This is a genomic window from Haloarcula sp. JP-L23 (assembly GCF_011602445.1).
Lineage (GTDB): Archaea > Halobacteriota > Halobacteria > Halobacteriales > Haloarculaceae > Haloarcula > Haloarcula pellucida.
The window spans coordinates 1,456,292-1,510,659 of record NZ_CP050014.1 but is presented as its reverse complement, the minus strand read 5'-3'; the positions used below and the strand labels follow the sequence as shown (position 1 = coordinate 1,510,659).

The 54,368-nt window shown below is 67.2% G+C and carries 59 protein-coding genes and 1 pseudogene (2 of these 60 running past the window's edge); 37 read left to right on the top strand and 23 right to left on the bottom strand.

The window, feature by feature from the left end; all coding sequences use genetic code 11:
• The 7 genes in view from G9465_RS07685 to G9465_RS07655 are tightly spaced (at most 44 nt apart) and all read left to right on the top strand, a layout consistent with a single transcriptional unit that may run on beyond the window.
• Nucleotides 1–210 carry the 3' portion of a hypothetical protein gene (locus G9465_RS07685; RefSeq protein ID WP_166968658.1) on the top strand. The gene continues 177 nt to the left of window position 1, outside the view, so only the last 210 of its 387 coding nucleotides appear in the window; its start codon lies off the left edge, out of view; its stop codon occupies nt 208–210.
• Nucleotides 207–1,082 carry a hypothetical protein gene (locus tag G9465_RS07680; protein WP_349674905.1) on the top strand — a complete coding sequence of 292 codons (876 nt, stop codon included), beginning with the start codon at nt 207–209 and terminating at the stop codon, nt 1,080–1,082. The genes G9465_RS07685 and G9465_RS07680 overlap by 4 nt, the downstream gene beginning before the upstream one ends.
• A complete protein-coding gene (locus G9465_RS07675) occupies nt 1,079–4,096 on the top strand; it encodes a hypothetical protein (RefSeq protein ID WP_227015754.1) in 3,018 nt (1,005 codons plus the stop codon). The genes G9465_RS07680 and G9465_RS07675 overlap by 4 nt, the downstream gene beginning before the upstream one ends.
• Nucleotides 4,097–4,130: 34 nt before the next feature.
• Nucleotides 4,131–4,559, top strand: coding sequence for a DUF5791 family protein (locus G9465_RS07670; protein ID WP_166968653.1), 429 nt, complete (start codon nt 4,131–4,133; stop codon nt 4,557–4,559).
• Nucleotides 4,556–5,446, top strand: coding sequence for an SDR family oxidoreductase (locus tag G9465_RS07665; RefSeq protein WP_166968651.1), 891 nt, complete (start codon nt 4,556–4,558; stop codon nt 5,444–5,446). Before G9465_RS07670 ends, G9465_RS07665 begins: the two co-directional genes overlap by 4 nt.
• A gap of 44 nt (nt 5,447–5,490) precedes the next feature.
• Nucleotides 5,491–6,690, top strand: coding sequence for a bifunctional oligoribonuclease/PAP phosphatase NrnA (locus G9465_RS07660; protein ID WP_166968649.1), 1,200 nt, complete (start codon nt 5,491–5,493; stop codon nt 6,688–6,690).
• Between the two features lie 38 nt (nt 6,691–6,728).
• Nucleotides 6,729–7,814: an aldo/keto reductase gene (locus tag G9465_RS07655; protein WP_166968647.1), complete on the top strand. Its 1,086-nt coding sequence runs from the start codon at nt 6,729–6,731 to the stop codon at nt 7,812–7,814.
• 38 nt (nt 7,815–7,852) lie between these two features.
• On the opposite strand, the gene G9465_RS07650 is transcribed toward G9465_RS07655, so the two are convergent.
• A complete protein-coding gene (locus G9465_RS07650) occupies nt 7,853–8,023 on the bottom strand; it encodes an HVO_0758 family zinc finger protein (protein ID WP_166968645.1) in 171 nt (56 codons plus the stop codon).
• 115 nt (nt 8,024–8,138) lie between these two features.
• On the opposite strand from G9465_RS07650, the gene G9465_RS07645 reads away from it, so the two are divergent.
• From G9465_RS07645 to G9465_RS07625, 5 genes are read left to right on the top strand one after another with little or no spacing between them, the layout of a single operon-like run.
• Nucleotides 8,139–9,275 (top strand): MFS transporter, encoded by a 1,137-nt coding sequence (locus G9465_RS07645; RefSeq protein WP_166972960.1) that lies wholly within the window; start codon nt 8,139–8,141, stop codon nt 9,273–9,275.
• A gap of 40 nt (nt 9,276–9,315) precedes the next feature.
• On the top strand, nt 9,316–9,786 hold the full coding sequence (locus tag G9465_RS07640) for a hypothetical protein (protein ID WP_166968643.1): 471 nt from the start codon (nt 9,316–9,318) through the stop codon (nt 9,784–9,786).
• Nucleotides 9,787–9,834: 48 nt separating this feature from the next.
• On the top strand, nt 9,835–10,455 hold the full coding sequence (locus tag G9465_RS07635) for a CoA pyrophosphatase (RefSeq protein ID WP_166968641.1): 621 nt from the start codon (nt 9,835–9,837) through the stop codon (nt 10,453–10,455).
• Between the two features lie 41 nt (nt 10,456–10,496).
• A complete protein-coding gene (locus G9465_RS07630; RefSeq protein WP_166968639.1) occupies nt 10,497–11,282 on the top strand; it encodes a luciferase in 786 nt (261 codons plus the stop codon).
• Entirely contained in the window at nt 11,283–12,380 is a 1,098-nt protein-coding gene (locus G9465_RS07625) for an FAD-binding oxidoreductase (protein ID WP_166968637.1), read from the top strand.
• Between the two features lie 41 nt (nt 12,381–12,421).
• Here the strand turns inward: G9465_RS07625 and G9465_RS07620 are convergent, their stop codons facing one another.
• Together G9465_RS07620 and G9465_RS07615 are read right to left on the bottom strand one after the other, a co-directional pair.
• Nucleotides 12,422–12,841 (bottom strand): Hsp20/alpha crystallin family protein, encoded by a 420-nt coding sequence (locus G9465_RS07620; protein WP_166968635.1) that lies wholly within the window; start codon nt 12,839–12,841, stop codon nt 12,422–12,424.
• The gene (locus tag G9465_RS07615) at nt 12,838–12,996 is read right to left on the bottom strand and encodes a hypothetical protein (RefSeq protein WP_166968633.1); all 159 of its coding nucleotides are present in this window, start codon (nt 12,994–12,996) and stop codon (nt 12,838–12,840) included. Before G9465_RS07615 ends, G9465_RS07620 begins: the two co-directional genes overlap by 4 nt.
• 99 nt (nt 12,997–13,095) lie before the next feature.
• On the opposite strand from G9465_RS07615, the gene G9465_RS07610 reads away from it, so the two are divergent.
• The 3 genes from G9465_RS07610 to G9465_RS07600 are packed head-to-tail and all read left to right on the top strand — an operon-like array spanning nt 13,096 to nt 16,283.
• A complete protein-coding gene (locus G9465_RS07610; RefSeq protein ID WP_166968631.1) occupies nt 13,096–13,893 on the top strand; it encodes a DUF429 domain-containing protein in 798 nt (265 codons plus the stop codon).
• A gap of 42 nt (nt 13,894–13,935) precedes the next feature.
• Nucleotides 13,936–15,837 (top strand): ABC transporter ATP-binding protein, encoded by a 1,902-nt coding sequence (locus tag G9465_RS07605; RefSeq protein ID WP_166968629.1) that lies wholly within the window; start codon nt 13,936–13,938, stop codon nt 15,835–15,837.
• Nucleotides 15,838–15,884: 47 nt separating this feature from the next.
• Nucleotides 15,885–16,283 carry a DUF4112 domain-containing protein gene (locus G9465_RS07600; protein WP_166968627.1) on the top strand — a complete coding sequence of 133 codons (399 nt, stop codon included), beginning with the start codon at nt 15,885–15,887 and terminating at the stop codon, nt 16,281–16,283.
• Here the strand turns inward: G9465_RS07600 and G9465_RS25580 are convergent.
• Together G9465_RS25580 and G9465_RS26040 are read right to left on the bottom strand one after the other, a co-directional pair.
• A complete protein-coding gene (locus G9465_RS25580) occupies nt 16,261–16,500 on the bottom strand; it encodes a glycosyl hydrolase family 18 protein (protein ID WP_255491981.1) in 240 nt (79 codons plus the stop codon). The genes G9465_RS07600 and G9465_RS25580 overlap by 23 nt on opposite strands.
• Nucleotides 16,501–16,721: 221 nt before the next feature.
• A pseudogene (locus G9465_RS26040) lies at nt 16,722–16,778 on the bottom strand (twin-arginine translocation signal domain-containing protein); the annotation flags it as partial.
• Between the two features lie 152 nt (nt 16,779–16,930).
• Between G9465_RS26040 and G9465_RS07590 the strand changes: the two are divergent.
• The gene (locus G9465_RS07590) at nt 16,931–18,649 is read left to right on the top strand and encodes a radical SAM protein (protein WP_166968625.1); all 1,719 of its coding nucleotides are present in this window, start codon (nt 16,931–16,933) and stop codon (nt 18,647–18,649) included.
• Between the two features lie 116 nt (nt 18,650–18,765).
• Entirely contained in the window at nt 18,766–20,589 is a 1,824-nt protein-coding gene (locus tag G9465_RS07585) for a flippase-like domain-containing protein (RefSeq protein ID WP_166968623.1), read from the top strand.
• A 6-nt stretch (nt 20,590–20,595) separates the two neighbouring features.
• On the opposite strand, the gene yjjX is transcribed toward G9465_RS07585, so the two are convergent.
• Complete coding sequence (yjjX, locus tag G9465_RS07580) at nt 20,596–21,111, bottom strand: inosine/xanthosine triphosphatase (RefSeq protein WP_166968621.1); 516 nt, start codon at nt 21,109–21,111, stop codon at nt 20,596–20,598.
• A gap of 206 nt (nt 21,112–21,317) precedes the next feature.
• Here yjjX and G9465_RS07575 point away from each other — a divergent pair, with 206 nt between their 5' ends.
• From G9465_RS07575 to G9465_RS07555, 5 genes are all read left to right on the top strand, one after another.
• The gene (locus tag G9465_RS07575; protein ID WP_166968619.1) at nt 21,318–22,280 is read left to right on the top strand and encodes a transcription initiation factor IIB family protein; all 963 of its coding nucleotides are present in this window, start codon (nt 21,318–21,320) and stop codon (nt 22,278–22,280) included.
• Nucleotides 22,281–22,392: 112 nt separating this feature from the next.
• On the top strand, nt 22,393–23,274 hold the full coding sequence (locus tag G9465_RS07570; RefSeq protein ID WP_166968617.1) for a methyl-accepting chemotaxis protein: 882 nt from the start codon (nt 22,393–22,395) through the stop codon (nt 23,272–23,274).
• Nucleotides 23,275–23,311: 37 nt separating this feature from the next.
• Nucleotides 23,312–24,340: a site-specific DNA-methyltransferase gene (locus G9465_RS07565; protein WP_166968615.1), complete on the top strand. Its 1,029-nt coding sequence runs from the start codon at nt 23,312–23,314 to the stop codon at nt 24,338–24,340.
• A gap of 103 nt (nt 24,341–24,443) precedes the next feature.
• Nucleotides 24,444–25,853, top strand: coding sequence for an NAD(P)/FAD-dependent oxidoreductase (locus G9465_RS07560; RefSeq protein WP_166968613.1), 1,410 nt, complete (start codon nt 24,444–24,446; stop codon nt 25,851–25,853).
• Between the two features lie 68 nt (nt 25,854–25,921).
• Nucleotides 25,922–26,611, top strand: a complete 690-nt coding sequence (locus tag G9465_RS07555; protein ID WP_166968611.1) for a type I 3-dehydroquinate dehydratase — start codon at nt 25,922–25,924, stop codon at nt 26,609–26,611.
• A gap of 95 nt (nt 26,612–26,706) precedes the next feature.
• Here G9465_RS07555 and G9465_RS07550 read toward each other — a convergent pair whose 3' ends face one another.
• The gene (locus tag G9465_RS07550) at nt 26,707–26,910 is read right to left on the bottom strand and encodes a hypothetical protein (RefSeq protein ID WP_166968609.1); all 204 of its coding nucleotides are present in this window, start codon (nt 26,908–26,910) and stop codon (nt 26,707–26,709) included.
• Nucleotides 26,911–27,164: 254 nt separating this feature from the next.
• On the opposite strand from G9465_RS07550, the gene G9465_RS07545 reads away from it, so the two are divergent.
• From G9465_RS07545 to G9465_RS07535, 3 genes are read left to right on the top strand one after another with little or no spacing between them, the layout of a single operon-like run.
• Complete coding sequence (locus G9465_RS07545) at nt 27,165–27,539, top strand: cupin domain-containing protein (protein ID WP_166968608.1); 375 nt, start codon at nt 27,165–27,167, stop codon at nt 27,537–27,539.
• The gene (locus G9465_RS07540; protein WP_193571740.1) at nt 27,536–28,159 is read left to right on the top strand and encodes a hypothetical protein; all 624 of its coding nucleotides are present in this window, start codon (nt 27,536–27,538) and stop codon (nt 28,157–28,159) included. Before G9465_RS07545 ends, G9465_RS07540 begins: the two co-directional genes overlap by 4 nt.
• Complete coding sequence (locus tag G9465_RS07535; RefSeq protein ID WP_166968606.1) at nt 28,156–28,785, top strand: DUF6517 family protein; 630 nt, start codon at nt 28,156–28,158, stop codon at nt 28,783–28,785. The genes G9465_RS07540 and G9465_RS07535 overlap by 4 nt, the downstream gene beginning before the upstream one ends.
• Nucleotides 28,786–28,850: 65 nt before the next feature.
• On the opposite strand, the gene G9465_RS07530 is transcribed toward G9465_RS07535, so the two are convergent.
• From G9465_RS07530 to G9465_RS07510, 5 genes are all read right to left on the bottom strand, one after another.
• The gene (locus G9465_RS07530) at nt 28,851–30,680 is read right to left on the bottom strand and encodes a carbon starvation protein A (RefSeq protein WP_166968604.1); all 1,830 of its coding nucleotides are present in this window, start codon (nt 30,678–30,680) and stop codon (nt 28,851–28,853) included.
• Between the two features lie 124 nt (nt 30,681–30,804).
• The gene (locus G9465_RS07525; RefSeq protein WP_166968602.1) at nt 30,805–31,776 is read right to left on the bottom strand and encodes an ArsA family ATPase; all 972 of its coding nucleotides are present in this window, start codon (nt 31,774–31,776) and stop codon (nt 30,805–30,807) included.
• A 1-nt stretch (nt 31,777) separates the two neighbouring features.
• Complete coding sequence (locus tag G9465_RS07520; protein ID WP_166968599.1) at nt 31,778–32,074, bottom strand: hypothetical protein; 297 nt, start codon at nt 32,072–32,074, stop codon at nt 31,778–31,780.
• Nucleotides 32,075–32,116: 42 nt separating this feature from the next.
• Nucleotides 32,117–32,341 (bottom strand): hypothetical protein, encoded by a 225-nt coding sequence (locus tag G9465_RS07515; RefSeq protein ID WP_166968597.1) that lies wholly within the window; start codon nt 32,339–32,341, stop codon nt 32,117–32,119.
• An 80-nt stretch (nt 32,342–32,421) separates the two neighbouring features.
• Complete coding sequence (locus G9465_RS07510) at nt 32,422–32,859, bottom strand: SRPBCC family protein (protein ID WP_349674904.1); 438 nt, start codon at nt 32,857–32,859, stop codon at nt 32,422–32,424.
• 430 nt (nt 32,860–33,289) lie between these two features.
• Between G9465_RS07510 and G9465_RS07500 the strand changes: the two genes are divergently transcribed.
• Entirely contained in the window at nt 33,290–33,469 is a 180-nt protein-coding gene (locus G9465_RS07500; RefSeq protein ID WP_166968595.1) for a hypothetical protein, read from the top strand.
• 237 nt (nt 33,470–33,706) lie between these two features.
• Nucleotides 33,707–34,129 (top strand): zinc ribbon domain-containing protein, encoded by a 423-nt coding sequence (locus G9465_RS07495; protein ID WP_166968593.1) that lies wholly within the window; start codon nt 33,707–33,709, stop codon nt 34,127–34,129.
• Nucleotides 34,130–34,164: 35 nt separating this feature from the next.
• On the opposite strand, the gene G9465_RS07490 is transcribed toward G9465_RS07495, so the two are convergent.
• Nucleotides 34,165–35,331, bottom strand: a complete 1,167-nt coding sequence (locus G9465_RS07490; protein WP_166968591.1) for a 3-dehydroquinate synthase II — start codon at nt 35,329–35,331, stop codon at nt 34,165–34,167.
• A gap of 199 nt (nt 35,332–35,530) precedes the next feature.
• Here G9465_RS07490 and G9465_RS07485 point away from each other — a divergent pair, with 199 nt between their 5' ends.
• Nucleotides 35,531–36,376 carry a P-loop NTPase gene (locus G9465_RS07485; protein ID WP_166968589.1) on the top strand — a complete coding sequence of 282 codons (846 nt, stop codon included), beginning with the start codon at nt 35,531–35,533 and terminating at the stop codon, nt 36,374–36,376.
• A complete protein-coding gene (locus G9465_RS07480; protein ID WP_166968587.1) occupies nt 36,373–36,747 on the top strand; it encodes a hypothetical protein in 375 nt (124 codons plus the stop codon). Before G9465_RS07485 ends, G9465_RS07480 begins: the two co-directional genes overlap by 4 nt.
• Here the strand turns inward: G9465_RS07480 and G9465_RS07475 are convergent.
• The 4 genes from G9465_RS07475 to trpC are packed head-to-tail and all read right to left on the bottom strand — an operon-like array spanning nt 36,744 to nt 40,550.
• Nucleotides 36,744–37,547 (bottom strand): 2-amino-3,7-dideoxy-D-threo-hept-6-ulosonate synthase, encoded by an 804-nt coding sequence (locus G9465_RS07475; protein ID WP_166968585.1) that lies wholly within the window; start codon nt 37,545–37,547, stop codon nt 36,744–36,746. The two genes, G9465_RS07480 and G9465_RS07475, sit on opposite strands and share 4 nt — an antisense overlap.
• Nucleotides 37,548–37,573: 26 nt before the next feature.
• The gene (trpA, locus tag G9465_RS07470) at nt 37,574–38,452 is read right to left on the bottom strand and encodes a tryptophan synthase subunit alpha (RefSeq protein ID WP_166968583.1); all 879 of its coding nucleotides are present in this window, start codon (nt 38,450–38,452) and stop codon (nt 37,574–37,576) included.
• Nucleotides 38,452–39,762: a tryptophan synthase subunit beta gene (trpB, locus tag G9465_RS07465; protein WP_166968581.1), complete on the bottom strand. Its 1,311-nt coding sequence runs from the start codon at nt 39,760–39,762 to the stop codon at nt 38,452–38,454. Before trpB ends, trpA begins: the two co-directional genes overlap by 1 nt.
• Nucleotides 39,759–40,550 (bottom strand): indole-3-glycerol phosphate synthase, encoded by a 792-nt coding sequence (gene trpC, locus G9465_RS07460; protein WP_166968579.1) that lies wholly within the window; start codon nt 40,548–40,550, stop codon nt 39,759–39,761. The genes trpB and trpC overlap by 4 nt, the downstream gene beginning before the upstream one ends.
• Nucleotides 40,551–40,640: 90 nt before the next feature.
• Here trpC and G9465_RS07455 point away from each other — a divergent pair, with 90 nt between their 5' ends.
• Nucleotides 40,641–41,111, top strand: coding sequence for a methylated-DNA--[protein]-cysteine S-methyltransferase (locus tag G9465_RS07455; protein ID WP_166968577.1), 471 nt, complete (start codon nt 40,641–40,643; stop codon nt 41,109–41,111).
• A gap of 48 nt (nt 41,112–41,159) precedes the next feature.
• The gene (locus G9465_RS07450) at nt 41,160–41,831 is read left to right on the top strand and encodes an HAD family hydrolase (RefSeq protein ID WP_166968575.1); all 672 of its coding nucleotides are present in this window, start codon (nt 41,160–41,162) and stop codon (nt 41,829–41,831) included.
• Between the two features lie 7 nt (nt 41,832–41,838).
• Here the strand turns inward: G9465_RS07450 and G9465_RS07445 are convergent, their stop codons facing one another.
• Nucleotides 41,839–42,675 (bottom strand): CPBP family intramembrane glutamic endopeptidase, encoded by an 837-nt coding sequence (locus G9465_RS07445; protein WP_166968573.1) that lies wholly within the window; start codon nt 42,673–42,675, stop codon nt 41,839–41,841.
• The gene (gene lonB, locus G9465_RS07440; RefSeq protein WP_166968571.1) at nt 42,676–44,781 is read right to left on the bottom strand and encodes an ATP-dependent protease LonB; all 2,106 of its coding nucleotides are present in this window, start codon (nt 44,779–44,781) and stop codon (nt 42,676–42,678) included.
• Nucleotides 44,782–44,952: 171 nt separating this feature from the next.
• On the opposite strand from lonB, the gene G9465_RS07435 reads away from it, so the two are divergent.
• From G9465_RS07435 to G9465_RS07425, 3 genes are all read left to right on the top strand, one after another.
• Entirely contained in the window at nt 44,953–45,519 is a 567-nt protein-coding gene (locus G9465_RS07435; RefSeq protein ID WP_166968569.1) for a nicotinamide-nucleotide adenylyltransferase, read from the top strand.
• Nucleotides 45,516–46,274 (top strand): S-adenosyl-l-methionine hydroxide adenosyltransferase family protein, encoded by a 759-nt coding sequence (locus tag G9465_RS07430; RefSeq protein ID WP_166968567.1) that lies wholly within the window; start codon nt 45,516–45,518, stop codon nt 46,272–46,274. The genes G9465_RS07435 and G9465_RS07430 overlap by 4 nt, the downstream gene beginning before the upstream one ends.
• Before the next feature lie 83 nt (nt 46,275–46,357).
• On the top strand, nt 46,358–48,787 hold the full coding sequence (locus tag G9465_RS07425; protein WP_166968565.1) for a DUF5059 domain-containing protein: 2,430 nt from the start codon (nt 46,358–46,360) through the stop codon (nt 48,785–48,787).
• A gap of 140 nt (nt 48,788–48,927) precedes the next feature.
• Here G9465_RS07425 and G9465_RS07420 read toward each other — a convergent pair whose 3' ends face one another.
• A complete protein-coding gene (locus G9465_RS07420; RefSeq protein WP_166968563.1) occupies nt 48,928–49,083 on the bottom strand; it encodes a hypothetical protein in 156 nt (51 codons plus the stop codon).
• Nucleotides 49,084–49,317: 234 nt separating this feature from the next.
• Nucleotides 49,318–50,877 (bottom strand): thermosome subunit alpha, encoded by a 1,560-nt coding sequence (gene thsA / locus G9465_RS07415; protein WP_166972952.1) that lies wholly within the window; start codon nt 50,875–50,877, stop codon nt 49,318–49,320.
• Between the two features lie 198 nt (nt 50,878–51,075).
• Here thsA and G9465_RS07410 point away from each other — a divergent pair, with 198 nt between their 5' ends.
• On the top strand, nt 51,076–51,885 hold the full coding sequence (locus tag G9465_RS07410; protein WP_166968561.1) for an amidohydrolase family protein: 810 nt from the start codon (nt 51,076–51,078) through the stop codon (nt 51,883–51,885).
• Nucleotides 51,886–51,889: 4 nt separating this feature from the next.
• Here G9465_RS07410 and G9465_RS07405 read toward each other — a convergent pair whose 3' ends face one another.
• Together G9465_RS07405 and G9465_RS07400 are read right to left on the bottom strand one after the other, a co-directional pair.
• Nucleotides 51,890–52,792, bottom strand: a complete 903-nt coding sequence (locus G9465_RS07405; RefSeq protein WP_166968559.1) for a glycosyltransferase family 2 protein — start codon at nt 52,790–52,792, stop codon at nt 51,890–51,892.
• Between the two features lie 155 nt (nt 52,793–52,947).
• A complete protein-coding gene (locus G9465_RS07400) occupies nt 52,948–53,652 on the bottom strand; it encodes a class I SAM-dependent methyltransferase (RefSeq protein WP_166968557.1) in 705 nt (234 codons plus the stop codon).
• A 241-nt stretch (nt 53,653–53,893) separates the two neighbouring features.
• Between G9465_RS07400 and G9465_RS07395 the strand changes: the two genes are divergently transcribed.
• A complete protein-coding gene (locus tag G9465_RS07395) occupies nt 53,894–54,166 on the top strand; it encodes a winged helix-turn-helix domain-containing protein (RefSeq protein WP_166968555.1) in 273 nt (90 codons plus the stop codon).
• A 47-nt stretch (nt 54,167–54,213) separates the two neighbouring features.
• On the top strand, nt 54,214–54,368 hold the 5' portion of the coding sequence (locus tag G9465_RS07390; RefSeq protein ID WP_166968553.1) for an MBL fold metallo-hydrolase. It continues 622 nt past the right edge of the window; only the first 155 of its 777 coding nucleotides appear in the window; its start codon is at nt 54,214–54,216; its stop codon lies beyond the right edge, outside the window.

Here is a 54,368-nt window from a genome sequence, read left to right as displayed (position 1 = left end):
ACCGCCGGTGTGGTCGCGCCCGACCGGGTAGCCGACGCTCTCGCTGTGATTCCGACTGGCTACGAGGGAAACGTGACGGTCCGTGCCGGACAGCGCTGGAGCGTGGGACCGTCACCACCGGTGGACACGGCACGGGCCCGACGAACGGTCAGCGTCCGAGTCGCCCCGGCAACGGTCCGGCGTGGGACACTACGGGTGAGCGTGTGGTGACGGCTCGTGCCACCAGTACCGTCGTCGACGTGACGGTGTTCCTGTTGCTAGTCGGCGCCGCCGCGACGGCCGTCGTCGGCGCCGTCACCGTGGACCCGCCGGAGGCGGCGAACCCAGCCGCCGACTCGGCCGAACTGCTCGCGACGAGTACCGCGAGTGTCGAGTACGCGCTCGATTCGCCGGGTCGGCCGCCCGAGTGGACGGCCAACGCCACCGCCCGCCACCGGCGGACGGCCCACGGGACTATCGCCGAACTGCTCGCAGAATCTGCGATGAGCGGCGTCACCGTACACGGCGAGCGACTGTCGACGGCGGGCAGGGGGTTCGAGCGAGCGGTCGCGAACACGACGCGGGAGCGACTGTCAGAATCGGGTCGGCAGACCTCGGTTCGCGTTCGCTGGGAACCGTACCCCGGTGCGCCGGTCCGTGCGACGACCCGAGTCGGTGAACAGCCGCCTCCCTCGGCCGACGTGCGGACGGCGACGGTCAGCGTCGCGAGTCCGATGGCGAACGCGACCCGCCGAGCGCGACGGGGGGCGCACGAGGCCGGTTACCTCGGCGTCGCGGTAGTGGTCGCGTCGACTGTCGTCGAGGGACTTTTTCCTCCGTCACAAGCCCGCTTGGCTCTCCGCGGCGATTATCCCGGCGACCGGCTGATGGCGGCGCGATACCGACGGATGGCACGTCTCACCGACGCGGACGGATTGCAACTCGACTCGGAGTCGGCGTCGGACCTGAACGCTCGACTGACGGTGCAGCTCGCCGGCGATTTGGCGGCCGATATGCGACAGCGCTTCGACACGCCGGCCGCCGCGGCCCGGGCAGTGCACACCGAGCGCATCCGCGTCACAGTCAGGACGTGGTCGGCGTGATTGGCGACACGCGCGGCCGGGTGCCGTTCGCGCTGCTGGGCGTCCTGTTGCTGGTGAGTAGCCTGACGCTCGCACCGACGCTTCGGCCGGCGCCCGCACCGCGCGATACGGCCGTCGAGCGCACGCTCGACCGCGCGACGGCGGAGACACAGACGGCGATGCGCGACGCCGTTTCGAGGGCCGGACAGCGGGCGTCGACGGATCCGGTGCTCGAACCGGCGAACACCTCCGTCGGGCGAGCCCTGAACGACTCTCGGCCGTTTCGGGACGCCCTCCGCCTGCGGATCTATCTGCAGGTCCGTGACCGTCTCCGCCGCGTCGGGGCGACGAGCGAAGGCGTCGAGGCGACGGCGAGCGTGCCGTCCGTCGAGACGACCGCGGAGTACCGGGAGGCGATAGAACGCGTCTCCATCGCACGGGCCGGCCCGAACGGCACCGCGCTCAGAGCGACCGTAGAGAACGTGACGCTGACGGTTCGGCGCGGCGACCGAGTGGTCACCCGCCGTACCGTCTCGCCGACCGTCGTCGTCGCGACGCCAGTCCTCACACTCCACGAGCAGGTCCAGACCTACGAGCGGCGCGTGAACAACGGGTTGGACAAGCCGGGGCTGAGCCAGCGGTTGACGGCCAGACTCTACCCCATCGTGTGGGCACGTGGCTACGCCCAGTACGGCGGCGTCCCGATAGAGAACGTCCTCGCGAACAGACACGTCAGTCTCGCTACCAACGGCGCGCTACTGGGCGTTCAGCGGTCGACGTTCGGGCGCAGCGACCCGGACGGCCGACGGTCGCTCACGGAGGCGACGGCGATGGTCGGCGTCAAGGACGTCATCACGGGCAGCAACAACACCGCCCTCGCACAGGAAGTTCTCAAGCGGACGGCGTATCGCCCCGCGAGCGAGGACATCAGTACGGGCGGGGCCTCCGGCGACCATCCGCGTGCGAACGAGACGATGCGCATTGGGGTCAACGATACGGCCGACGACGCCTTCCAGTCGGTCGCAGCACCCGAGGCGTTCGGGCGGACGACGGCCGCAGCGTACACCGTCGACGTGCGACTGGTCGCGGACAGTCGGCGGGTGAGCGGCGGTCGACCGCCGCGGCCACCCTCGCCGGGTGAGAACTGGACACTCGTCCGCGAACAGACGACCGACAGCACCGACGCGGTCGGCGCGGTCGACCCGCGGCCGAGCGTGCCGGACGGGTGGCACGAACTCGATAGCTTCGGCCGGACCGTGGAGGTGGAGTACACGCGGGTGGCCCTCTGGGAGAACGGAAGCGAGCGGCGGTCGACGGCGTCGAGTCGGACCGAGCGTCGTCGGGTGACCGTCACACTCGTCGGGCGTCACGAGAGCGACTCCGGCGCGCCGGACGAGCGAATCCGGACGGCCCACGACCGCGAGGGAAGCCCGGTGGGTGGGCCGAATCTGGCCGACGTCGAACCGCGGGCCGAGCGGGGACTGGTCGGCCGTGCTGGCGGCCGAGATGCGGTCGCGGAACGCGCCGCGGAGGGTCGTCTTCGGACGCCGACTGTGAGTGTAACGGGGAAGCGACCGGACTCGCTCAGACCGTGGGTGTACCGCGACCTCAGACGGTTGCGAGAGCGCGTCCGGGCGACGAACGTGACCGTCGAGCGCGGGGCCGTCGGCACGTTCGAGACGAACCCGGCTCGCGAACTCCGACGGAAACTCGCCGACCGGCGGGCGGCCCTCGTCGACGCGCCCGACACCTACGACAGCGCCGCACAGAAGGCCCGCGTCGCGGCCCGTATCGCCTACCTCGACGCGGTGGACGAACGACTCGCTGCCCGGGCACAGCGGCGCGGTTCGGCCCGAGAAGGCGTTGACAGACAGTTACGGAACCGGACCGGAGGATCGCTCGTCGACCTCCGGAAGAGCCTGACCGCCCGTGACACACAGATACCGCGCTCGCGCCCGGTGCCGACCGGCCCGGCCGGTCCGCTTCGGACGCGGGTCGACGCGCGGCCACAGTACCTCACGCTGGCCTCGGTATCGGAGGAGTCCCACCCCGCAATCGAGGGCAGCGAACACCCGCTCGTCGCCCGGAACGTCAACGTGTTCACCGTCCCCTACGGCGACGCGGCCGCCGTGGTGACCGACAGTGCAATGGCGTCGGGGGACAGAACGCGTCTCGCGACGGCGGCAACGACGCTGGCCGCGGCGAACGCGACGGCCAACAGAACGTCGAACGCGACGCTCGACAGCCACCGTCGCCGATTACGATATCGTGTCGAACAGGCAAACAGCCACGTCGCCGCCGAACTCGCGGGGACAGTCAGCGAGGAGACCGACGCCGACAGCGCGGCGAGTCGGACTATCGTCGAGACTGCGCTTCGGCGCTGGGATACGCCCGCCGCGCGTGGGCAGGCACTGGCAGACGGGTCGGCAGCGAGGCGCATCGCCACAGTCGCCGCCGACCGACGGGGCCTCTCGGCAGTCGAACGCGACTGGCTCTGGATGCGACTGCGGAGCACCACTGACGACGCCCTCGCTCGACCGATAGCCCGACCGAAGACGCCCGTCGTCAACCAGACGGCCTCGACGGTTCGGACCGTGGCGCGCGACCAGTTGCGCCAGCGAATCGAAAGCGCCGGGCGGCGCCGGGCAGAGCAGCTGGCAAAACGCCGTCTCGGGACGAAGACGCTGCCGGCGGGTCTCCCGCTTGTGCCGCCGTGGCAGTGGGTCGCGACGACGAACATCTGGTGGGTGACCGTCGAGGGCGAGTACGCCCGCTTTGCGGTGACCGCGAGCCACGGCCCGCCGACGACGCCGGGGGCAACGACGACGTACGCTCGCGACGGCGAGCGGGTCTATCTCGACGTGGACGAAGACGGGGACGCGGAACTGCTCGGGCAGAGTACGCGGCTCTCCTTTCGAGCGCATACGGGCGTCGTAATCGTCGTCCCGCCACGGCCGCGCGGTGTCGGGGACAAGGACGGCGTCGCCGTCGAGGAATCGGCGGGGTGGCCCACCGCCGGGGCGTCCGGAGAGTGACAGCGACTAATACCCCCCGTTCGTACCGGTGTCCATGCTCAGAGCGGAGTTCCCCGACGCAGGAACGCAGTCACCCGAGTCGCTGTTGGCCGCCTACGAATCGGTCCTTGCCGAGACGGTCGAGACAGTCGGCGTCGGCGCCGTCGTCGAGGCGACCGGCCTCGGCCGAGAGACGGTCGAAGCGGTGGCGGCCGGTGAGGCGGCCGACCTCACGCTCTCGGACGCGGCGGCCGTCATCGCGACCGACTCGGATCGGCCCGACGCCGACGCGATTCAGGCGGAGGCACAGGACATCCTCCTGATGGGGATGACGACGGCCGTGATGGACGTCGAGGCGCTGGCTTCGGGCATCGGTGACGAGATGGAGCCAAAGGAGATACAGCAGAAAATAGAGGGGCGCTACCCGATGACGATGGCCGAGTACGCCGTCCTCCACAGCTACATCGAGAGCCAGCAGCGATGACCGCACGCGTCGCGATACTCGGGTGTGGCTACGTCGGCCTCGAACTCGGGCGACAGCTACGGGCCGACCACGACGTCGTGGGCGTCCGTCGCTCCGATCCGGGCGTAGCCGCCATCGAAGACGCGGGCTTCGAGGCCGTACAGGCCGACGTTACCGACGCCGACGCGCTCTCGGCCGTCCCGGACGTCGACTGGGTCGTGTTCGCGGCCAGTTCCGGCGGCCGCGGGGCCGAGGCGGCCCGCGAGGTGTACGTCGACGGTCTTCGGACGGCCATCGACCACTTCTGGGACCGCGGCGACGCGCCGGAGCGGTTGGTCTACACGTCGAGCACCGGCGTCTACGGCGACCACGACGGCGACTGGGTGGACGAGACGACGACGTTGGACCCGCAGACGGAGAAGACGAGGGTGCTGGCCGAAGCCGAGCACATCGCCCGCGAGCGGCCGGTCGAGTACGGCGGCCACGGCACCGTCGCTCGCTTTGCCGGCCTCTATGGCCCGGACCGTTATCGGCTCGAACGGTATCTAGAGTGCCCGGTAACGGCGGGCTACCTCAACATGGTCCACCGCGACGACGCGGCGGGGGCCGTTCGGTTCCTGCTTGAGGAGGACCACCGCGAGGACGTCGTCCTCGTCGTCGACGACGAACCAGTCGAGAAGTGGGCGTTCGCTGATTGGCTGGCCGAACAGTGCGACGTCCCGTTCCCGCCGAAACAGACCAAGGCCGAGCGGTTGGCGGACTCCGACCTCTCGTCGACGGCGACGCGACGCATCCAGACGAGCAAGCGGTGTTCGAACGACCTGCTTCGGTCGCTGGGGTACGAGTTCGCGTATCCGACGTTTCGGGAGGGTTATCGGGACGCTATACGGGAGTTTACGGCGCATTAATCGCGGGGGGAACCTTCTTATCGTATCCGGCAGCATCTACGCCTATGTCACAGGTGGCTGCCGGGGACCTCGCGACACAGGCCGAACGGGTCACCGCCTACGCCATCGAGAACCCGACGATAGTCGTCGCGGCTCTGCTCGCCCTGCTCGTCGTCTCGGGCCTCGCCGTCGCCGTCTACCGCTATCTCACGCGGACGCCGGCCGACCGACTCATGTCGGTGCTCGGCCGGTACGACGAGGTCGCGGTGCTGATGCATCCGAACCCCGACCCCGACGCGATGTCCTCGGCGCTCGCCGTCTCCCAACTGGCGTCGGCGGTGGACACCGAGACGACGCTCTGTTACCCGGGTGAGATTCGCCGGCCGGAGAACCGGGCTTTCGAGACGGTACTCGACCTCGACTTCGAGCGCATCGAGACCGCCGGAGACATCGCCGCTAACCACGTCGTGTTGGTCGATCACAACGAGGCGCGGGGGTTCCCGGGAGCGAGCGATATCGACCCCGTCGCCGTCGTCGACCACCATCCCGGCGGCGGCACGGGGCGGCAGTTCACCGACGTCAGAACCCATACCGGGGCGTGTGCGACCATCTTCGCCGAGTACTTTCAGGCGCGTGACTGGGGGTTCTACGACGTCGACACGGCGCTGACAGACGGCGGCGTCGAGACGGCCGAGGTCCCGGAAGACGCGCTCCCGAGTCACGTCGCGACCGGCCTCATCTACGGCATCCAATCGGACACGCGGTCGCTGACCAACGGGTGTTCCTCGGACGACTTCGCCGCGGCGGCGTACCTCTACGAGGGCATCGACGGCGACCTGCTCAACCGCATCGCCAACCCGCAGATTGACGCCGAGGTACTGGACGTAAAGGCCCGAGCCATCACCGAGCGCGTCGTGGACCCGCCGTTCGCGTACAGCGACGTCGGCGAGGTGTCGAACACGGACGCCATCCCGCAGGCCGCCGACGAACTGGAGACCCTAGAGGGCATCTCGGCCGTCGTCGTCGTCGGCGAGTGCGACGGGACGCTCCGCATCGCCGGTCGGTCCCGCGACGACCGGGTCCACATCGGCCGAGCCATCGAGTCCGTCGTCGAGTCGATTCCGATGGGAGAGGGCGGCGGCCACGCGCGGATGGGCGGTGGGCAGATCCCCGTCGAGTACATGGCCGGCATCGGCCCCAGCGACGGTATCACGCGCGAGGACCTGCGAGAGCACGTGTTCGACGCGATGGCCGGCGAGCGCTGAATCTCGGTCCTTTTGTCCGGTCGGGACGAAGCGTGGGTATGGCAACACGGGAGGCGACATGGGCGTACCGGGACGACCACGACGACTTCGCGCGCACCTTCTACCGCCGGTTCGGCGACGGCGTCGTCTCCAGTATCGGCGTCGGCACGTATCTGGGCGACCCGACCGACGAACGCGACGACGCGTACCACGACGCCATCGTCACCGCGCTCGAGGGGGGCGTCAACGTCCTCGATACGGCCATCAACTACCGCCACCAGCGCTCCGAACGCGTCGTCGGGCGGGCGCTGGCCGACGCGGACGTCGACCGCGAGGCCGTCGTCGTGGCGACGAAGGGCGGGTTCGTCCCCTTCGACGGGGAGCGACCCGAGAACCCCGGCGCGTACGTCCAGTCGGAGTACGTCGATACGGGCATCGTCGACGCCGACGCCCTCGTCAGCGGGCAGCACTGCATCGCGCCGGAGTTCCTCGACGACCAGTTGGACCGCTCGCTCGACAACCTCGGACTGGACACTGTCGACCTCTACTACGTCCACAACCCCGAGACGCAACTGGCCGAGCACGGCCGAGACGAGGTGTACGACCAGCTGGAGGCCGCCTTCGAGCGACTGGAGGAGCGCGCGGCGGCCGGCGACCTGAAACACTACGGGGTGGCGACGTGGGAGGCGTTCCGCGTCCCCGAGAGTCACGACAGCTATCTCTCGCTACCGGAAGTCGTCGAGCGGGCACGGTCGGCCGCGAAGTCGGTCGGAAACACGGCGACGCACTTCCGGGCCATCCAGCTACCCTTCAACGTGTTCATGGCCGACGCGTTCAGCGTCGCGGCCCACGACGGCGCGGACGGCCCGCAGTCGGCGCTGTGGTTCGCTCACGAGGCCGGTCTCGACGTGTTCACGAGCGCGTCTATCATGCAGGGGCGACTGGCCGAGGAGATGCCCGAGAGCGTCGAGGGGAAACTCGACGGCGAGACCCGCGCCCAGCGAGCGCTCAACTTCGCGCGGAGCGCCCCCGGCGTGACCTGTTCGCTCGTCGGGACGGGGTCCGCAGAACACGCCCGCGAGAACGTCGACGCCGGGCGGTACGAGCCGCTGGGTGCGGAGGCGTTCGACGCAGTGTTCGAGTAAGTGCGAGACGAGTCCGGCCTGGGAGCCCGCCGCTGGTGTCAGCCGAGTTCTTTCCACTCCGTGTCGCACTCGGGACAGACCCGAACCTTGCCGACCTGGTCCGGGTCGTTGTCCGTCGACAGTGGCTCGTCACACGCCGTACACGAGAGTCGACCGTAGCCGTCTTTCTCGACGTCACCCGCACGCAGGGCCTTCCTGACCGAGTCCATACGACTAGCTCTGACAGCCGTGGATAAAAAGACCGTGGCGATTCGGAACAATCTTCGGGGCGAGCGACTACTGTCCGGTGTGTCTCGACGGTCAGTGTTCGGCTCGTTGCTCGGGTTGGTCTTTCTCATCAACCTCTCGCGCGTAGTGTTCGCGCCGTTGCTCGAACCCATCCGGGTCGCGACGGGCGCGAGCAGTTCGACACTCGGGCTACTGGCGACGCTCGTCTGGGCCGGGAGCGCGGTGACGCGACTGCCGACCGGCTTCCTGTTGACGCGGGTGACCCGTGCACAGGCCGTCTTCGGCTCCGGCGTCGTGTTGACCGTGGGGGCGACGTTCACCGCGCTGACGTCGGACCCGACGCTGTTACTCGTCGGGGCGTTCACGATGGGACTCGCAAGCGGCGTCTACATCATCGCCGCGAACACGCTCATCAGCGAACTGTACCCCGACGCGCCGGGCCGCGTCCTCGGCCAGCACGGGGTCGCCAGCCAACTCGCCGCCGTCGCCGCGCCGGCGCTCGTCTCTGTGGCGCTCGTCGTCGGGAACTGGCGGGTGACGCTGCAGGCGATAGCCGTCGCCGCGGCGGTGATGACCGTCGTGTTCACGCTGATCGCCCGCCGGACGGCGTTCCCCGAGGCCGGCAGCGAGGACAGGGACGTGCTGGGGGCGGTGCTGGCACAGTGGCCAATCGTCCTCACCGCGGTAGCGACGCTGGGATTCACCGCGATGGTGTGGAACGGACTGTTCAATTTCTACGTCACGTACATCGACAGTATCGGCCTCACGAAGGCGACTGGACGGACGCTCCTGCAGGTCGCGTTCGGTGCGGGCGTGCCGGCGTTCTACGTCAGCGGACGGCTGGCCGACCGGTTGCCGACGCTCCCGTACATCCTCGTCATCGTCGCAGCCTTCACTGGCTGTATCCTCGTCCTCCCGATAGTTCGGGGGTTCTGGCCGCTGGTGGCCTTCAGCGCCGTCACGGGGTACGTCATCCACAGTAGCTTCCCTGCCGTCGATACGTACCTGCTCGGGTCGCTCCCGGACCGCCACCGCGCCAGCGCGTACGCGGCCTACGGCGCGGGCATGATGGTGATACAGGCCCCCGGGAGCGTCATCTTCGGGTTCCTGCTGGACGCTGGCGTCGCCTTCCCGACCATCTTCGAGTGGATGGGCGCCGGACTGGTCGTCCTCTTGCTCGCGCTCCTGACGCTGCACTTCAGCGGCCGGTTGCCGAGGACGGCCGCCGCCTGAGCCCGGAAACGCTGAAGCCGCTGGGGGTCGCGCACCCGATATGGACCTGACTGCCGACGACCTCGCTGGCGTCGTCGACCTCTTCGGTGCGCTCACTCGGACGGAACTCGGACAGGCGTGTTCTGAACTCGCGTTCAAAGCGGGCGAGGACGTCGAAACCGACGCGTTCGCCGGGGACATCGAGGATGCGCTCACGTCGTACCACCTGCTTTCGGTCGCCGACCACGACGAGAGTCCCGACGACGAACTCCTCGTCGTCGGCCCCACGGCGTTCCCGTCGTTGCCAGAAGGGGCCGGGGACCTCCCACACATCATGGACGTCCCCGAGCGAACACTCGCCGACGAGACCGTGTCTCGTGCCGCAGAGTCGCAGTTCCGCGAGGACGCCGTACAGGCGGTACAGGCCGGTGACGAGGACCGCATCGCGTCGCTGCTGGACGCGAGCTACGACCTCGAAGCGTGGGGGGCGGTCGAACTAGACGCGGCCCGGGACCGACTCGACGACGCCTGACTGGGAGGACCCGACCGAGTTAAGGACGTACACAACTTCGGTTGCAGTATGGACTTCGACCGGCTAAGGGCACACGACGCTGTCGTCGTCGACGACGAGGAGCGCGAGGCAGCCGTGGTCGTGCCGGTCGTTACTCGCCCCGAAGGGGAGGGCATCCTGTTCACGAAACGGGCCGATCACCTGCCAGACCACCCCGGGCAGATGTCGTTCCCCGGCGGGGGGTACGAACCCGAAGACGACGACCTGCTCCGGACGGCACTCCGGGAGGCCAACGAAGAAATCGGTCTCGACCCGCAGGCCGCCCACGTGGTCGGGCGTCTCGACGACATCCGGACCGTCTCGCACTACTCCGTGCGCCCGTTCGTGGCGCGCATCCCCGACCGGGAGTACACCCCCAGCGACGAGGAGGTCGCCGAGGTGGTCGTCCTCCCCGTCTCCGAACTCACCGACCTCGACAACTACGAGTCCGAACACCGCGACCATCCATACTACGGCGAGATACGCCTGCACTTCTTTTACGTCGACGGCTACACCGTCTGGGGGGCCACGGCGCGGATGCTCGTCCAGTTGCTCGAACTGGCGACTGACTGGGAGATGCCACCCGAACCCGACCGGTACGCGGGCCCGGACGACGAGTTCCCCGAGTCGGTGCGGGACCAGATTCGCTGAGAACGACAGGGCTTTCCTCACCGAGACGAATCCACTGACGAATGACGACACTCGCGACCGGGACGCTGGCCGACGTTGGCATCGACGCAGTAGCGCTCAAGCCGGCCGAAGTCGACCCGGCGCGCGCCGTCGACCTCGACGTCGAGACCCTCGCCGTCGACTACGAGGGCCGCGAGCACGTCCCCGACTGCGAGACGCTGGCGACGCTGACCGACCACGCCGAGGTCCGACTGACGACGCCGGTGCGGGCCGACGGGTACGACCCGCTGGGCGACGACTCGGCGCTGGATGCCGTCCCCGAGGCCGTCAACCGCGTCCTCGTGGCCGGCCACGGTGCCTACCTCACGGCGACGGAGGCCGAGCGAGCGGTCGCACCCCGACTCCGGGCGGCCGCGGCCGACGCCACGGACCCGTGGGTGGGAACTGAGGGCATCGAACGCCTCGCGATGGCCGTCGGCGGGACGCAGTACGAACTGCTCTCGCGCTCGACCGACAGAGACCTCCGGGCGCTCAGGGCCGCCGGGTTCGACGGCGAGGTGGCGGTGTACGCACCGCTGGTCCTCACCGGCGACGACGACGCGGTACTGGACGCCGTGGGTGACTACGCCGCCCGACGACGACCGGTTCGTGAGGCTCTCCCGGACGACGCGCGAACCGACAGCGCGGCGACCGGCCGGGCCCGAGACGTCCTCGAACAGGCCGTCCGCGACTACGCGCTCGTCGGCCGCCCGGAGACGGTGGCCGACCGGACCGAGCAGTTGCGGGACGCTGGCGCTGACACCGTCGTCGGGTACCCGGCCCGCGGTCTCGGCCCGCTCCTCGGATAGATGCGGGTCGCCGTCGTCGGCGGTGGCTGTGTCGGACTCGCCGTCGCCGGTGACCTCGCCGACCGTGGCACGGCGGTGACGCTCTACGAACGCGACGAACTGGGTAGCGGTGCGACGGGTCGCGCGGCGGGCATCTGCTACGACGCCTTCGCCGGGTCGGTAGACGCCGCCGTCGCCGCCCGGGCACTCGACCGCTACCGCGAGTGGGACCTGCTGACGCCGTGTCCGTACGTCTGGGCTGCCCGCGAGGACGGCGACGCGACGGTGATTCGCCAGCAGGTCCGTGAGATGCAGGCCCACGGACGAGACGTGACCGAACTGTCGCCCGAAGCGCTCGCAGAACGGTATCCCCATCTCGATACGTCTACCGTCACCGCCGCCGGCATCGCCCACTCGGCCGGGACGCTTGACCCCGATGCGGTCGTGACCGAACTGGCGGCACGCGCCCGGTCGGCCGGCGTGACCGTGCAGACGGAGACGCCCGTCGCCCTCGACGGTCCAGCGACCGTCGAGACGCCGGCTGGAACCAAGACGTTCGACGCCGTGGTCGTCGCGGCCGGCCCGGCAACGGACCCACTGGTGGCCGACGTGGGCGTCTCGCTCGCTCTGGAGACCTACCGGGCACAGGCGCTCGTCACGACCCCGGTCGACGCCAGCCTCCCGTCGTTCTACGACGCGACCGAGGAGTGCTACTGGCGCCCGAAGGGCGAGCGAATCCTCGTCGGGAACGGTGCCCACGCCGCCGACCCGGACGACTGGACCGCCGACGCCGACCCCGAGTTCGTCGAGTCGGCGCTGGCGAAGTTCGACGAAGCGACCACGCTTTCACCGGCCGTCGCTCGCTCGTGGGCCGGCCTCTGTACGGCGACGCCCGACCGGGACCCACTGGTCGGGCAAGTCGCAGACGGTCTCTACGTCGCCGCTGGGTGGCAGGGTCACGGCCTGATGCGAGCGCCGGCGCTAGGCGAGTTCCTCGCCGAACGGGTGCTCGATGCGGACCCGACCCTGTCCGTCCCGCTCGGCCCTCGCGTCGACCCGACGCGGTTCGACGGCGACGAGTCGTTCGACCCGCTGGGCGACCCGACCGCCGACTGGTGACGTATGCGTCGTAAAACGGCGCAAACAGCGCGCGGTGTTGGTTACTCTTCGGTCTCGTCGTCGGCCGCTGCCTCCGCGTCGTCGACCGTCTCGGACTTCGGGATGCGGACCTGCAGGGTCCCGTCGTGTTTCAGCGTCGCCGTCGCGGCCTCGGCGTCGACGACGGCGTCCTCGGGGAGCGTCACCGACCCGTCGAGCGCCAGTCCGCGGCCGGGATAGCGCATCTCGAAGCCGTCGTGGAAGTCCCGGAAGCGGTCGATGCGGACCTCGACGCGGTCGTCGACGTACCGGACCTGCACGTCACTCGCGGTTGCACCGGGGGCGTCGAAGACGACCAGATAGGCGTCCTCGGACTCAAGCAGGTCCGCCGGCAGCGGCTTGTTCTCCTGAACCCGACCGGCGGCCCGGCCGATGTTCTCGAAGATAGCGTTGCCGATAGACTCCCCGATGCCGCGAATCATAGCTCCACGGCCTCCAGCGTGTCGGCCTCGCCACAGTACGGACAGGTGAAGTCCCCGACGCCGGTGTCGTCGGGCATATCGTAGGTGTAGTGCAGCTCGAACATATCGAGCGTGCAGTCGTCGTCGGTACAGACGACCTCCAGAGTGGCTGGCATGGTCGTTGGTTGGTTCGTGAGGCTCAAACCGCTTTCGGAGGCGGAACCGGCGCTGTACCCGTCCGAACATTGATTATCTCCCGTGGTGAGGGGACAGGCATGGGTTCCGGTGTTCTGGGCGTGGACTTCAGCGGAGCGAGCGCGGCCGGGGACGCGTTGTGGGTGACTGAAGCCACGCAGACTGCAGCGGGGATGCGCATCGACGCGTGCTATCGTGCGACAGACGAGTGGGGACGTGACCGCGAGAGTGCACACGCCGGCCTCGTCGAACGAATCCGGGACGACGACGTCGAGACGGTCGGACTGGACTTTCCCTTCAGCCTCCCGCAATCCCTGCTCGACGCCCAGTGTGGCGGCCACTGGCGCGGTTTCCTCGAGTGGGTCTGTAGTGATAGTGGGCCGGCGAGTCCCGACAGCTTCTCGGAAGTGTGTCGCCACACCGCCGAGATGACTGCCGGGAAACGCGATATTCGACGGGAGACGGACGCCCAGCGCGCAGCGCTCTGTCCGTACACGAATCGGATCCGGAGCATGACCTATCACGGCGCCCGAGACGTCCTCGGCCGACTGGTCGACGACACCGACACCGCCGTCGCACCGATGCAGGGCCACGACGCCGAGACGGTGGTCTGTGAGGTGTACCCCGCGGCCACCTTCGGGTGGCTTGGCTGTTACCGCGAGGGGTACAAGACCACCGACGGGGCGCGCGCCCGGCGCGAGACCAACGTCGAGGCCGTCGAGGCGTGTAGCGTCGCGCTGGACGACCACCGCGAGACGTACCACCAGAACCACGACGCGCTCGACTCGCTGGCCGCCGCCGTCTCCGCCGGCCGCGTCGCCGACGGCGCTCGGCCGACGCCGGTCGGCACCGTCGAGGAAGGCACCATCTACGTGTAGCCCAAGCCGTCCATATTTCAGTCCGGGGCCGATAGACCGTCTATGCCCGACGAACACGGTGGGTTCGAGGGGGTCCGCGAGAACGTCGACGGGCACCCGATGGTGAACCTCGTCGCCTACGCCACGCCGTACTGGGCGCGTCTCGTCGTCGGCGTGCTCTCGGCCTTCTGTACTCGCTTCGCCCGTCTCGTTCCGCCTATCGTGGTCGCCGCCGCCATCGACCGCGTGATTCTCAACCGGGGCGAACCCGGCCTGCTGACGGCCGCTGGACTGCTTCCGGCCGGCACTATCGCGGGCGACGCGGCGAAACTCGCGTTCCTCCAGCGACTCGTCGCTATCGCCGCCGTCGCGTATCTGCTCCGGTCGGCGACGCGCTTCGCCTCCCGCTATCTCCTCCAATCGACGGCCCAGAAGATACAGCGCGACCTCCGGAACGACACGTACGACCACCTCCAGCACCTCTCGATGGACTTCTTCGCGAACCACCAGACCGGCGGGATGATGTCCATCCTCAACAGCGACATCAACCGGCTGGAGTCGTTCCTCAACACCGAGTTCCGCCAACTGATTCGGGTCGTCGCCACCGTCGGCGGCATCGCCGTCGTGCTGTGGTGGCACTCGCCGACGCTGGCGCTCATCGCCCTCGCCCCCGTGCCCATCATCGGCGTCGCGAGCGGCTACTTCCTGACGTGGATAGAGCCGCGCTACCGGTCGATTCGGCGCACCGTCTCTCGGCTCAACACCCGGCTGGAGAACAACCTGAGCGGTGCGCCCGTCATCAAGGCCTTCGACCGCTACGAGTTCGAGAACGAGCGAGTCCGCGACCAGAGCCAGACCTACCACGACGAGAAGGTCGGCGCGCTCCGCATCCGGCGGGCCTTTTTCGCCGGTCTCCGCCTGCTGACCGGCGTCGTCTTCGTCGGCATCCTCTACGTCGCCGGGATGGACTTCGTTACGAGCGCCGACGGCGAGGCCGCCCTGCAGGCGGGGACGTTCGCGCTGTTCTTCCTCTACCTGCGCCGCCTCTACTCCCCGATGCGCCGGGTCGGGAAGTCCGCGAACAAGTACCAACTCGCCAAATCCAGCGCCGAACGGGTGTTCGGCCTGCTGGGGCAGTCGCCGGCCATCACCGACCCCGAGGACCCCTACGAACCGGAGCGCCTCGACGGGCGCGTCACCTTCGACGACGTGACCTTCGGCTACGAACCCGACCGGCCGGTCGTAGAGAACGTCTCGCTGGACGTCCCCGAGGGCGCGACTATCGGACTGGCCGGCCCGACCGGTGCCGGGAAGTCGACGCTCCTGAAACTCGTCCCCCGGTTCCACGACGTGGACGTGGGTGCCGTACGGGTCGACGGCGTCGACGTGCGTGAGTACGGCCTCCAGTCGCTGCGGGACGACATCGCCGTCGTCGAACAGCAACCGTACCTCTTCTCGGGCACCGTCGCCGAGAACGTCGCCTACGGCGACCGCGAGGTGCTGGACGGGGAGAGCGAGGGCAGCGAGGCCGCCCGCGAACGGGTCCGGGAGGCCGCCCGCGCCGCACAGGCCCACGAGTTCGTCAGCGACCTCCCCGAGGGATACGACACACAGATCGGCGAGCGCGGCATCAAACTCTCGGGCGGCCAGCGGCAGCGCGTCGCCATCGCCCGCGCCCTGCTGAACGACCCCGAGATAATCATCTTCGACGAGGCGACCAGCGACGTCGACACGGAGACCGAAGAGCGCATCCAGGCGAGTATCGAGCGACTCGTGGAGGACCGCACCGCCTTCGTCATCGCGCACCGCCTCTCGACGATACAGGACGCCGACCGCATCGTCGTGATGGACGACGGCGAAATCGTCGAGCGCGGGAGCCACGACGACCTGCTCTCGGCGGAGGGCGACTACGCCGACCTGTGGTACGCGCAGGCCGACGAGCGTCCCGTCAGTGCCGACGACTAAGTGATATCGGCGACACGACTTATCAGCCCAGCGCCCGAGTCGGGGCTATGGACGGCGAACCGTCGTCGCTGGGTCGGCTTCGGACGCTCGCACACCTGCTCGACGAGAGCGTCCGCGTTCCGGGCGTCGGCGTCCGCGTCGGCCTCGACCCGTTACTGGGCCTGCTTCCGGTGGCAGGCAACGTCGTGACCGGACTCTGCTCGCTGTACATCGTTCTCGAAGCGGGCAGACTCGGCGTCTCCCGACGAGCGCTGGCCCGGATGCTCCTGAACGTCGCGTTAGACGTGGGCATCGGTGCGGTTCCGGTCGTGGGCGACCTCTTCGACGCCCTCTGGAAGGCGAACGTCAGGAACGTCGACCTCGCGGTGGCCGACCTAGAACGGCAGGATAACGGCCCGAAACCGTCAGCAAACGAACGCTCGACTACTGGGCCAACGCCTCGTTGACGGTGTACAGCAACGCGCCGTACTTGTCGCCGTGGAAGTCCCACATCGTCGTGCCGCCGAAGTCGTTGTCGAGGACGTACTCGGCTTTCAGCGCCACCGAACGCATGTCGTCGTAACTGACGAACTCGCGGTCGTTCTCGGAGTAGAGGTACGGCGCGGCCGCGTCGTCGTGCCAGTAGTACTCGTAGTCGCCGTCGGCGTTGACGTTGTACTCGATGTCCCAGAAGTCGTCGGTCCCCTTCTCCTCGGCGGGAAGGTGCCGTCTGGAACGCCGTCGAACGGTTGGTCGACCCCGCGGTTCGCGGGGTCGACGCCGGTGTAGCCGCGGCCGAACGTCGCGAAGGTCAGGTTCAGTTTGGCCGGGTAGATGCCGACGACGGACTTCCCCGGCGGCGTGTTCTTGGCACCGCGTGCCGCGTGAATCGAGCCACTGCGTGCGCCCCCGGCCAGACCGATGGCGGCCGTCGCACCGAGCGCCCCCAAGAAGTCTCTGCGTGATAACGTGGTTTACATAATCTTATTAAGATGTATTTAAAACCCACATATACTTGTTGTGGCTGGTTGATTTCCTGCAATCATATCAACTTTCGCCGATACGACGTGGCCGACCAGACACCGTTTTAGGCGTCGAGCGTCAATCCGTGCCCATGACTGTAGACCCCGAGACGCTCGACGTGACCATCGTCGACGGCTACGTCGACGAACCCGCACACTTCGGGGTCCCGCCCTACATCTCGACGTATCCCCGGTACGCGGCCGGTGCGATGGTCGACGCCGGCGTCCCGTCCGAGCAGATTACCTACCACACCATCGACGAACTCCGCGAGGACCGCCACCTGTGGCGCGACGTCGAGGAGGCCGACCTCATGGTGTACGTCGGCGGGATGACCGTCCCCGGGAAGTACGTCGGCGGGACCCCCGCCGAACCGGACGAGGTGCGGAAACTGGCGTGGACGGCCGACGGCACCTCCGTCATCGGCGGCCCCGTCCGCTTTGGCGTGGGCGAGGCCAACGAGGGCGCCAGCGAAACGGCGCGCGACGACTTAGACTTCGACTTCCTCGCGATGGCCGACGTGGAGGCGGCCGTCTACGACCTCGTCGACTCCGGCCTCGAAGGGTTCGAGAACCGCTACCGCTCCGTCGAGGAGGAGACGCGATGGGCCCGGTCGGGCGCGTTCGTCGTCGAACAGCACCCCAACCACCCGGCGTACCTCATCTGCGAGATGGAGACCTCTCGGGGCTGTCCGTACCGCTGTTCGTTCTGCACGGAACCGATGTACGGCAATCCGGACTTCCGGCCGCCCGAGAGCGTCGTCGACGAGGTGGACGCGCTCTCGGACCGCGGAGTGAAGCACTTCCGTCTCGGTCGGCAGGCCGACATCCTCGCCTACGGCGGCGACGGCGAGGCTCCGAACCCCGACGCACTCCGTCGCCTCTACGGCGGCATCCGCGAGGTAGCGCCCGACCTGGAGACGCTCCACCTCGACAACATGAACCCCATCACCATCGTCAAGTGGCCCGAGAAGGCCCGCGAGGGGATACGCATCATCGCCGAGCACAACACGCCCGGCGACACCGCCGCGTTCGGCCTCGAATCGGCCGACCCCGCCGTCCAGAGCGACAACAATCTCAACGTCACCGCCGACGAGTGCTTCGAGGCGGTCAAGGTAGTCAACGAGGTCGCCGGGTTCCGTCCGGGCGGTGACCGCAACTCGGCCCCGAACTTCGGCGACGACGCCGCGCGACGCCTGCCGAAACTCCTGCCGGGCATCAACCTCGTCCACGGCCTAAAAGGCGAGACGCGGGAGACGTTCGAACACAACAAGCGGTTCCTCCAGCGCGTCTACGACGAGGGCCTGATGCTCCGCCGCGTGAACATCCGGCAGGTGATGGCCTTCGAGGGGACGGACATGGCCGACACCGGCGCGGACATCGCGAAAGACCACAAACAACTGTTCAAACAGTACAAGCAGGAGGTCCGCGAGGAGATAGACAACCCGATGCTCAAGCGCGTCGCGCCGCCGGGGACGGTGCTGCCGGACGTCCATCTGGAGTACCATCAGGACGGCAAGACGTTCGGCCGGCAACTCGGGACCTACCCGTTGCTGGTCGGACTGCCGGGCGAGCGAGAACTCGGGCAGACGATAGACGTCGCCATCACCGGCCACGGCTACCGGTCGGTGACCGGCGTCCCCTACCCGCTGGACGTCAACAGTGCCTCGATGGACGAACTGACGACGATTCCCGGCGTCGGGAGGAGTCGTGCCGGCGACATCGTCGTAGGCCGACCTTACGAGTCCGAGACGGAGGTCGGCGAAGACCTCTCACGGTTCGTCACGGCCCGGTCGCCGGGCGACGCGGACTGAAGGAACGCGCCGACGGTGTCTTAGCATCTGTTTAGACGATTAACGCGCCGTTGGTGGGTCAGCGTGCGTTCGAACGAACAGAAGGTACTTTTGGCTCCCTCGCTCAGTGGACACCAATGAACGACGTCGAGGTGAGCGTCGTCCTCCCCGCCTACAACGAGGAGGACACCATCGAGCGGACCGTCTCAGTCACGCTGGAGACGCTCGCCGCCTTTCTCCCCGAAGATGCGTTCGAGGTCATCGTCGCCGAGGACGGCTGTGCGGACCGGACACCGGAGATAGCGACCCGACTCGCCGCCGAGGACGACCGTGTCCGACACATCCACTCCGACAGACGCCTCGGCCGCGGGGGCGCACTGGAGTACGCCTTCGAACGGGCCGAGGGCGACACGCTGGTGTACTTCGACACCGACCTCGCGACGGACATGTCCCACCTCGAAGAACTCGTCGAGAGCGTCCGCTCTGGCGAGTACGACGTGGCCACGGGGTCACGCTGGATGCCCGAGAACCGGGCGGACCGGCCGGCCAAACGCGGCGTCCCGAGCATCGGCTACAACACGCTCGTCCGCACCATCCTGCGTTCGGACCTCAAGGACCACCAGTGCGGGTTCAAGGCGTTCGACCGACAGGCCTTCGAGGCGCTGTCGCCGGCCGTTCAGGACGAACACTGGTTCTGGGACACCGAACTGCTCGTGAAGGCACAGCGCCGCGGGTTCCGCGTCAAGGAGTTCGCCGTCGACTGGGAACCGAAGGGCGACTCGAAGGTCGACATCGTCCGGGACGTGTTCGGCATGGGGAGCCAGATTCTCCGGACGTGGTGGGAACTCTCGGTCAGTCCGCGAATCACCCGCCGCGTGTCGCTCGGCGCCGGGACGGCGCTGGTCGTGGTGGCCCTGCTGTTGATGACTCAGTACCTGAACCCCCAGACGGTCCTGAACGAGATGGCCGGTGCGGACCCCGCCCTCGTCGGAGCCAGTGCCGTCGTCTACGCGCTCTCGTGGCCGCTCCGCGGCGCGCGGTACCGTGACATCCTGCAGTCGATGGGCTTTCGCGAGCGCTGGGACTTCCTCACTGGCGCGGTGTTCATCAGCCAGACCGGGAACCTCGTGTTCCCGGCGCGGGCGGGCGACGCCGTTCGCGCCTACGTCGTGAAGGCCCGGCGCTCTATCCCGTACCCCTCCGGGTTCGCGTCGCTGGCCGTCGAGCGCGTCTTCGACCTGCTGACCATCACGCTACTGGCCGGCGTCGTGATGATGGGACTCGCAGCTACGGGGTCGGCCGACACGCTGGTCGGCGCGGTCACCGGCGACGTGGCGGGCGGTGACGCGGCCGCGAGCGGACAGACAGCTATCGCCGTCGCCGCGTTCGTCGGTGTGGCCGCTATCGGTGCCGTCGTCGCCATCGTCGCCAGCGCCCACTCCGACCGGAACCTCGTCCGCCGGACGGTCGGCCGCCTGAGCGACGACTCCTACGCCGACTACGTCGCGGGCGTCGTCGAACGGTTCGTCGGCGACGTGCAGACGGTGGCCGGCGACGGCCGCTCGTTCGCCCGCGTCGGCCTCGCGAGTCTCGCCATCTGGGCGCTGGACGTGGTGACGGCACTGCTCGTCTTCGCCGCCTTCGGCTACGCGCTGACTCCCTCGCTGGTCGCCGTCGGCTTCTTCGCCGTCAGCGTCGGCAACCTCGCGAAGGTGCTCCCGCTCACGCCCGGCGGCGTGGGCCTCTACGAAGGCGCCTTTACTGTCATCGTGGTGCCGCTGACACCCGCGGGCATCGGCGTCGCGACGGCGCTCTCGGTCGCCATCGTCGACCACGCCGTAAAGAACGCCGTCACCATCGTCGGCGGCGTCACCTCGATGGCGTGGCTCAACGTCTCGCTGACCAAAGCCGTCGAGGAGTCCCGGACCGCCGCCGACGTCGAACCCGAGGCGACCGACTGAGGCGGATCAGCGGGTATCGTACCGGTCGGTCAGGAACGGTCCGAACGCGCCTGCGACGGCGTCGGCCAGCGCGTCCGTCCGCGTGACCCGCCCGTCGGTGTAGACGCCGACGGCGCCCTCCTGTTTGGCGACGGCCTCGCGGCCGAGTCTGTCGTCCAGTACCGGGCCGAGTTCTTCGCCGTCCCGAACGCGACCAGCGACAGCCGCTGGGAGTCGAATGGACGGCCCGTCACCGAACGCCGTCGTCTCGCCGTCGGTGACCGCCGCCCACATGACGAGCCACAGGCCCTCGGGTTCCGTTCGGTCGGCGACGCCGCCCTCGATACCGACACCGAAGTCGGCGTCGGTGTCCGACAGCGCCGCAGTCGCTCGGTTCCGTGCGCCCGTGGCCGTCTCCTCGCGACCCCACGGCTGTTCGGCCACTCCGGAGTCGACGCCGACCGACACTACGGTGGCGTCGGGCAGAATTCGTTCGACAGCGGTCCGCTTGACCGGATTCTCGCTCCCGACGGCGACGTCCATATCTCCGGAAACTGCTGAATGATTCATGAGTGTTGTTATTTGAATGGTCGTGGGTGTCGTACACAAACGCCTGTTTCGTGGCGTGAGTCGCCCGTCCTCGTTTCGATACCACAATTTTTAAATCTCTTTCGGACAGACGCAGTATTACCGATTGCCTCCGGGTTCTACGGCGAGTCCCACCCGGTGAGCACCCGCCTTCGCAACCAATGAGCGAACACACGCGAACACGACAACGAACGGACGAGCAGACAGAGGAATCGAGTTCGACATCGACCGCCTGCCCGGAGTGTAGCGGCTCTCTCGTGATGGACGACGAACACGGCGAAACGGTCTGTGAGGACTGTGGGCTCGTCGTCGAATCCGACGAGATAGACCGCGGGCCGGAGTGGCGCGCGTTCGACTCCAGCGAGAAAGACGAGAAGTCCCGCGTCGGCGCGCCGACGACGAACATGATGCACGACAAGGGCCTGTCGACCAACATCGACTGGCGCGATAAGGACGCCTACGGCAACTCCCTGTCGGGCAAGCAGCGCCAGAAGATGCAGCGCCTCCGCAAGTGGAACGAGCGATTCCGTACCCGTGACTCCAAAGAGCGCAATCTCAAGCAGGCGCTGGGCGAAATCGACCGGATGGCCTCCGCGCTCGGTCTGCCCGAGAACGTCCGCGAGACGGCTTCTGTCATCTACCGCCGCGCACTCGACGAGGACCTGCTCCCCGGCCGCTCCATCGAGGGCGTCTCGACGGCCTCCGTCTACGCCGCCGCACGGCAGGCCGGCGTCCCGCGGTCGCTCGACGAAATCACGGACGTCTCCCGCGTCGAGAAGAGCGAAATCGCCCGCACCTACCGCTACGTCGTCCGCGAACTCGGCCTCGAAGTGAAACCCGCCGACCCCGAGAGCTACGTCCCCCGCTTTGCCTCCTCGCTGGAGCTCTCCGACGAAGCCGAACACCGCGCCCGGCAACTCCTCCAGAACGCGAAAGAGCAGGGCGTCCACTCCGGGAAGTCTCCGGTAGGCCTCGCCGCCGCTGCCGTCTACGCTGCCGCACTGCTGACCAACGAGAAGACGACGCAGGCCGCCGTCAGCGAAGTCGCCGACATCTCCGAGGTCACCATCCGCAACCGCTATCACGAACTCCTCGAAGCCGAGCAGGACCTCCCCGTCGCCTGAGCGGGTCAACCGTCGGATAGTCTCCGGCGTCGTCCGATACGGGCGCCGGTGGAGAATCACGGCTGATAACCACGGAGATATGTTTAATCTGCTGGGCCGTCGCGGTGGGAACATGGCTTCAGATTCGGGCAACGTTGCCCAGAGTGTGGCCGGGTCCAGCGACCGGGAACTCGGCACCGCTATCGACGAGTTGTTGCGCACCTCAGAGAGCGTCTCCGCCAGTTCGCAGGAGATCAGCGACCTCGCGAACGAGCAGTCCGAGAACATGCGCGAGGTGGCAGGCGAGGTATCGAACCTCTCGGCGACCGTCGAGGAAGTCGCATCGAGCGCGAGTCAGGTCCGGCAAGTGAGCGACCGCGCGCGCGACCTCGCAGACGAAGGGCGTAAGGTGGCCGACGACGCCATCGACGCGATGGAGTCTGTCGACGAGGCCAACGAAAACGTCTCCGACGACGTCGAGAAACTGCGCGACCGTATCGACGAGATAGACGAGATAGTGGAGGTCATCAACGACATCGCCGACCAGACCAATATGCTGGCGCTGAACGCCTCCATCGAGGCGGCCCGGGCCGGCGAGGCCGGCGAAGGGTTCGCCGTCGTCGCCAACGAGGTCAAGAGCCTGGCCGAGGAGTCCCAGGAGAACGCCACCGAGATAGAGCAACTCGTCTCGAACATCAAGGCCGACACGGAGAACACTGTCGAGAGCATCGACGACGCCAACGAACAGGTCGAAGCGGGTATCGAGCAGGTGAGTCGAACCGTCGAGATTCTGCGCGACATCGACGAGGCCGTCGAGGAGGCCGCCCGCGGCGCCGAGGAAGTCGCCTCCGCCACCGACGAACAGGCTGCCTCGACCGAAGAGGTCGCCAGCATGGTCGACCTGACCGCCGAGAACGCCGAGGAGGTCGCCAGCGAAATCGAGCAGATAGCGGCGGCCAACGAACAGCAGACCGCGAAGATAACCGAGATTCAGAACCTGCTCGGCGACCGATAACCGCAAGACACGAGTCCCATCGACTTCAGAGGTCGCTATGGAGACGAGCCACCGGGTCGTCACGGGCGACGCCCGAGAGTTGCCACTGGCAGACGACAGCGTCGAACTCGTCGTCACCTCGCCGCCGTACCCGATGATAGAGATGTGGGACGACATCTTCGCCGCGTTGGACCCCGACGTCGGGACGGCACTCGACGAGGGCGACGGCGACAGGGCCTTCGAGTTGATGCACGACGTGCTCGATTCGGTGTGGGGCGAAATCGAGCGCGTCCTCGTCCCGGGCGGCATCGCCTGTATCAACGTCGGCGACGCCACGCGGTCGCTGGACGACGGGTTCCGGTCGTACCCCAACCACGCGGAGATAACCGACCGGTTCACCGACCGTGACATGCGAGCGCTCCCGGACATTCTCTGGCGGAAACCGACCAACAGCGGCGCGAAGTTTATGGGGTCGGGAATGGTCCCGCCCAACGCCTATCCGACGCTGGAACACGAACACATCCTCGTGTTCCGCAACGGGGAGCGACGCCGCCTCGAACCCGGTTCGGACCGGCGCTACGAGAGCGCGTACTTCTGGGAGGAGCGCAACGAGTGGTTCTCGGACCTCTGGGAACTGCCCGGCGAGACCCAAGACATCGACGACGGCCTGCGCGACCGGTCGGGCGCGTTCCCGCTCGCGATTCCGTATCGCCTCGTCTCGATGTTCTCGGTGTACGGCGACACCGTCCTCGACCCGTTCCTCGGCACCGGCACCACGACGCTGTCGGCGATGGCCGGCGCCCGAAATTCCGTCGGCGTCGAGCGCGACCCCGACCTCGTCAGGGCGCTTTCGGACCGAGTCGCGCGTATTCCCGACCGCTCGGAGCGCCTCGCCCACGAGCGATTAGACGCCCACCGCGAGTGGATCGAGACACAGCGCAACGAGGGAGCGGAACCGGGGTACGACGCCGAACACTACGACTTCCCGGTCAACACCAAACAGGAGCGCCGTATCCGCCTGTACGCCGTCGACGGCGTCGAGCAGACAGACGAGGGCTACCGGGTGACACACGCGCCGGTCGAGTGACCGCCCCGGGCAGCGTCTTCGAGAGCGAACTGCGTGCCGAACGAGTTTTGTGTCAACTGTTAACACACCATGGCGAGAAGGTAGTGAGTGAGGGGGTATCCCCATGACGTTGAGAACCGTTCCGAGGTACGATCGCGACCAGATAGCTCCGGTCGGGGAGCACGCTGTCGTCGTCGGCGCGAGCGTGGCAGGGTTGCTGACCGGTCGAGTCCTCGCCGACGCGTTCGACGAGGTCACAATCATCGACCGAGACCCGCTACCCGACGAACCGGACACTCGCCGCGGTGTGCCACAGGGAGAACACGTTCACGTTCTACAGGAGGCGGGCCGAGCCACGTTCGAGGACCTGTTCCCGGGCTACGGTGAGACGCTACTGGCGGCCGGTGGACTGGTCATCGACACCATGTCCGATTTCGTCCACTACGAGAAGGGCGGCTACTTCACTGACGGGGAGGTTCGCATTCCAATGTACTGTGCGACACGGCCGTTGCTGGAGCAGGTCGTCCGTCGTTACATCGCTGACTTCGGGGGCGTTACCATCCGACAGGGCTGTCAGCAGACCGGGTATCTGGCCACCGGTGACCCGCCGGCCGTAACGGGCGTCGAAGTGAGAGCCGACAGCGGTGGACCCGAGGAACTCACAGCGGACCTCGTCGTCGATGCGACCGGGAGAGTGAGTCAGACACCGATGTGGCTCGAGGACCACGGGTACGGGACGCCACCCGTCGACGAAGTCCACATCGACATCGCGTACAGTACCGTCACGGTCCAGCGGCCGACCGACGACCGACGAGCGTTCTTCGTGCCACCTGACCCGCCCCGAACCCGGGGGGCTGGCGTCTTCCCAGTCGAAGACGACCAGTGGATCGCGACGCTGGTGGGCGTCCACGGTGACCACCCACCCACCGACCCCGATGCGATAGTCGAGTTCGCCGCCAGTCTTCCCGTCCCCGAGATTCGACAGGTCGTCGACGGACAGGAGTGGACTGGCGGGGACGTCGCCTACTACCCGTTCCCGTCGAACCGACGCCGCCGGTACGAATCGCTCGACAGGTTCCCCGACGGACTCCTCGTCGTCGGCGACGCGCTGGCGAGTTTCAATCCGATATACGGGCAGGGAATGTCCGTCGCCGCGCTCGAAGCGCTCGTGCTCCACGACACGCTGGCGACGGCTGATAGCACCAATCTGGCACGCCGCTTTTTCGACGACGTCGAGTCCATCGTCGACGTTCCGTGGTCGATAGCGGTCGGCGGAGACTTCGAGTTCCCGGCGACCACCGGCCCGAAACCCCGCGGCATCGACCTGCTCAATCGCTACATCGCTCGGGTGATGCGGACAGCACAGACCGACTGGCGAGTGAGAGAAGCACTCGTCCGCGTCTTCATGCTGGAGAAACGGCCGAGTTCGCTCTTTCACCCCGACGTCGCGTGGCGGGTGCTTACACCAACATGGTCTACCGTCGTACCTCTCTCCGATAGTCACACTACGGCGAATCGTGAGCAGGGCGGCTAATCACGTTCCAGCGTACGTGATGGGTCGGAGGCGTCGTCTTTTTACTCCGTCTCCGCCGAACACCGGGTATGGACTTCACCTCGTTCACGCTACTGGCGGCCGGGTCGGACCTCTCGATAGAACCGGCGGCCCGGGACGACGCCGACGGCGTCGAGCTCCGGATGGACTTCGCCGAGGACCCGCTCGGCCAGCTGGCAGACTACGACGGCGAGTTGCCAGTCCTTGTGACCAACCGCGTCGGGTGGGAAGGCGGCGAGGCGCCCGACGACGCCGCCCGACTCGACGCGCTGGAACGCGCCGTCGAGTACGACTCGGTCACGGCCGTCGACCTCGAACTGGCGGCGCTCGACGGTGCTGGCGACCACGACGCCGGCCGGGTGGCCGACCACGCCCGCGACCACGGCGCGTCTGTCGTCGTCTCGACGCACGACTTCGAGGCGACGCCGGACCGGACGGCCATCGAAGACCGACTTGAGCGGGCCTGTGAGTACGGGGACGTGGGGAAGATGGCGTCGACAGCCCATTCGCCCGACGACGTCCTCGCGATGCTCGGCGCGACCCGTGCGCTATCGGCTGCCGACGAACGGGTGGCGACGATGTGTATGGGCGAGGCCGGCCGACATTCGCGGGCCGTCGCGCCGCTCTATGGCTCTCGCATCGGCTACGCGCCGGTCGACCCGGACGAAGCGACGGCCCCCGGGCAGTACGACCTCGCGACCCTGCGCTCGCTCGTCGAGCAGTTACAGAGCGAGAAGTGACCGACGTTCGAACCGCTGGCGGTGTCGCTCAGTGGACCGGACCGGTGGCCCCTCCCGCCGGTCGAAGGCGTCGGCGGTGACTGGAAAGCGGGATGCTACCGGCCGTAGGTCAGCCGCGTCGCCACGTCGTCGAGGCGGCGCTTGACGCCCGACAGCCACGCGGCAGGCGAGACGGCCCGAGCCTCGTCGTCGGACACCTCGATGCGCTCGCTGCCGAACGCGCTGGACCCGTCGCCGTCCGAGACGTCTACGACGGTGGTCATGCTACACCGACCGCAGGTCTCTGTCTCTTTGCCCATGATATACCGTGATAATTGCCGGGAGAGACGAATAAAGGTTGCCTCTGTGCGTGGCTCGCGGGGACCCGTCAGCGAGCGGTCGGTGTGTCAACTGCCTCGGTTCGGCCTCGGAACTCGTCTGCGTGGGTAGCGCCGACCACTGCGTTCAGTGGTGACGCCAACCGGTCGTCGTCGGGTTCTGTGCGAACGTGGACACTGCGGGCCGCGGCGTCTCCGGGCAGACGTTTTAGGTGGATCGCCGACGAGTGTGCGGTATGGGGTATCATCACATTACGCCCGGCGACGTGAGCGCCACGCCAGACCGGCCATGCGTCAAGCGGGCTCTAGGCGACGTCGCAGGGCTAGAACAGATGGCTGCGAACGTCTACGAAGTGGCTCCCGGCGAGCAGATTCCGCTGGCCTATCACTACCACGACGACCAGGAAGAGGTGTTCTACGTACTCTCGGGCACCCTCCACGTCGAGACGCCGGACGGGACGTTCGAAGTGGGGGCCGACGAGGTGTTCGTCGTCGAACCCGACAGCCCACAGCGAGCGTACAATCCGGACGCCGCCACTGAACCAGCCCGGGCGTTCGTCGTCGGTGCGCCGTCCGTCGACGACGTCCACCCGTACGACCCAGACGGATGAGCGAATCTGACGACACTCACCGGCCGGCGGACGCGCCCGAGACGGTGGCGGAGGCCGAGGCAGCCCTACCGTCGTGGGACGACGAGTACCTCCAGCGCGTCGCCGACCGCCTGAAGTTCAACTACGACCTCCAGCGGGGCTACGCGGCAGGCGGGGAGCGCTTCGAGATGTACGGTCGCCTGTACGTCGAGAGCCAAAAGCAGTTCCTCCACCAGTCCATCAACTGGGCCAACTACGAGACGGTCGAACACCTGTTCGTCCGGCGGGCCGACGGCGTCTCGGAAGCCGACCTCGACGCACTCGTCGAGTTGGGACACGACCTCGCCGAGGAGTGGATAGAACCGAGTGAGGAGCATCAGGGGACGGACTTCACGTTCGTTCTCGTCGTCCCAGACGTCCCCGAGAACGTGCGGTCGTACGTCGACGGGTTCCGCGACCGGACGCTGCTGAAGTACGGCTACTACGGTGCCTACGAAGTGAACCTCGCCGTCGTCGCCCCTGATCGCGAAGACGCCGTCGGGAGTACGGAGGCTGACGTGACCGCCGCCTTCGAACTCTGGCGTGACCTCGAAGCGGGACCGAGCGGGCTACTGGGTCGGCTTCGGGCCTGGCTGGGATGACTCGACCGGTCGTCGCCCTCGCTCTCGTCGCCGTCGTCGCACTGGCAGGGTGTTCCGGCGGCCCGTCGCGCGTGGTCGCCGCTGGGTCACCGGCGGCGGTAGATACGGCTGCCCTCGACGGTACCGGGTACGAGTACGTCGGGACGACCAACAGGACGCTCAACACGACGGTCCAGTCCGCCATCAGCGGTGACGTGCAACTCGACGCCGAGCGACCGGTGACGGCGACGACGCCCATCGCGACCTACCGGCGCGGGACCGACAGCGGCCCCGCACTCCTCCTCGTCGCCACGGCGCCGGCCGTCCGACCGGTCGAGAACCAGCCCACCGTTCGGAACCCGCTGGGCACGCTCTCGACGGCCGACCTCGTGGGCTACCTCCAGTCGACCTACGCCGTCGAGTCGCTGACACGGGGCGAGAACGCGACGGTTCGGTTGCTCGGAAACGAGACGGTGGCCCGGACCGACACCGGCGTCGCGACCTACGACGGCAAGTCGACCCGGGTGGTCGTCACGGTCGCGTCGGTGCGCGACGGCGATGAGTTCGTCACCGTCGTCGCCGTCGCCCCGCGCTCGGTGGCCGACCACGAGCGAGTCAAGCGGGTCGTCGCTGGCGTCACGCACTGAAAAAGTACTGCGAGGCGTCGTCTCCGAACGGCGGTCGGCGCGTCGCCGACGCCGTGGAGCGGGCTTCAGTCGTCTGCCGGGGCGGCACCGGGCCGTTCGCGCACGGTCCGGATGTTCTTGTAGCCGATCCAGACCAGCGAGAGCGCGAGGCCGACCAACACCAGTGCCAGCACGATTTGGACGGCCACCGAGATGCGTGCGAAGATACCCGCACCCTCGGCGAAGCCGCCCTGGATGAACTGGAGGTACAGGTTCTGGTACAGCGAGAGGTACAGCAGCGCACAGACGGTGATGACGGTCATCAGTGCCATCGGCACGCCGGTGCTGATGAGCTGTTTGTCGTCGTCCCAGTTGGCCAGCCACACCGTCGCGGTCAGCAGTGCCAGCGCGGCAAGCAACTGGTTCGCGCCGCCGAACAGGGGCCAGAGGCTCGCCCACGACCCGCTGGCGACCAGCGCGTAGGCGACGAGACACTGGATAGCGGCGTTACTGTAGCGGTTGATGCCGACCTCCTGTGCCTGTCGCACGACGGTCGACTCGGCGTCGGGCGTACCGACGATTTCCTCGGCCATGTAGCGTCCGAGTCGGACCGCCGTGTCGGTCGAGGTCAACAGGAAACTAACGAGCACGAGCGCCATGAACACGGCACCGACCTGCTGTGGAATGCCGAAACTCGTCAGCATGACGGCGCCGCCCGACGCGAAGTTCGGCAGGGCACGGCCGATGCCACCACCAGCCGTGACGCCGGCGACGGCGACGGTGCCGAGTGCGACTGTCGCGAGGAGCCCCTCACCGAGCATGCCGCCGTAGCCGATGGGGCGGGCGTCTGATTCCTTGTTCAGTTGCTTCGCAGTGGTCCCCGAAGAGACCAGCGAGTGGAAGCCGCTGATGGTCCCACACGCAATCGTCACGAACAGCAGCGGGAACAGCGGCAGGCCCGCCGTCCCCATGAAGCCGTAGTACGCTTCGAGTTCGATGACCAGCGGTTCCGCGGACGTCCCGAGCAGCGTCCCGACGATGACCGCCAGCAGCGCCCCGCCGACCCCCGCATACAGCAGGAACGACGAGAGGAAGTCACGCGGTTGGAGCAACATCCACACCGGGAGCACCGATGCGATGGCCGCATACAGCAGGATGACCGGAATCCAACCGGCGGTGTTGGCACCGAGCGTGCCCGCCGCGGGCACTATCGACGCCAGTCCCGACCCGAACAGAACAGTCGTTCCAGCCACGTACGAGGAGCCCTCGGCGGCCGGGAACAGTGCGATGGGGAAGTTGAGGCCGACCCACACGCCGCCGAAGACTGCGGCGACGAAGACGGCGGTCCCCGGGATGAACGGGAGGTCTAGCTGGTAGAGGTAGACCCCGAACACCAGCGCCAGCGCGATGTACACCATGCTCGCCGTCGCGGCCTGCGGATAGGCGTTGAACACGATGGCGACGACGAGTGCGAACACCGCCACCACGAGAATGATTGTGAGGAACGCGAACCACAGCAACATCTTCTTGCCCCGTTCGCCGACGTACTCTCCGATGATGTAGCCGATGGACTTCCCCTCGTGTCGGAGACTTCCCGACAGCGAGACGAAGTCGTGGACGCTACCCATCAGCGGGTTGCCGATGGCGATCCACAGCAGCGCCGGGGCCCACCCCCAGATGACGCCGGCCGTGATGGGCCCGACGATGGGCGCACCCCCGGCGATGCTGGAGTAGTGATGTCCCAGCAACACCGGTTTCTTCGAGGGGACGTACTCCTGTCCGTCCTCGTACTTGTGTGCCGGTGTCGTGTTTTCGTCGCTCAGTTCGACGAACTGTGCGAGATACCGCGAATACCCGAGGTATCCTACGCTGAACGTGAGAAGCGTCGCGACGACGAGCCACAGTACTTGTACCATGTTGTCTACCCTCATCCGTATCTGTGGGCAAAAAGTATTTAATAATTGTGGACAATTGGGGTCAGAATCGCCAGAGAGAAACCGAGCAGTGGCTACTCCGGCCCCGTCGGACCGCCCGGAATGGTCATGCCTGCGGCGGGGACGCGGCCGTCTCGATGCCGAGTTCCTCGGTGACCTCCGCGAGGAGGTCGCCCTTGATTTCGGAGACGCGCTGTTCGATGACGGCGACGACCGGTTGGTCGAACTCCGAGTGGATACGTTCGAGTCGGTCCTGTTCGGTCCGGTGCCGTTCCCGAAGATACGTCGCGCCTTTGCCGGTCTCGTCGTCGTCGGGTGCCGGTGCGACCTTGTTGACGACGAGGCCGCCGACCGTCAGGTTCGCGTCGGTCAAGTCGTCGATAGCACGGCGGGACTCCTCGATAGAGAGTTCGTCCGGGTTCAACACGAGATAGAACGCCGACTCCTCTCGCAGGGTCTCGCCAGCGAACTCGAACATCTCCTTGCGTTCCGTGAGTCGGCGGATGATTGGGTCCTCTTTGAGTTTCTGTCGGGCCTCCTTGTCACCGATAGCGGCCTTCTCGAAGAGGTCGACGCTCTCCTTTCGCTTGTCCGTGAGCCGCTCTATCCACGATTCGAGGAACTCCGGGAGTGCGAGCAGTCGGAGCGTCCCGCCGGTCGGCGAGGTGTCGAAGACGACCCTGTCGTACTCGTCGCTGTTTCGCATCACGTCGATGAACCGGTCGAACAGCGCCGCTTCGTAGGCCCCGGGCGTCCGGTGGGCCAACTCTATCTGGCGGTCTATCTCGTTGACGATGGCCGGACTCACCTGATCCGACATCGTCGACTTTATCTCCCGCATGTGGCGCTGTACCTCCTCGTCGGGGTCCAGTTCCATGGCGAAGAGGTCCTCGTGGCCCTCGACGGGTTTCGGGTCGTCGTCGAACTGCTGGTCGAAGACGTCCGAGGTGCTGTGGGCCGGGTCCGTCGAGACCAGCAAGGTCCGAAGACCGTCGCGGGCGCACTTCAGTCCGTAGGCGCTGGAGACGGTGGTCTTGCCGACACCACCTTTCCCGCCGAAGAAGACGAACTTGTTCATGTTAGAAGTGATACTGCTGGCCCTTGCGTTCGATGTACGACTGACGGTCCCACATCCGCCGTTCCCACTGGACGAACTCGTCGGTCAGGTACGGGAGGAGTTCGGCCGTGTAGTAGGAGACGGGACTCGGGATACCGAAGGCGTCGGCGAAACAGGCGAACATGAACACGTCCGCCGTGTCCTCGGCTTCCTTCTCTATCTTCTCGAAGGATGGGTGCTCTATCATCCCGTGATAGAGGCCGTGCAACCACTCCTCTACAGTATCGAGGTAGGCCTGAATTCGTTCATCTACGTTCATGAGTATTGGTAGCAGGCGCGTCACAGATACGTGTTCCGCCGGTCAGCACGCACACCCAGTCGACCCCTGTGACCGCTCGAACTGCATCTCGTCCCCGCAGGTCGGGCAGTTCGGAGTCCCCTCTCCCTCGACGTCGACGTCTCGAATCCGTTCGTTGCAGTCGTCACACCAGTAGGCACCCTTCGACATTTCCTCGGTAACGTCGCCGCGGTTCGCCGACTGCGTCGACGCCTGCAGCACCTCCTTGACCGTCGTCAGGATACTCATGGGTCGACGTACCCACGTAATAGACATAAACGTTCGTGTAGGATTGTGGCCCCGACGCACAACCGCCGCGACGCCGGCCGTCAGGCGACGCTGTCGGCCAGTCCGTCGAGCAATCGGTCGAGTTCGCCGCGACGTTTCCAGGCGGCGATGCGGTCGGTCAGCGAGGCGAGGGGCAGTCCGAGACCGACAGACGACCGGACCGTCACGTCGCTGCCGTGGTCCCGCGCTACGTACGTCAGCGTCGTCTCCATCGCCTCGAACGGCCCCTGTTCGCCGACCTGCCGGTAGTGGAGTCCGTCGGCGCGGTCCTCGAACTCGAACACCGCCTCCATCCCGCCGCCGCGGGCCGTGACTCGCTGTCCCTCGTCGGTGTCCGCTGTCGCCACGACGGCGAAGGTCCCCTCGGCTTCGAGGACGGTCGACGGCGAGAGTACGCGTTCGAGTTCGGCCGGCGTCGCGTCTACGAACCGCGTCTGGACGACCTCGCGCATGGCAGTGCTGTCGCCGCCGCCTGCCATAGTTCCACGGGCTACTGGGCAACGAGGGGCAAGGCGAGCGCCGCGACGGCCAGAAAGCCCCGACGACGCCGTAGAGGAGTCGCCTGAACCGCGCCTCGGCGGGTATCTCTCCCCTGAGGGACGGCCGTTCTGTCCAGACGTAGCGGTGGTAGGCGACGGCGGACGTCAGGCCGGTCACCGCGGCCGCGACGGCGAGGGCTACCGGGAACGAGGCCCCCAGTTCCATGGCGTAGATGGGGCCGAAGGAGAAACTCACGGCGAACCCGAGCCCGCTCACGACGAGGAACGGGACCGGGTCGACTGGAGTGCCCTCGCGGTTGTGGAGCATCACCGTATCCTTCGGACAGGTGGAATATGAACCCACCTATCTAGACAGATGGTCAACAATTAATCCACACAAATAAGACCGCCCCAGCCCCCACAGAGGGATATGGCATCCGACGGAGACATCCGTGTGCTGCTGGTGTTGGATCTCCTCCTCTCGCTCGCGTTCAGTACCGTCGTCGTCTGGGGGCTGAGCTTCTTCGACCTCGCGTCGTTCACACTTCGAAGCGTCGCCACGACGGCGCTTACGCTGGCGGTACTGACGTATCTCCTCGTGCTTCGCTGATACTGGTGGCTGTAAGTTCGTAAAGATATTCGCCACCCCGAGTGGCGAATTACTTCAGTTTGTTACAGCCACCAGTATGAGTCACGCCAGCCAGTCGGCCAGCGACGAGACACCACGTATCGGCGCGGCGGGTACCCGCTGGTGCGACGGCACGCTGGCAACACAAACCGGCACACTGCTCGCTGACACCTCAGTAGTTCGGAAGATATAGGGGAGTGTGCCACCGACGTTCGGGATATGACTGACACTGGGCGAAAGCGGCCGTGGCTCGCCGCGACGCTCGCCCTGCTCTATCCCGGGTTGGGACATGTCTACCTGCGGGAGTGGCTCCGTGCGGTTCTCTGGTTCGGCCTCGTCGTCAGCACGTCGACGTTGCTCATCGGTGACGAGGTGGTGGCACCGCTTCAGGACGGGTTCACCGTCGACAACGTACTCGCCGTCTCTGAGGCCCTCCCGGTCGAAGTGGCCGTGGCGCTGCTGGCTATCAGGGCGCTCTCGATGGCCGACGCTTACCTGATGGCCACCCGGGAGAACGAGGCCACGGAAATCGTAGACGGCGCGAAGTGCCCCAACTGCGGGAAGGAACTGGACGAGGACATCGACTTCTGTCACTGGTGTACGACAGAACTCGAACGCCCGCAGGCGGGCGCAGAACAGTAGAACGGGTACCGTGCCGACGGTGAGCGGTCGGCCGCTTACTTCTCGATGATGCTCTCTTCTATCTTCTCGCCGAAGTGCGTCGCCGTGTCCTCGTAGTGGACGAGAATCTCGTCGCCCGGTTCGAGGTCGGTGACGGCGGTGCGACCGTCGCGGGTGTGGACCTTGATGGTCTCTGCGTTCTGCAGCAACGTTTCGATGCGGTCGCCGTCCTCGGTTTCGGCCTGTATCCGGAACATCGGGCGCTTCTCTATCTTCGCGCGGCCGACGATGGCTTCGCGCGTGTGGCCCTCGGCGTCGACTATCTGGACCTCGTCGCCGGACTGCAGTTCCGAGAGGTACTTCGTCCCGCCGTCGGGCGTGCGAACGTAGGCGTGGACCGCGCCAGCGTTGACTCTAAACGGCCGCGAGGCGACGTAGGGCGACTCGGCGGTTTCGGCGTGGACGAAGAAGAGCCCACGTGCCATCGACCCGACGAGCATCCCCTCGTCGTGTTCCATCAGGTTGCCCGTATCGATACAGACCCTGTCGGCAGAGCCGGTCTGTTCGATGGCAGTGACCTCGGCGTACTCCAGTTCGAGCCGTTCGCGACCGACCTCGTCGCGGACCTCGACGGTCTTGCGGATCTCGTCGATGTCGTCGGTGTCGAGCAACACGCCGTCCGCCCCCCGTTCGAGCGTCTCGTAGGCGGTGCGGGCGTCCTCTGCGGAGGTGACCCCGGCGATGAGGTCCGTCTCCTCGCCGACCCGAGCGATGAGGTTCTCGAGTGGAATTATCTGCCAGTTCTCGCTGACGACGATGGTGTAGTCGGCCTCGGTGGCTACCGCTTCGGCGAAGGCCTCGTAGTCCTCGTCGAAGATGCGGACGTATCCGCCCTCGGGGCCGGCGCCGTTCTGACGGAGCGCCGAGAGGTCGGCAGACCCAGAGAAATCAGAGGGGAGGTCGACGGTCCCGTCGCCTTCGCCGTCCTTGCCGACGATAGTCGCGTCGGCGTCGGAGTCGTCGCCCTCGGCGTCCATGACGTGGACGTCGCCGTTCGAGAAGGCGGCGACGTTGACGGCTCCGAGGTCCTGCACCCGTTCTACGTCGTCTTCGTCTACCAGTACCCAGTCGACGCCGGCTTCGAGGCCGGCGGTGATACGCCGCTTTCGCGTCTCCCAGTCACCGACTTCGTCGTCGGCTTTGAGCCACACGCTTCGTGTCATACCGCCACGTCCGCAACGGTGGGGCTTGAACGTGGCGGAACCTGCAGGCGACTCGCCGGTGACCGCTCGAAGCGACACGACCGGCGTCCGCTACCCGAGGGGCCGGCCGCTACGAATATCGCACGTGACAATGTGACCGACAGAATTATACATCTGATTGACAGATTGTGCAATCAACACTACCTCGCTATATTGTACCATGATTGACAATCGCGTCTACACGGTCGCTGGGGCAAAGGGTGGAGTGGGGAAAACCACGACGAGCATCAACCTCGGGGCGGCGCTGGCCCAGACTGGCTACTCGACAGTCACGGTCGAACTGGACCTCGCGATGGCGAACCTCGTGGATTTTCTCGAAATCGACATCGGCGTGAGCGAGGCGACGACGCTCCACGACGTCCTCGCCGGCGAGGCCGACGCGAAAGCAGCCATCTACGAGACAGACACCGGCCTCTCAGTGGTTCCGAGCGGGACTGACCTCGCGGGTTACGCCGGAACGGACCTCGACCGACTGCCCGAGGTCGTCGAGACGCTCCGGTGGCACCACGACGTGGTCCTCCTCGACACCCCCGCAGGCCTGAGCGAAGAGACGATGCGACCGATACAGGTGGCCGACGACGTGGTACCCGTCTCGACGCCGCGTGTGGCCTCGATACGCAACGTCAGGAACACGCTGGAACTGGCAGACCGTGTGGACACCGACGTCCGTGGCCTCGTCTTGACGAAGTCGGGGACGGGCGCCTCACCCGGCGCCGACCGGATCGCCGACTTCCTCGACGTCGAGTTGCTCGGCCACGTCCCCGAAGACGACGCCGTGCCCCACTCCCAGGACAAGGGGTTCCCCGTGATATCGAACGCCCCGAAAAGCGGCGCAGCCATCGCCTACCGGAAGATAGCGAGGCAACTGGTCGAGGGCCCACCGTCGCCCGGTTCGACGGCCAGCAGTGTCGACGCCGCCGGGACAGACTCGGCCCGAGACGCCGGGCAGACCGACGACGCCACCGCCGGGCGGACGTCGCACCCGAGGCGTACGGTCGGAAGATGATCGTCGGCCCCGTCGAGGCGGGACCGGACGAAGAACCGCGCCGACAGCGCACGCCCGCCGACGAGACTACGGCCGGCGAAGGCACTCGACCACGGGCATCGGTGACCGAGGAACCGGAGAGAGAAGGGACGACGACCGATAGCGGCGTGGCCGACGACGACCACGCAGGCGAGACAGCCCCCGGCAGCGAGACGAGTACCGACGAGGTGACGAAGACGGCGACTGCCGAGTCGGGCGAGGCCGGCCGACCGGCGCGAGCGCAGACGGCGGACGCCCCCGAAGGAGAGAGCGTGATGAACGACGATGACGATGGGTCGACGGCGAACGAGAGATCGCTCGGCGCCCAGATACAGTCGCTGTTCGGGTTCTAGGCTTCGACGGCGAGGCCGGCCTCACGAAGGGCGTCGTCGGCCTCCGCGTCGTCGTGGACGACGCTGGCGACGGCCCGCGTAATCTTCTCGGGGTCCTCGTGCTGGAAGATAGACCGACCCATCGAGACGCCGGCGGCCCCGGCGTCCACCGCGCCGCGAACCATATCGAGCGTTTCCTTGTCGGTGCCCTTCGCGCCGCCGGCGATGACAACCGGGAGCGACGTGGACTCGACGACGTGCTGGAAGCTCTCGGCGTCGCCGGTGTAGCCCGTCTTCACGACGTCGGACCCGAGTTCCTCCGCGAGGCGGACGGCGTGGCCGACGTACTGGTTGTAGTCGTCGGCCTCGGGGTCGATGTCCGGGCCGCGGGCGTATGCCATCGCCAGCACCGGCAAGCCGTACTTCGACGCCTCGGTTGTCAGGTCCGAGAGCGCGCTGATCTGCTCGCGCTCGTACTTGCTCCCGACGTTGATGTGGAAGGAGACGGCGTCAGCGCCGGCGCGGATGGCGTCCTCGACGGTCCCGGTCCGGCGCTTGTCGTTCTCGTCCGGACCGATAGTCGTCGACCCGTTGAGGTGGACGATGTAGCCCGCGTCGTTCTTGTTCGGGTGGACGCGGTCGGCGATGCCACGCTGGGTGAGGACGGCGTCGGCCCCGCCGCGCGTGATGGCGTCGATGGTCGATTCGATGTCTTTGAGCCCCGTTACGGCGCCCATGGTGATACCGTGGTCCATCGGGACGACGACGTACTGCCCGTCTGTCCCGATGCGTTCGAGTCGTGCGCGTGTCCCTGCGTTCATGATATGCGAGAGTGTGGCAAGAGCGATTATGTGCGTTCCGGTTGCGGCCGGTTCTGTGCCCCGCGAAGTGCGCCCTGCTTGAGTTCGCGGGCCAACTGTTCCAGTTCGTCGGCTATCTCCCCGGCCGGGTCGCCGTGCTCGTAGCCCTCGGCGACGATGTCGACGAGCGCGGACCCGACGATGACGCCGTCGGCGCCCGAGGCGACGATTTCCTCGGCGTGGTCGCCGGTCTTGATGCCGAACCCGACGGCTTTGGGCACGTCCCAGTCGGAGAGGCGGGCAAGCGAGTCCTCCGTGGCGTCGTCGACGTCGTCGCGCGCGCCGGTGACACCCAGTCGGGCCTGCACGTAGACGTAACCGGAGACCTGTTCCATCATCCGTTCCAGCCGTTCGCCCCGCGTCGTCGGCGCGACGATGAACACGAGGTCCAGTCCGAACTCGTCGCAGGCCTCGCGGAGCGGGCCGGCCTCCTCTGCGGGCAGGTCCGGGACGACGAACCCCTCGATGCCAACGTCGGCGGCCTTCTCGACGAAGGGTCGGGGGCCTTCCTGGCTCGCGGTGTCACCGCTCGCCGTTCCCGAGTCGCTCCGCGACTCACTGCCCCCGTACTGGTAGATGAGGTTGTAGTAGGTCATACACACCAGCGGCACGTCCACGTCGAGGTCTTCGACGAACTCGAAGAAGCGGTCGGGGGTCATCCCCGACTCCAGCGAGCGGACGATGGCGTCCTGAATCGTCTTCCCCTCGGCGATGGGTTCCGAGAACGGCAGGCCGAGTTCGATGACGTCGGCGCCGCCCTCGGCGAGCGCTTCGACGTACGCCAGCGAGTCCTCGTAGTTCGGGTCACCGGCGGCGAGGTACGGGACGAAGGCGGGTTCGTCCGCGAAGGCGCGTTCCAGCCCCATCAGATCCCACCTCCACCGACGCGGTTCAGGATAGACATGTCTGGCGCAATTGAGAGGTCACGTTTGCTCGTCTCCTCGATGACGGTTTCGAGGTCCTTGTCGCCGCGACCCGAGACGTTGACGACGACGGTATCGCCCAGTTCGTCGTGGTGCTCGTCTCGCGGCTCCGCCGCTCGACCGTCCGTGGCGGTCCCCGCCACGCGCTCTAGGTAGCCGAACGCGTGTGCGGTTTCGAGCGCCGGGATGACGCCCTCGTCCTGCGAGAGGCGGTGGAAGGCTTCGAGCGCCGCCTCGTCGTCGACGTTGACCGGCGTCACGCGGCCCTCGTCGACGAGGTGGGCCAGTTCCGGGCCGACGCCGGCGTAGTCCAGTCCCGCGGAGACGGAGTGGGACTCCATAATCTGGCCGTCCGAGTCCTGCAGGAGTTTCGTCCGCGCGCCGTGGAGGACGCCCTCGTCGCCCGTCGAGAGCGTCGCGGAGTTGGGCGCGACGCCCTTCGCTTCGTCGACGGTGAGCGAGGAGCCGCCGGCCTCGACGGCCACGAGGTCGACCGACGGATCGCCGACGAACTCGGCGAACGCGCCCATCGTGTTCGACCCGCCGCCGGCACAGGCGACGACCGAATCGGGGAGGCCGCCGGTCTCCTCGATGGCCTGTTCGCGGGCCTCCTCGGAGATGACCGCTTGAAAGTCCCGGACCATCTTCGGGAACGGGTGCGGGCCGACGATGCTGCCGATGACGTAGTGCGTGTTCTCGACGGTGGTCGCCCAGTCGCGCATCGTCTCCGAGATGGCTTCCTTGAGGGTTCCGCGCCCGACCGTGACGGGGTTGACCTCGGCGCCGTTGATGCGCATGCGGAAGACGTTGGGTCGCTGGCGGGCGATGTCCGTCTCGCCCATGTATATCTCACAGGGCATGTCCAGATGCGCGGCGGCCATCGCCGTCGCGGTGCCGTGCTGTCCGGCGCCCGTCTCGGCGATGATGCGCTCTTTGCCCATGTACTTCGCCAGCAGGACCTGCCCGAGCGCGTTGTTGAGTTTGTGCGCGCCGCCGTGGAGCAGGTCCTCCCGTTTGAGATAGACGTCCGTGTCGTAGCGGGCCGAGAGTTGCTCGGCGTACTGGAGCGGGGTCGGCCGACCGCCGAAGTCCGCCAGTCGCTCCCGGAACTCGTCCATGAATCCGTCTTCGTTCTCCAGTACGTACCGTCCGTAGGCGTCGGCTAACTCCTCGATAGCCGGCATCAGCGCCTCGGGGACGTACTGTCCGCCGTACTCGCCGAACTTGGGGTCGTGTGCGTCGTCAGTACTCATGTCTGTGTCTCCGCGTCTGTCAGTCGCCGCGTGTTCTCGGCCACGTCCGAATCGCCGCCGTGGTCCATGATGGCCGACCCGACGAGCAGTGCGTCGGCGCCGGCCGCGCGCATCTGCGCGACGTCTTCTGGTGTCCCTATGCCGCTTTCCGCAATGAGGGTGACGCTATCGGGGGCCGCCGTCGCCGCCCGTGGGAACGTCTCGAGGTCGACTTCCAACTTCGCCAGGTCGCGGTTGTTCACGCCGACGACGTCCGCCCCGGCGTCGACGGCCCGTTCGACCTCCTCAGCGGTGTGGGCCTCGACGAGCACCTGAAAGCCCCGTTCGCGGGCCGCCGAGAGGAGGTCTTCGAGGTCGTCCGTACCGTCCTCCTCCAGAAATCGAACGATGAGCAGGAGGACGTCGGCCTCGACGACGTCCAGTTGCTCCTCGTAGAGGACGAAGTCCTTCCGGAGGACGGGAACGTCGACGGCCTCGCGGACCCGTTCTAACGTCTTCGCGGACCCGCCGAAGTGGTCGGGTTCGGTCAACACCGAGAGCGCGGCCGCGCCGCCGGCGACCATCTGCTCGGCCAGTTCGACCGGGTCGTCGGTTCGCTCGCCGTCGGCGGTCGGACTCGTCGGCTTGACCTCCGCGATAATCGGGACGCGCCCGTCCGCCTCGGCCGCCGCGAAAGCGTCGGTGAGCGAGCGCGCGTCGACAGCGACTCGCTCGCCCCCACCGCCTCGCTCGCGTGCCGCCGCGAGTATCGACTCGACTTCCTGTGCCAGTCCCACGTCGGATTCCATTACTGAACATTAACGTACAGAAGTGTACATAAGTGTTGCCGTCGTCGGCCGGTGCCAATCTTGAAGACCCGACCGACCCTCGACTCGGCCATGGAGACTCCGACGAGTGATGCAGGCATCTACGCCCGAGAATCTGCATATCTCGACCGGTTCGTCCAGTTCGGCGAGGCGGGCGAACGAGTCATCTCGCTCTCGTTTCCGAAGACGCCCGAAGCGGACAGTCAGGACGACCACCCGCTGTTGGACCGCATCGAGGACTATCTCAACGGCGCCGAGGACGACTTCGCGGACGTGACCGTCGGCCTGACGGTTCCGACCGACCAGCGAACGGTGCTCGAAGCCGTGCGTGAGATTCCCTACGGCGAGGACGCCACCGTCGAGCAGATCGCCCGGATGACGCCCGGCCTGAGCGCCAGCGAGCAGGAGGACCTGACACAAGTTCGGGAGGCGCTGGCGGCGAATCCCGTTCCCCTCTTGATTCCCGACCACCGCGTGCGTGACGGCCCCAGCGCCGCCCCACCGCCGGTCGAGCAGAAGTTGCGGGCCGTCGAGGGGCGCTGACGCCGCGAATCGAAGTACTGTAGTCCGGCCCACGAGCAGCGTCGCCCGATGGCCGGTATCACGACCGTCCTTTTCGACCTCGACGAGACGCTGTGTGACCAGCGCCGCCATGGCCGGGCCGTTCTCTCCGAGGCCTTCTCGTGGTGCGGACTCGACCCGTTCTTCACCTGGGACGAGTACGTCGCGGCAGTCCACACTGTCGGCGGGACCGAGAGCGATGTCCGCCGGCGAGAGCAGTGTTTCGAGCGCCTGGCCGAAGCGGACGGCCGCGACCGGGCCGTGGGTCGCCGGCTGGCGTACGTCTACGAGGGGCTCCGGGATTACAGCGACGTGGCGTACATCAACGGCGCGGAAGACGCGCTTGACTCGCTCGCCGACGAGTACCGTCTGGGACTCGTGACCAACGGCGGACCGGACACGCAGTCGCCGAAGATAGACGCACTGGGCCTCCGAACGCTGATGGAGACGGTCGTGCTGGCGGGGTGGGAGACGCCGGCCAAGCCCGACCCGGAGCCGCTCGACGTCGCGATGGCCGACCTCGGAGTCGGCCCCGACGAGACCGTCTACGTCGGAAACTCGGCGCGAAGCGACGGCGCGGCGGCCGAGGCCGCCGGCGTGACGAGCGTGTTGGTGCCCGACGGAGCGCGGCCGGAGGAGTCCGCTGCCGACCACGTACTCGATTCGATTACGGCGCTACGGTCGGCGCCGTGGCGGGCCTGACGGTCACTCAGGAAACCGACAGCCGGTCGACGCCCAGCCCCTCGTGGACGACCAGTTCCAGCGCGTTCACGAGGTAGTGGGCGACGACGACCGCGAGCAGGCTGTCCGTGAGGACGAACAGCACCGCCAGCGCCGCTCCGAGGGCGCCCGTGACGACGATGCCCGCGCGTCCCTGTGCGCCGTGGCCGAGGGCGAACGCTACCGACGAGACGAGAACCATGGACCACGCGGGCGCACCCAGACCGGCGACGGGGACGCCGATGGCCGCCGCGCGGAAGAGGAGTTCCTCCACGACGGCTATCGTCGGTAAGATCAGTCCGAGCAGGACCACCCACCCGCCGAGCGAATCGGGCGCGAGCAGTTCCCGGAGCGACTCGTCGAACGCGATACCGAACCCGTCTGCGACCACCGCCGCGAGTTCGTTGCCGACCCAGAACCCGACGCCGGCGGCGACGCCGAGACCGAGCGCCGGCAGCCCCGTCGAAAGTGCGGCGTCCGTGACGCCGAACGCCGAGGGCGGTATTTGGAAGTAGAACGCCCCGCCCACGAGGAGCGCGCCGAACAGCCCCTGTGTGAGCGCGACGTTGGCAAGCAACGCGCCGGCCGAGACCTCGTCGGGTGAGAGTTGCGTTTCGAGATGGGCGCGTCGGCGTGCGACCTCCGGCGTCTCGAAGCGCGGAATCGTCGGGTCCCGCGGCCCGTCCGACTCGGTGCCGCCGAAGCCGTCGGTGCGGGCGGTTGCGCCGTCGTTACCGGGGAGCACACGCTGTGAGAGTCGCGCGAGTGAGAGAAGCGCGGTTAGAAGGAGTCCCGTCAGGCCGACGAAAGCGGCCCACTGGGGCATCTACTGCGGGCTGGGACTGCCGCTACCCTGTCGCCCGACATCGTGTTCGAGCGCCTTGCCCGTGATAGACTTGAGGCGGTCGACCAGCGAGTCCTTCTCGGGTTCGCCGGCGAGGGCGACCTCCAGCACTTCGGAGATGTGCGAGACCGGGACGATCTCGACCATGTCCTCGTACTCCTCTTCGATCATCACGTCCTGCGTGTTGGCCTCGGGGATGATGACCGTCTCCAGACCGGCCTTCGCGGCGGCCTCTATCTTGTGCGTGACGCCGCCGACCGGGAGGACGTCACCGCGTACGGAGAGGGACCCCGTCATGGCGATGTCCTGCTCGACCGGGACGTCCTCTAGCGCGGAGATGACCGCGGTGGCGACGGTGATGGAGGCGGAGTCGCCGTCGACGCCGCCTTCACCCGCCTGCACGAACTGGATGTGGACGTCCTTCTCGGAGATGTCCTCGTCGCTGAACTTCTTGATGATGGCCGAGACGTTCTGGACGGCCTCTTCGGCCATCTCCTGTAGTTGGCCGGTGGCGATGACCTGTCCGGGGCCCTGCGAGGGCGTCACTTCTGCCATCACGGGGAGGACGATGCCGCTGTCCTCGCCCATGACCGCGAGGCCGTTGACGCGGCCGACGACGTCGCCCTCGTTGACGGTGAGTTCGTAGTCCTTGCGGCGCTCGATGTAGTTGTCCGCGAGCTGTTGCTCGATGGACCGGGAGCGACGCTTGGCCTGCAACACGTCCTCGCGCGTGGTGAAGTCCTTGTCCTCGGCGCGGGCGATGTCGCCGGCGACGCGGACGAGGCCACCGAGGTCACGGAACTTCAGGGTGAGATGGCCCTTCCGGCCCGCGCGGCGGCGGGCTTCGAGGATGATCTCTTGGACAGCCTCCTCGGTGAAGTGGGGCAGGCGGCCGTCGTTCTCGACTTCCTGTGCGACGAACCGGGTGTACTTCCGGCGCATCTCCGGGTCGTCCTCGATGGTGTCGTCCATGTACACCTCGTAGCCGTACCCCTTGATTCGGGAGCGCAGCGCGGGGTGCATGTTCTCCATCGCGTCGAGGTTCCCCGCGGCGATCATGATGAAGTCACACGGGACCGGTTCGGTCTGGACCATCGCACCGGAGGAGCGCTCGGACTGGCCGGTGATGCCGAACTCGCCCTCCTGGATGGCCGTCATCAGCTTCTGCTGGCTGCGGATGTCCAGCGTGTTTATCTCGTCGACGAACAGCACGCCCTTGTTGGCCTTGTGGATGGCGCCGGGTTCGACGCGGTCGTGGCTCGGCGTCTCCATCCCGCCGGACTGGAACGGGTCGTGCCGGACGTCGCCCAGCAGCGCGCCGGCGTGGGCGCCGGTCGCGTCCTCGAACGGGGCGGTCTTCTGGCTGGCGTTGTTGACCAGCAGGTTCGGAATCATGGCGTCGCTGCCGCGGGAACCGTAGCGGAAGGCGAGATAGATGACCCCGGCCGCGAGGATGCCCAGCAACAACTGCTGGACGATGATCAGCGAGTAGCCCATCACGATGGCGATGATGATCCACATCAGGAAGGTCCGCATCTGGTTGCGCTTGCGGGCCTCCTCTTTGTGGGCCTCGACTATCTGTTCGCCCTTGCCGCCGGGCACGGTGCGGACTTTCGGCTCGTTGCCGTCGTCTGGATTGTGGTAGACGAGCACGTCCTGCAGTTCTTCGCGCGGGAGTAACTGGCTCATTGCCTTCGCGAGCATCGATTTGCCCGTCCCGGGCGAGCCGATCATCATCACGTGGCGGCGCTGCTTTGCCGCTTTCTTGATGACGTCGCGTGCGTGGTCCTGCCCGATGACCTGGTCTACGAGACGCTCTGGCACCTCTATCTCCGCGGTCGAGTCGATATCGAGACCGCCGAGTAGGTTCTCCTCGTCGTCCTGGAGGCCGGATTCTCCCTCCACCTCGACGTCGCTGCCGAGAGTCGTATCCGACGTTGCTCCGTCCCCGTTCGTGGGCTCGTCGACCGATGGCTCGGACGGCTGCTCGTCGGTCGTCTCGTGACCGTCGGCCGTCGTGGCCTCGTCGGCGTCCTCGCTCTCCCGGTCGGGGTCGGGAGCCGCGTCAGTGTCGGTGTTGTCGCTCATACAAACGTTGCTAACACTCGGTTGGAAGGACTGTCGACTGATATACTTTCTCCCCGCGACTGACCTTGCCACACCCCCATAACCGCCAGAAGGCGGCGGGGTAAGCGGTTCCGAACCCGTGGCCAGTGGACCGTCGTCGGGTTTATCAAACCACCCACCACACACTCGGGTATGCGAGGGTTCTACATCGGTCGCTTCCAGCCGTACCACGACGGCCACCACGCGATGGTCGGTCGCATCGCCGACGAGGTGGACGAACTCGTCTTGGGCATCGGCAGCGCCGACGACTCACACACGACCCACGACCCGTTCACGGCCGGCGAGCGCATCATGATGATAACGAAGGCGGTGAAAGACTTCGATCTCACCACCTACGTCGTCCCGTTGGAGGACATCAACCGCAACGCCGTCTGGGTGAGCCACGTCGAGAGCATGTGCCCGGACTTCGACGTGGCGTACTCGAACAACCCGCTGGTGGTTCGCCTGTTCGAGGAAAGCGGCATCGAGGTGCGCCAGTCGCCCATGTTCGACCGGGACCGATTGGAGGGTTCGGAGATACGCGAGCGGATGATAGCCGACGAGTCGTGGCGGGACCGCGTCCCCGACCCCGTCGTCGACACCATCGAGGAGATAAACGGCATCAAACGGCTCCAGCACGTCTCCGACTCGGACTCGCTGGACCGCTATACAGCCGAGGACGAGGCCGTCGACGAACCGGCCATCGGCGACGAGGGATGATCACGCTCAGTTCCGACTTCGGGTCGCCCTACCCGGCGGCGATGAAGGGCGTCATCTGCCGGGAGAGCGACGCCCGAATCGAAGACATCGCACACGACTTTCCCCGGCAGAACGTTCGGACGGCGGCGTTCTGGCTGACGCAGACGCTCCCGTACTTCCCGCCGGCCGTCCACTGCGTGGTAGTCGACCCCGGCGTCGGCACGGACCGGGACGCTATCGTCGTCCGCGCGGGCGGGCACGCGCTCGTGGGTCCGGACAACGGCGTCCTCATCCCGGTGGCCCGCGAACTGGCCGACGAGGAGTTCGAGGCGTTCACGTGGGCCTACGACGACCCGCCGAGCACGACGTTCCACGGCCGTGACGTGTTCGCACCCGCGGCGGCACGGGTCCACGACGCCGGTGTCGACGCACTCGAAACGCTCGAGGAGACCACGCCGACGAACGAGTATGTGGACCTGCAGTTCCCCGACCCTGCCGTCTCGGACGGCGGCGCGACGGGCGAGGTGCTGGTCGTCGACGACTTCGGGAACGCCATCACGAACGTCCCGGGCGCGGTCCTCGAAGCGCAGTTCGGCGGGACCGTCACCGTCGACGGCGCGTCCGTCCCGGTGAGGCGAGCCTACGCCGCCGTCGAGGCCGGTACCCGTCTCGTCACGGTCGGAAGCCACGGGAACGTCGAACTCGCGGTCAACCGCGGCCGGGGCGACGACGCCTTCGGTGTGGGGGTCGGCGAGAGCGTCGAACTCGTCTGGTGAGGCGAACTCGTTCGGTCTGTCATGGTTTAGGCTAGCCGAAAAACCGACGACTTCAAGTGTTTTAGGCCGGCCTAATCAGTCGTATGCCGGAACGACGAGACCTGTTGAAGACTGTAGGGGTGGCAGTGAGCGGTCTGCTCGCCGGGTGTCCCGGAACGAACTCGACGCCGAAACAGCGATCGACGGACGACAAGGAGAGTGGGGGCGGTCAGCAGGCCGCCGTCGGTCCGACGACCGCCGTCGCGGCGGAGTGGAACGTCTACCGGTCGCGCCTGTTCGACGCCGTGGCGCTCGGCCGCGCCGGTTTCCCCGGTGCCGGCGCCAGCGTCGCACAGTCGGTGTTCGCCCGGTTCGAGGGAGCCAACGGCGAGTACGGCGCGCACGAACGTCTCGAATCGACTTCCGAATCGGCCTACGGCGGCTTCGAGGACCGACTCGGCGCTGTCCAGTCGGCGCTCGCTGAGGGCGACGTCGAGGGCGCGACCGACGCCGCAAGCGACGCCGCCGACAGCCTCCAGACGGCCCAGCAGGCCACGGCCAGCCAGGGGGGTGCTCGCGCACTCGACATCCTGTGGCTCGGGTCGCGCGCGGCGAACGCCGAACTCGCCGCCCGCGTCGGCGCCTTCGGGGCGGCCAGCAGTATCGCCGAGTCGACGATGGTCGCCTTCGAGGACGGACTGGTCTACGGGGCACTCGAATCGAGCGACAGCGAGGCCTACGAGGCCTTCGAGGGCGCACTCGACGGCATCGGTGCGGCCGCAGGTAGCGAGGACGCCGGTGGAGTCACGGAGCAGGCCCGCGCTGCGCTCGACGCCGCGGTACAGGGCGCGTACTCGCTCGCGCCCGACGAGCGAATCGCCCACGCTGGGCATCTCGCGGCGATGCAAGCCCGCGGCTGGGACGCGGCGGCGCTTACGGCCGCCGGCGGGCCGGGCACGGACTACGCCCACGCGGCGACGCTCAACACCTACCGCGCCCGCGTGTACGACGCGGCGTGGCTGGCCCGCCGCGGCGAGACGGACACTGCCGCGACGATGGCCGAAGACGTCTTCGCACACTTCGAGGGCGCGGCCGCCCACGACGCCTTCGAGGCGGCCGACGGCGAGGCCTACGAAGGGTTCGAGTCGGCGCTCTCCGACCTCACTACGGCCATCGAGAACGGGGACTCGGAGAGCATCGAGCGCGCCGTCGAGACGGTGGACTCGAACCTCGTGACCGGCGTCGAGGCGCTCGCCGGCGAGTCTGCCCCCGTGCTCCAGTCGGGCTTCTTCAAGGCTCGCTTCGCGGACGCGCGCGAACTGTATCGACAGGACGAGAACGCGCAGGCCGCGGCCGTCGCCGAGGCCCTGTTCGCCCGGTTCGAGAACGACGAACTCGGCTTCCACGAGACGCTCGAAGGCGCGAGCGAAGACCTCTATCACGCCTTCGAGGAGGAGCATCTCGCCGGCCTCCAGACCGCCTACGAGGAAGGGGACGACGACGCCGTTGCGACCCACCACGAGGGCGTCCGCTCGGCGCTCCTGTCCTTCGAGGAGACCACCAGTCCCGCGCTCGCAAGCGGGTCCGGCGCGACGTACATGCAAGCGCTCGCATTCGACGCCGCCACCGTCGACGCGCTCGGGGCCGACAGTCGGGCCGCCGACCTCGGTCGGCAGGCACTCTCCTTCTTCGAATCGGGCGCCGCCGGCTACCACGAAGCCCTCGAAGACGCCGACGAGGCGCTGTACGGCCGCTTCGAGGACGAGGCGCTGGCCGGCGTCGTCTCCGCCGCGGAGAACGACGGCGACGTGTACGCGGCCGCGAAGACGTTCTACGCGGCCGCGCTGGACTCCGTCTCGACAATCGTCGCCGCCAGCGGCGGGAGCGACACCGGCGCACCGGCCGTAGCGAGCGACGTGTTCGCCACGTTCGAGGAAGCGGCGGTCCACGACGCACTGGAGAGCGCTGACGCAGAGGCGTACGAGAGCTTCGAGGCGGCTCTGAGCGGCTACGTCGAGGGGCTGAACGCGGGCGAGGCGGACCCCGCGGCGTTCGCAGCCGCGACGCGGGCCGCGCAGTTCGCCGTCGTCGGCGCGAGCGACGTCGCACCCAGCGGTGCCGCTGGCGGCACGAGCGAGGGTGAATCCAAGACCGAGACGTCGCTCTCCGGCGGCCCGAACGTCGTCGAGGGCGTCCCCGAGGACGCCGACCACGTGGTCGACATGACGGCCGTCGCCTACGACCCCGAGAACCTGACCGTCAGCGTCGGCGACAAAGTGGCGTGGACGCACGTCGGCGGGGAGCCCCACTCCGTCACGGCCTACGAAGAGGAACTGCCCGACGGTGCGACCTACTGGGCTTCCGGTGGCTTCGAGAGCGAATCAGCCGCCCGCGAGGGCTGGGAGAACGGCGAGGGGGCCGTCCAGTCCGGCCAGAGCTACGTCCACACCTTCGAGACGGTCGGCGAACACGGCTACGTCTGCATCCCCCACGAGGCCGCCGGGATGGAGGGGACCATCGTCGTCGAGGAGTGAGCGACCGCGTGTCGGTGTGCCGGACGACCGATACGTTTTAGTGTTTTAGGCCCGCCTAAACAAACACATGGTGAACCTGCCGGCACGGTGGCAGTCGAACACGCGCCGTCCGAGCGACGAGAGGGTCGCCACCTGCCAGCCTACGGTCCCAGACCGAGCGATGGGAGGTGTTCGCTGAACTCACCGGAGTACCCCGTTCCGATCCTCGCGGCGACGGCTACCGTGGGCACGGTTCGTCGGTCCGACCGGACCGGCGGCGTCGCCGCACCACGAGTTCCGACTCGTGTCTGTCCCATTTTCATTCGCTGTCCCAGCGATTTCGGGCGTCGACTCGACGCCCGGTACTCATTCCACGACTGCCTCGACGGTCAGTTCTTCGAGCAACACGTGACTGCAAAAAATCGGCCGGTCAGTCGTCACGGACGACCGCGTTACGGCCATCGGGTCGACTCGAAGTCTCGTCGACGTAGGCCCCCCGGGTGTCTAACTCGCGGCGATGCCGCTCGTGATCGAGGTCGCGAGCGACCTCGTTAGCTCGACGAGATGACGTCGTCGATGCGGACGATCATCGTCGCCGCTTCGGTCGCGGAGTCGATGGCCTCGCGCTTGACCGCCGCGGGGTCGAGGATGCCGTACTCGACGGGGTCGCCGATGACGCCCGTCTGGCCCTCGCTGATGACGCCGGCGATACCCTCGCTCTCGTGTTCCGAACGGAGGTCGACGAGCGCGTCGATGGCGTCGAGACCCGTGTTCTCCGCGAGCGTGCGGGGGAGGACGTCGACGGCGTCGGCGAACGCTTCGACGGCGAGCTGTTTGCGGCCCTCGATGGACGCCGCCGTCGAACGGATGTGGTCCGCGATGGCGATTTCCGTGGCGCCGGCGCCGGGGACGACGCCACCGGCGTCGAGCGCGGCGACGACGACGTCGAGCGCGTCGTTGAGCGCGCGCTCGATCTCGTCGACGACGTGGTCGGTCGAACCGCGGGCGAAGACGGTCACCGACTCGGCGGCCGCCCCGCCCTGGATGAAGGTGACTTCCTCGTCACCGTGCTTCTGGACGCTGATACTGTCGGCGTGGCCCAGTGCGTCCTCGTCGAGTGCGTCGACGGAGCCGAGGCGCTTGGCACCGGTCGTCTCGACGACGTCTTTCGCGGTCGAGGAGCTGACGCTCTCGATGGCGAGGACGCCGGCCTTCGCGAGCTGGGAGGCGACGCGGTCCGCGATGTCGTCCGTGACGAACACGACGTCGGCACCGGAGTCGACGACGGCCTGCGCGTAGCCGCGGAGTTCCTCCTCCTCGGCGTCGAGCGCGGCGTTGAGCTGGTCGACGTTGGTGACGTTGTACTCGGCGTCGACGTTGCTCTCGCGGACGTCGAGTTCGGCGTCGATGACGGCGACGCTCGCGTCTTCGACCGAGGTGGGCATGTTGTCGTGGACAGGGGTGTCGTCGATGATGACGCCCTCGACTAGTTCCGTCGCGGACGTGGCCGCACCCGTCTGGGTGTGGACCTCGATGCTGTCGCGGACGACGCCGTTGTCGGTCTTGGCGTGGCGGACGGCCTCGACGACGACTTCGGCGAGGCGGTGGGCGTCGACGTCGCCGGTGCCCTTCCCGGTCATCGAGGACTCGGCGACTTCGACGAGCGTGTCGTCGTCGAGGTCGACGTCGAGCACTTCCTCGTCGATGGCTTCCTGCGCCAGTTGGGAGGCCTCGTGGTACCCCTCGACGATGGTCGTCGGGTGGACGTCGTCGTCGAGCAGGTCCTCGGCCTTCGCGAGCAGTTCGCCGGCCAGTACGGACGCCGTCGTCGTGCCGTCGCCGACCTCGTCCTCTTGGGTCTCGGCGACTTCGACGATCATCTGTGCGGCCGGGTGCTCGATGTCCATCTCCGAGAGGATGGTGGCGCCGTCGTTCGTGATGACGACGTCGCCGCTGTCGGAGACGAGCATCTTGTCCATGCCGCGGGGGCCGAGCGTGGTGCGTACGGATTCGCTGACGGCCTTCCCGGCGGAGATGTTCGACGACTGTGCGTCCTTGCCGTGTGTGCGCTGGGCGTCCTCGTCGAGAATGAAGAGGGGCTGGCCGCCCATGCGTCGCTGGCCAGATGACATAGCTGTGTAACCTCACCTAAATCATCGTAAGCGGTTCTATATAAAACTTTTGAAGGTGCGCCCCATCGAGACCGCACGCGACCCGCAGACGAGGCACCGATACACCCGTCTTCTCGGCGCCTGTTGGCCGCGAACGGCCCGATGATTTAATACGAGGTTCCGCACACAGTGGGGTAGATGCTGGAGTTGGAACACGGGTTCCGGGTCGTCGACGTCCATACGCGGGTGGAGCCGGACGAACAGCGTCGGCCCCGTCCCGGACTGGGCGACCCCGAACAGCTCGAACGAGAGATGCATCAGGCGGGGGTGGTCCGGAGCGTCGTCCACCCGGACGCCCGTGAGGAGGGGTATCTGAAAGCGAACAACGCCGTCGCTCGCATGACCGTCGAGCGGCCACTGATCGCGTTCGCCAGAGTGAACGGTGCCAGAGACGCCGGCAGCGGACCCGGCTCGGCCCTACGGAACCTCACCAGCAGTCGGGGAGAAGACCACACCTCCCCGGAGGACGTCGAACAGTACGCCTACGACGACCGCTTTGCCGGGTTCAAACTCCACCCGCCGAAAGACGGGGTTCCCGACGAGGACGTACTCGCGCGACTGGCCGACGTCTCCCTGCCCGTCCTCGTCCACGGGGGCGAAGCCTTCCCACCGAGCGCCGTGGCGAGCGAGTTACTCGAGTACGATTTCCCGGTCATCCTATCACACTTCGGTGCCCACCCGCTCCGACGAGACCTGATGGACGAAACCATCGACCTGCTTAGTCGATACGACGACCTCTATCTGGACACGAGCGTCGTCCGCTACCGGGACCCGCTCGAACGAGCCATCATGGAACACCCCGACCGAGTCCTGTTCGGAAGCGGCGCGCCGAACGCGCACCCGAACGTCGCGGTGATGGAGATCCTCACACTCGACGTGCCCGAGGACGCGATGAAGAAGGTGTTCTCGAACAACCCGGGTCGCGTCGTCGAGGAACTCGCGCCCTGACCGATCACCGCCGATCGTAGACCGTGACCGCTCGGTCCGCACGGATGGACCGTCCGTTGGGGTTTCTGGCGTCGCTCCGGTCTCGGTACCGCGCGACCAGTCCGTCTTTGCTCCCCAGTCCGAGCCCTCGAAGTACGTCTCGGCCGGTGCCGAGCCACTTCGACGGGGGCGTCTCGCCGCGAGCGACGTCTTTCAGCGCCTCGGCGGCGTCGATGCCGGCGTGACTGAGAATCCGGCGTGCGACCGTCGGGCGGACCCCGTAGTTCTTCAGCAGGCGGTAGGCCAGCGAGCGGTACTTCCAGTTCCAGTCCGTCTCGCGGATGCCGCCGTCGGCCTCGAACTCACGGCTGACGCACATCTCGGCGTCCCAGCCGACGGTGGAGCCACGCGCGGCCAACCTGTGGGCCACGTCGCGTGACCCGCCAATCTGTAGGTACTCGTCGAAGCCATCGAGCGCGTCGATGGCCGCTCGGCGGAACGCGACGTTACCGGGGTTGAAGTACGTCACGTCCCGGCCGGCGATGGTCCGCGTCTCCTTCGACTCGGTCGTCATCCCCGCGACGAGTTGCTCGTGGGTCGGGCCGGTGACCGCCGCGCTCGAATCGACGCCCGACCGAACCGCCTCGGCCCACCCCGGCTCGACGGAGAGTCCCTGACTCACGATAGCGACAGCGTCGCCCGTCGCCCGGTCCAGTCCCGCGTTCCGCGCGACGTTGACCGAGCGGTCCGCCACCTCGACCAGCACGTCGACGTCGTCCCTGTCACGGACCATCCCCGTCGTCCCGTCGGCGGACGGGCCGTTGACCACGATGGTCTCGGCGTCAGGCACCTCCTCGGCGAGTGCGTCCAGACTCCCGGCCAGCTCCTCACGGCCGTTCAGCGTCGGGACCACCACCGATAGCTCCATACGTCTCGATACCGCTCTGGAAGCGCTTAAAAGTCGCGGGCCGGAGCGCCCGTCTCGCGTAAAATACGGTGTCGAACGGCTGTTCGTGGGTAACTGCGTCGTACTCGACAAGTCAGAACCGCGTGCGACCCTGAGAGTGCAAGTCGAGAGCGTGATTAGACGTGGGTGTTCCAGTAGGACACCGAGGCCAGTTTGTCGCCGAGTGGCGTCCCACCGATGGCAGTGTCGATAGAGCGGAACGAGGCGGCCAGTTCGTTCGGTATCTTGCGGTAGAACCCGTAGGGAAGCACCCAGTCGTGAGACTCCTCGGTGAGTTCCAGTCCCGCGCCGTCCAACAAGCGGTCTATCTCCCACCGGGAGTAGAGCCGCGACCCCATCGGGAGCGCCCAGTTGTACAGCGACCGCGTCGAGAAGCGGTTGAACGTGTCGAAAAACACCTGTTCTTTGGCGACCCGGCGCATCTCGGCCAGAAACGCCGCAGGCGTATCCGCGAGGTGGAAAAAGCGCATCGCCAGCACCGTATCGAAGTAGTCGTCGGGGAACGGGAGGCGGGCGGCGTCGCCGCGCATGAACTCGACGTGGTCGGCGACGTCGGCGGCCCTGGCTTTCTGGCGGCCCTGCTGAAGCATCGGCCCGGAGATGTCGAGGCCGGTGATGTCGGCCCCGCGTTCGGCCAACATCACGGTAAACCGGCCGGTGCCACAGGCGACTTCGAGAACCTTCTTGTCGTCGACGGGACCGATGGCGTCGAGCACCGCCCGTTTCTCTCGGCGGTCGATGAGACGGCCACCACGAGAGAACCGTTTGGCCTCGTACTCTTCGGCCACGGTGTCGGCCTGGTACCACTCCTGCCCTTTCACGCTACAATCGTCGCCGCCGGGGGGATAAAACGATACTGGAATCGGAGTTCAGTGTGGCCGTCATCGCCTGCGAGGTGGCAGTCACGGGCACCGAACTGTGTGCGCAGCCATCACTGCACCGACAGGACGGACCGGATGACGGCGCGTCTGTATAAGGCCTCATTATACACATTTCACAATCCGTATTGTTTGGTCACACATATAGCCAAGTTTTACCAGTGTAGTTGGACCAGCGTTCAGTATGAGCACGACTGCCACCGAGGACGTAACTGCTTCCCCGTTCAGCGAAGACGAGTTCCGCGAGCGCCTGCGCGAACTCCCACCCAGCGCGAAACTCGTCGCGAAAGTACTCGAAGACGACGCACCGCTCTCGCAGGGCCAACTCGCGGAGTCGTCGCTCCTACCAGACCGGACAGTCCGGTACGCCCTGAACCGGCTAGAAGAGTCCGAACTCGTCGGCTCTCGGTACAGCTTCACCGACGCCCGAAAGCAGGTCTACTTCCTCACCGCGTAACCGCCGACCCGCCGGAGTTTTCCTCGCGCGCGGTCACGCACTACCAGATGACGTGGACACGGCTCGACGTTCCAGTAGCGACGCGCGCCCCGACAGGCCAGACGGCCGCGTACCTCGGTGCCGGGCCGGACGCGCTGCTCGTCGACCCCGCCGGCCGGACCGATGCACTGAGCGACGCCGTCAGCGACGCCTCGGTCGGCCA

Excerpts from the sequence above, each read along its gene's own strand:
- G9465_RS07670 (WP_166968653.1), top strand. The coding sequence starts at position 4,131 with ATGCTCAGAGCGGAGTTCCCCGACGCAGGAACGCAGTCACCCGAGTCG.
- G9465_RS07665 (WP_166968651.1), top strand. The coding sequence starts at position 4,556 with ATGACCGCACGCGTCGCGATACTCGGGTGTGGCTACGTCGGCCTCGAA.
- G9465_RS07660 (WP_166968649.1), top strand. The coding sequence starts at position 5,491 with ATGTCACAGGTGGCTGCCGGGGACCTCGCGACACAGGCCGAACGGGTC.
- G9465_RS07655 (WP_166968647.1), top strand. The coding sequence starts at position 6,729 with ATGGCAACACGGGAGGCGACATGGGCGTACCGGGACGACCACGACGAC.
- G9465_RS07650 (WP_166968645.1), bottom strand. The coding sequence starts at position 8,023 with ATGGACTCGGTCAGGAAGGCCCTGCGTGCGGGTGACGTCGAGAAAGAC.
- G9465_RS07640 (WP_166968643.1), top strand. The coding sequence starts at position 9,316 with ATGGACCTGACTGCCGACGACCTCGCTGGCGTCGTCGACCTCTTCGGT.
- G9465_RS07635 (WP_166968641.1), top strand. The coding sequence starts at position 9,835 with ATGGACTTCGACCGGCTAAGGGCACACGACGCTGTCGTCGTCGACGAC.
- G9465_RS07630 (WP_166968639.1), top strand. The coding sequence starts at position 10,497 with ATGACGACACTCGCGACCGGGACGCTGGCCGACGTTGGCATCGACGCA.
- G9465_RS07625 (WP_166968637.1), top strand. The coding sequence starts at position 11,283 with ATGCGGGTCGCCGTCGTCGGCGGTGGCTGTGTCGGACTCGCCGTCGCC.
- G9465_RS07620 (WP_166968635.1), bottom strand. The coding sequence starts at position 12,841 with ATGATTCGCGGCATCGGGGAGTCTATCGGCAACGCTATCTTCGAGAAC.
- G9465_RS07615 (WP_166968633.1), bottom strand. The coding sequence starts at position 12,996 with ATGCCAGCCACTCTGGAGGTCGTCTGTACCGACGACGACTGCACGCTC.
- G9465_RS07610 (WP_166968631.1), top strand. The coding sequence starts at position 13,096 with ATGGGTTCCGGTGTTCTGGGCGTGGACTTCAGCGGAGCGAGCGCGGCC.
- G9465_RS07605 (WP_166968629.1), top strand. The coding sequence starts at position 13,936 with ATGCCCGACGAACACGGTGGGTTCGAGGGGGTCCGCGAGAACGTCGAC.
- G9465_RS07600 (WP_166968627.1), top strand. The coding sequence starts at position 15,885 with ATGGACGGCGAACCGTCGTCGCTGGGTCGGCTTCGGACGCTCGCACAC.
- G9465_RS07590 (WP_166968625.1), top strand. The coding sequence starts at position 16,931 with ATGACTGTAGACCCCGAGACGCTCGACGTGACCATCGTCGACGGCTAC.
- G9465_RS07585 (WP_166968623.1), top strand. The coding sequence starts at position 18,766 with ATGAACGACGTCGAGGTGAGCGTCGTCCTCCCCGCCTACAACGAGGAG.
- yjjX (WP_166968621.1), bottom strand. The coding sequence starts at position 21,111 with ATGGACGTCGCCGTCGGGAGCGAGAATCCGGTCAAGCGGACCGCTGTC.
- G9465_RS07575 (WP_166968619.1), top strand. The coding sequence starts at position 21,318 with ATGAGCGAACACACGCGAACACGACAACGAACGGACGAGCAGACAGAG.
- G9465_RS07570 (WP_166968617.1), top strand. The coding sequence starts at position 22,393 with ATGGCTTCAGATTCGGGCAACGTTGCCCAGAGTGTGGCCGGGTCCAGC.
- G9465_RS07565 (WP_166968615.1), top strand. The coding sequence starts at position 23,312 with ATGGAGACGAGCCACCGGGTCGTCACGGGCGACGCCCGAGAGTTGCCA.
- G9465_RS07560 (WP_166968613.1), top strand. The coding sequence starts at position 24,444 with ATGACGTTGAGAACCGTTCCGAGGTACGATCGCGACCAGATAGCTCCG.
- G9465_RS07555 (WP_166968611.1), top strand. The coding sequence starts at position 25,922 with ATGGACTTCACCTCGTTCACGCTACTGGCGGCCGGGTCGGACCTCTCG.
- G9465_RS07550 (WP_166968609.1), bottom strand. The coding sequence starts at position 26,910 with ATGGGCAAAGAGACAGAGACCTGCGGTCGGTGTAGCATGACCACCGTC.
- G9465_RS07545 (WP_166968608.1), top strand. The coding sequence starts at position 27,165 with ATGGGGTATCATCACATTACGCCCGGCGACGTGAGCGCCACGCCAGAC.
- G9465_RS07540 (WP_193571740.1), top strand. The coding sequence starts at position 27,536 with ATGAGCGAATCTGACGACACTCACCGGCCGGCGGACGCGCCCGAGACG.
- G9465_RS07535 (WP_166968606.1), top strand. The coding sequence starts at position 28,156 with ATGACTCGACCGGTCGTCGCCCTCGCTCTCGTCGCCGTCGTCGCACTG.
- G9465_RS07530 (WP_166968604.1), bottom strand. The coding sequence starts at position 30,680 with ATGGTACAAGTACTGTGGCTCGTCGTCGCGACGCTTCTCACGTTCAGC.
- G9465_RS07525 (WP_166968602.1), bottom strand. The coding sequence starts at position 31,776 with ATGAACAAGTTCGTCTTCTTCGGCGGGAAAGGTGGTGTCGGCAAGACC.
- G9465_RS07520 (WP_166968599.1), bottom strand. The coding sequence starts at position 32,074 with ATGAACGTAGATGAACGAATTCAGGCCTACCTCGATACTGTAGAGGAG.
- G9465_RS07515 (WP_166968597.1), bottom strand. The coding sequence starts at position 32,341 with ATGAGTATCCTGACGACGGTCAAGGAGGTGCTGCAGGCGTCGACGCAG.
- G9465_RS07510 (WP_349674904.1), bottom strand. The coding sequence starts at position 32,859 with ATGGCAGGCGGCGGCGACAGCACTGCCATGCGCGAGGTCGTCCAGACG.
- G9465_RS07500 (WP_166968595.1), top strand. The coding sequence starts at position 33,290 with ATGGCATCCGACGGAGACATCCGTGTGCTGCTGGTGTTGGATCTCCTC.
- G9465_RS07495 (WP_166968593.1), top strand. The coding sequence starts at position 33,707 with ATGACTGACACTGGGCGAAAGCGGCCGTGGCTCGCCGCGACGCTCGCC.
- G9465_RS07490 (WP_166968591.1), bottom strand. The coding sequence starts at position 35,331 with ATGACACGAAGCGTGTGGCTCAAAGCCGACGACGAAGTCGGTGACTGG.
- G9465_RS07485 (WP_166968589.1), top strand. The coding sequence starts at position 35,531 with ATGATTGACAATCGCGTCTACACGGTCGCTGGGGCAAAGGGTGGAGTG.
- G9465_RS07480 (WP_166968587.1), top strand. The coding sequence starts at position 36,373 with ATGATCGTCGGCCCCGTCGAGGCGGGACCGGACGAAGAACCGCGCCGA.
- G9465_RS07475 (WP_166968585.1), bottom strand. The coding sequence starts at position 37,547 with ATGAACGCAGGGACACGCGCACGACTCGAACGCATCGGGACAGACGGG.
- trpA (WP_166968583.1), bottom strand. The coding sequence starts at position 38,452 with ATGGGGCTGGAACGCGCCTTCGCGGACGAACCCGCCTTCGTCCCGTAC.
- trpB (WP_166968581.1), bottom strand. The coding sequence starts at position 39,762 with ATGAGTACTGACGACGCACACGACCCCAAGTTCGGCGAGTACGGCGGA.
- trpC (WP_166968579.1), bottom strand. The coding sequence starts at position 40,550 with ATGGAATCCGACGTGGGACTGGCACAGGAAGTCGAGTCGATACTCGCG.
- G9465_RS07455 (WP_166968577.1), top strand. The coding sequence starts at position 40,641 with ATGGAGACTCCGACGAGTGATGCAGGCATCTACGCCCGAGAATCTGCA.
- G9465_RS07450 (WP_166968575.1), top strand. The coding sequence starts at position 41,160 with ATGGCCGGTATCACGACCGTCCTTTTCGACCTCGACGAGACGCTGTGT.
- G9465_RS07445 (WP_166968573.1), bottom strand. The coding sequence starts at position 42,675 with ATGCCCCAGTGGGCCGCTTTCGTCGGCCTGACGGGACTCCTTCTAACC.
- lonB (WP_166968571.1), bottom strand. The coding sequence starts at position 44,781 with ATGAGCGACAACACCGACACTGACGCGGCTCCCGACCCCGACCGGGAG.
- G9465_RS07435 (WP_166968569.1), top strand. The coding sequence starts at position 44,953 with ATGCGAGGGTTCTACATCGGTCGCTTCCAGCCGTACCACGACGGCCAC.
- G9465_RS07430 (WP_166968567.1), top strand. The coding sequence starts at position 45,516 with ATGATCACGCTCAGTTCCGACTTCGGGTCGCCCTACCCGGCGGCGATG.
- G9465_RS07425 (WP_166968565.1), top strand. The coding sequence starts at position 46,358 with ATGCCGGAACGACGAGACCTGTTGAAGACTGTAGGGGTGGCAGTGAGC.
- G9465_RS07420 (WP_166968563.1), bottom strand. The coding sequence starts at position 49,083 with ATGGGACAGACACGAGTCGGAACTCGTGGTGCGGCGACGCCGCCGGTC.
- thsA (WP_166972952.1), bottom strand. The coding sequence starts at position 50,877 with ATGGGCGGCCAGCCCCTCTTCATTCTCGACGAGGACGCCCAGCGCACA.
- G9465_RS07410 (WP_166968561.1), top strand. The coding sequence starts at position 51,076 with ATGCTGGAGTTGGAACACGGGTTCCGGGTCGTCGACGTCCATACGCGG.
- G9465_RS07405 (WP_166968559.1), bottom strand. The coding sequence starts at position 52,792 with ATGGAGCTATCGGTGGTGGTCCCGACGCTGAACGGCCGTGAGGAGCTG.
- G9465_RS07395 (WP_166968555.1), top strand. The coding sequence starts at position 53,894 with ATGAGCACGACTGCCACCGAGGACGTAACTGCTTCCCCGTTCAGCGAA.